Here is a 56,204-nt window from a genome sequence, read left to right as displayed (position 1 = left end):
CGATTCTCGAACACGGTTTCCGTCACGCGGGAGCGCCCCTGGGCCAGGCACATGAGGCTCATCCATGGCGCCTGGAGGTCGGTGGGAAATCCCGGATGGGGTGCCGTACGGGCCGAGACGGCCCTCGGCCTGCGGCTCATGGAAATCTCGATTCCAGCCTCGGACGCCTCCACGGCCGCGCCGGCCAAGCGAAGCTTGGCGACAAGGGCCTTCAAGTCCCCTGCCCGGGCCCCCTCCAGGAAAAGCCGGCCCCGGGTGGCCGCGGCGGCCATGAGAAAGGTCCCGGTCTCGATGCGGTCCGGGATGACCCGGTGCCGGCAGCCCTGGAGCCGCGGGGCCCCCTCCACCACGACCCGAGCCGTACCCGTCCCCGAGACCCGCGCGCCCATGCGGCCCAGGAAAACCCCCAGATCCTCGATCTCGGGCTCGCAAGCCGCGTTCTCGATGGTGATTCCACCTGAAACCCCGGCCGCCGCCATCATGAGGTTCTCCGTGGCCCCGACGCTCGGAAACCGCAGGCGGACCTTCCGGGGCTTGAGCGCCTTGGCCGAGAGCTGAATGTCGCCGTGCTCCATGCTCTGGCAGGCACCCAAAGCCGCGAAGCCTTTTAAATGGATGTCTATGGGCCGAAGTCCTATGGCGCAGCCCCCCGGGATGGGAACCGTGACCTTCCCGAAGCGGGCCAAGAGAGGCCCGGCCGCGAGGACGGAAGCCCTCATTTGCTTGACCAGCTCGTAGGGCGCCCTAGTCTTCAAGGGCGCACCCGCCGACACCATGATGGTCGAGCCCTTCATCTCCACTGTCTTTCCCAAGCTCTCCAGGAGCCGGACCGTGGTGCGGATGTCACGGAGCCGGGGAACGTTCTCCACGACGCAGGGCTCATCGGTCAGAAGCGTGGCGATGAGGATGGGAAGGGCCGCGTTCTTGGAGCCGCTGATTTTGACGTTCCCGCGCAGGGGATGCCCGCCTTCAATTATGAATTGGTCCATTTTCCTTCCTAGCAACGGCGATGCGCTCCAGACCGCTCGCGTCCGCCCGGATCATGGGGCTGTCAAACCCCGCCGCCCTCATGAGCTCGGCCACGGCGCGCCCCTGCTTGGAGCCTATCTCGAGGACCAGGAAGCCTCCCGGCTTGAGATAGCGCGGCGCCTGGGCGATGATCTCGCGCAGAACCTTGAGGCCGTCCGGGCCGCCGTCCAAAGCCAGGCGAGGCTCATGCAGGACTTCCGGCTCCAGGCTCGCGAACTCCCCAGTGGGGATGTAGGGAGGATTCGAGACCAGCAGGTCCGCCCAGCCCGCGCCCAGGCTCGGCTTGAAGATATCCTCTTCCACGAAGCGTATCCTTTGGCTGGCGTGATGAGTCATGGCATTCTCCGCGGCGAGCTTCAAGGCCGCGGGGCTGGCGTCGGTGGCGTAAACCACGGCCCGGGGAAACGCCGCTGCCAGGGAAATGGCGATGCAGCCCGACCCGGTCCCTATCTCTAGGATGTGGAAAGGCTCGGCAGCCCTGTCTTTAAGCAGGCGCGCGGCCTCGGCGGCGAGCTCCTCGGTCTCGGGACGGGGCACGAGGACGTCCTTGGTCACCTTGAGGCCGAGCCCCATGAAGGGCTGGGACCCGAGCACGTAGGCCAGGGGCAGGCGCCTGCCCTTTTGAGCCGTCAGATGCCAAAAATGATTGCTATGCTTGACCGAGAGCGGCCGGGAGCGGTCGAGCGCCAAGTCGTTGCGCCCGACGCCCAGAACCTCGGCCATAAGGAACTCCGCGTTGGCCCGAGCCTCCGGCACGCCCTTCTCCGATAGGAACCGGACGGCCTGGGCGAGCCACTCCGCCACCGTAACGGACCTGGAAGCCAAAGCCGGTAAAACCTGGGCGTTGCGGCTCATGGGGCCTTCTCCAGGGCCAAGCGCAGGGCCTCCTCGCGCAAAGCCTCCAGCACCGGCCCGATCTCCCCCTCCATCAAGACCGAAAGATTGTGCCATGAGCGCTCGAGGCGATGGTCGGTAACCCGGCTCTGGGGGAAGTTGTAGGTTCGGATCTTCTCGGAGCGGTCTCCGGTCCCCACCTGGCTTCGCCGCGCCTCCACGCTTTGGGCCACCGCCTTCTCGCGCTCCATATCGGCGAGCTTGGCCCGCAGGACCTTCAAGGCCTTGAGGCGGTTCTTGAGCTGGGACCTCTCGTCCTGGCACTGGACCACGAGCCCACTCGGAAGGTGGGTAATGCGGATGGCGGTCTCGACCTTGTTGACGTTCTGACCGCCGGCCCCGCCGGCGCGGTAGGTATCTATCTTCAAATCCTCGGGGTCGACCTCGACGTCCACCTCCTCGGCCTCGGGCATGACGGCTACGGTCACGGTGGAGGTATGGATGCGCCCCGAGCCCTCGGTTTCAGGCACCCTCTGCACGCGGTGCACGCCGCCCTCGTGGCGCAGCCAGGCATAGACCTCATGGCCCTGGATGTAGAGGACGGCCTGCTTGATGCCCTTGAGCCCCGTGCTGTTGACCTCGAGAAGCTCGGCCTTCCAGCCGCGCGACTCCGCGTAGCGGGTGTAGAGGCGCATGAGCTCGGCCGCGAAAAGGGCGGCCTCGTCCCCTCCGGCCCCGGCGCGTATCTCGAGCAGGACATTCTTGGAGTCGTTGGGGTCCTTGGGAAGAAGGGCGGCCTGTATCTCCCTCTCCAAGACCTTGACCTTCTCGGAAAGCTTGCCCTTCTCGGAAAGGGCCAGCCCGGCCATTTCCCGGTCGGAGCCGGCGGCCAGGGCCTCGAGGTCGGCGAACTCCGCCTCGGCCTTTTCCAGGCTTTGAGCCAAGCCCATGAGGGGGGCAAGCTCGGCGTGACGGCGCGAAAGCTCCTTCAAATCCGCCGGGGAAAGCCCCCCCTGGCCGAGCTTTCGCTCGACCTCCTCGAACTCCGTCTTGAGCTTGATCAACTGAGCGTTCATGGCTTAAGCAATAAGAAACCCTGGCCGTCGGCGGCCAGGGTTTCTTTGATGAAAAGTCTAAGCCGCTTTCTTGGCCGGCTTCTTGGCGGGCTTGGCGGCCTCTTCCTTCTTGGGGGCCGAGGTGAGAACCTTCCTCTTGGCCGCAGCGCCCACGTTCTCGAGCTTCTTGACCACGCTTTTCACTGGCTTGCGCACCACGGTCTTGCCCGCGGTGGACTGGAACTTTTTCTGGAAGCGCTCGACACGGCCGGCGGTATCGATGAGCTTCTGCTGGCCCGTGAAGAAGGGATGGCAGGCCGAGCAAATTTCAAGCTTGATCAGCTCCTTGGTGGAGCGAGTCTCGAAGGTGTGCCCGCACGCGCAAAGCACCTTGGAATTGACGTAAACCGGATGAATGCCTGCTTTCATTGTGTACCCTCGTCTATAAATAAAGCCCCGCAGACTGTGTCCCAACGCCGCGTCAACTGTAGGCGCCCACTGCCGCAGTCCCCCTTGGGCAGGCGTTTATTGTATCAAATAATCGCGCGATCCAGCAGCAATATAGGAAGATCTTCAACCCCGGCTGGAACGACCGGCGATTCTCTCATTGGCGATATCGTAAAATAGATAACCTAGGTACATATTCTTTAAAGTTTCCTTTCTAATCGCCCGCCGCTCGCTGCCCTCAATAAATTTCGTGGTGTCTGCCGCGATGTCGAAAAGGAGGCTAAATTCCGCCATAGACTTGGCTTTGCCCCCAAGGCGGCGCAGCTCTTCCCACAAATTCCGGGCAGGAGGCATTTTGTTCGATATAAAACGATGTATTTCTTTCTCGGTAATTTCAGTTTTCCCGCCCGCGAACAGCCGTTCAAAAACCTTCGCGTCGAAATTTCCATCGGCATCATAGATGCCGGTGTCATATTCAGAATGCCGGACTTTAATCCCATTTTTGATCACAATGCCCAATTGCAGCTTGCCCGAGGTCAGGGGGCCTAAAACCAGGTTTAGGACCGCAGTGACCACTCCACCCTTGAGCCAATCAACCCGGAGCAAGCCCAGTCTGGAGAACATTTCGCAAGGGGCGGCTATGCCATCGCCATTCGCATCAAAAAAAGAAATTCTCCGTTCTAAATCTGTTCTGACGTAGCTTGGCGGCGATAATTTTCCGGGTTGGTTTCCACCCGGCCTAAAAGGACCCCGCCGCCCGTTCAAGGCATCGTCCGAATAAGCTTGCGATAATACCACGGCATGGTTTAGCGGGAATTCCCCTCGCACTCGGCCTGCTTGTGGAGTTGCGGCTGAAATGGCCGGGGCCAAAGGCGGGAATTGCCCAGCCATGTCAAATTGAGCCAGCACCATCCGAGCTTCTTCCGGGTTCATGCCAGTAAAGCCCGTTTCCCGCATGCGTTGAATAGAGCGCTGCGCATGCTCAAGGAACCTCACGGCCCCACCGGAAATTTTCCTTGCCATGGACACGATATTCGGAACCGCGGATGAAGGCTGAGGGGCCTGCGATTGCGCCCGAGATGCGTGCACCCCCGAGGGATTGGGGATTGCGCGACGCGCCAGCCCTGGAACAGCCCAGGAGTTTCCGAAACTCAGAAAAATCAAAACAAACGAAAGCGGGCATGATAGGTATTTCACAAAGCCTCCTTAAATCTATTGAAGGTAATTATAAAATTATCCCTCTTGGCGCCCATGGGCCTTTTGGGTAAATCCGCCCGGACAATAGGCCCATAAGACAAGGGGCCAAATGTTTAAAAAATCGTAAATTCGGCTGGTTTGGGCTTGAAAAGTTGGCGCAGGCACCCTACACTATGCCTCTAGCGCTACGGAGGATCATGCCAGTCAAGAAACATCTGAGCCTTTTGCTGACTTTCTGCAGGCAAGGATACAAGCCCTGGACCAAATCCATCGAGCTGCTGGCCCGGCCCGAGTCCCCGCGATGGCAGAAACCATGAACGACTCCAGTTATCCACAAAAACTTCCCGGGAAGTTTTTGTGGATAACTGCTCTCTCGGAGCCTATGCGGCTTGCCCTGCTGGCCTTGGTCGTCACCATCTGTCCCTTATTGCCATCAAATGCGCTCGCCGATGACAAGTATGACAGCGCAAGCATTGGTCCCGGAGGCTCTTGCGAAAATAACCCGACCAAATGGTGCCTCTCGAAACAGAAATCCGCCATTATCCACTACATGTTGGGGAAATTCGATGACAATGAAAGGAAATATATCGAAGCTTTAAAGAAATCAGATCCGCGATACCAGAATCTGCATCCCCTTAAAAATCCGGAAAACCTGGAGAGTGAGCTGAAGCGCAACGCCGTGATCAATCAATGGGTTGGCGAATTCTCCGACAAACCCGAGAAGTTCTATATCGTGGTCGATGGCGTTCTCGAGCAGCATGACAAGCTCATCAACAAATTCATAGGGCAGGCCACCGCTCCTGAACCAGAAAATCCCCCTTCGACACCGACTCCTAACGGCAATCAAAGGCAGCAGGCTTCCATGAACGTTGAAAACCCAACCGGACAAGGGAATGGCAGCCCCAGTTTGGATAATCCCTCAGGATCACCCGGGGCCTCCGGTCCCGAAGCCCCGCCCGTCGGTACGGAAGGAGACGGCCCGGGAGGCAGCAGCCCCGGCGGAGGGGGCGGCGGGGGTGGAGGCGGTGGAAAAGACGGCGGGCCCACGGTCCAGGGCCGCCAAGCCCAAAGTCCGACCGGCGGAGCCAACGCTTTCGGGGGGCTCAAGAACGCCTTCGGTCCGGACAAGGACCCGAACGCGGGGGTAAGCGGGCCCGGCGGAAATCAGGGCATCGCCGGGAATTTCGAGGGCGGGGCCGCGGGTTCCGGCGCCGGCGGCTCGGGGGCGGGGGCTGGAGGCTCCGGCGGCGCCCAGGCTCTTCTGGCCCAAGGCCCTAGCCCAAGCTTCGGCGGCGCCGGGGGAACGGGCGCGCGGGCTTCTCGCGGCGGGGACGCTGCGGGCCCCGGCGGATCGGGCGGAGAGACGGCGTCCTTCGCCCAGCGCTCCACGGCCGGGGGAACTTCCGCTAGCGGCAGCTTCGGCTCCGGGGGGTCCCATTCCTCTTATGACAATTCAAGCGTTGCCATCCCGAGCCGCTTCACCCATTCCAGCGCCCCCCCTCCCCTAGAAGCCTCCGGAAAGGGCGGGAAGGAAGACGCCGGAGGGCAGAGGGAAGGGGCCGCTCCCGAGGAAAGCGCGCTCACCCCGGAGGAGCTGGCCCAGCTCAAGGAAATCCAGGACATGCTCAAGCAGTCCGCCGAGCAGGGCTCCTTGGACGCCGAGGCCCTGGGCGGCGCCATGGAAAAGCCCGCCGCGGGAAAGGAGGTCGAGGACTTGCGCGAGAGCCTCAAGGACATCGTGGACTTCACCGGCCGGCCGCTCACCCCAGAGCAGAAGCAGAAAGTCATGTCGGTGGCCCGGGATCTGGGATTTACCTACGACCAGGCAAAGAAGCTCATCTTCGCCGTGGAGCACGGGGTCCCGGCCCCGGCCAAGTCCAAGCAAACGAGCTTGTGGGAAACCCTCCGCCGCCTGGCGAAAAAACTACGGCACCATTTCCTGACCGTCGGACATAATTCCCGGTACGGCATGCTTCTATTCTGGGCCGCGATGGCCGCGGCGGGCCTATGCCTGTTGATCTGGATAGCGCCCCGGACAAAGCGCAGTCGCCTCATCATCGAAGCGCCGCCCCCGCCGCCGCCATCGCGGAGGATATTGTGCGTCATGCGAGATGCCTCGGACCGAGAAGCCGTCGCGGTCGCGCTCTCCCATGAGGGCTACGAGGTCCATCGCGCCTCGGATTGGCGGGAGGGCCGCGAGCAGGCCCTGTCTCTGAGCCCTGATCTGGTGGTCGCCGACGCAGTACTTCCCATAAGCCAGGACTCCGCGAAACTGGCGGTCATCGTGGTGGACAAGCCCGTCAACCTTCCGCGCCTTCTAAGCTCGATCGAGCGCCTCTTGCCGCGCGCATGATAGGATGAAACCGGGAAATTTACCATGGCCAGGCTGCTGAGCATCGAGGATGACGCCGACGTCCAGCATTGCATCGGGCAAGCCCTTTTCCGAGAGGGCTACGAGGTGCATTACGCCTGGAACGGGCAGGAGGGCTACGAAAAAATCCTGTCCCTGAATCCGGACCTGGTGATCCTCGACCTGGTCCTGCCCCTCATGAACGGGATCGAGCTCCTCAAAAAAATGCAGGAGGGCAAGTCCATCCAGAATATCCCGGTCATTGTCATCTCCGGATTCGGTGACGACTTGAATATGATCGCGGAGTTGATCAAAGCCTTGGGCGCCGTGGAGTTTCTGAGAAAGCCCGTCGACATCCCGGAGCTCCTAAGCTATATCAAGCACCTCCTCTCCCGATCCCCCGCCCAAGCCGCGCGCCATTTGGACTCCTCCCCGTCCCTCGTCAAGGGATACCTGCGCATCGACCCTAAGTTTAGAACCGTGTGGCTCAAGGACCGGCTTCTGACCACGCTTCCCCATAAAAGGTTCAAGCTTCTCAAGCGCCTGCTCTTAAGCCCCGGCCCGGTCTCCAAAGAGGATCTGCTCAAGGAGCTGGGCTACGACCTGGCGCAGGCCGACGCCCTCAAGAAGACGATACAGCGCTTGCGCGAGGATTTGGGCCCGCAGGAAAGCCGCAGGCTTCAAACCACGCCGGAGGGCTATGAGCTCTGCGGTGACTCGGAGTGACACCCGCTCCGTTGCATCCAAGTCACTCCTCGGCTACACTCCCCATACGAGGAGGCGGAATAAACCAGGCCGACCATGGGACCCTATCCAAAGGGAGAATTCGTCTTGATCGTGGAAGATGATGACGACGATTATTTCCTCATTCAAAAGGCCTTCCAGCAGATTCCCCTCCGCGCGGAGCTTCGGCGCGTCAAGAACGGGGAAGAGCTCGAGGTATTCCTTTACTCTTGCTGCCCAGAGAGCGGCGGGGAAAAGGCGAGAAAACTCCCCCTTGTGCTCCTCGATTTGAACATGCCCCGCAAGGACGGCAGGCAGACCTTGGGCGAGATCAAATCCCACCCCGTCCTAAGAAAAGTCCCGATCGTGGTATTCACCTCTTCCCGCGACGAAGAGGACGTCAACACCGCTTACGAGCTCGGCGCCAACTCGTTTCTGCAGAAGCCCGACTCCTTCAAGGCCCTTGTCGAGCTTCTCGACATGCTCACGCGTTACTGGATGGGGACCGCGCGCCTGCCCAGCCTCTCTGAACCGCGAGCCGCTTGCCATGGATAAGAAAATCGTCGCGCTGCTCATCGAGGACGACCCCGACGATACCGAGCTCATGCTGGAGCTCATGGCCAGGCCCGGCTGGCCCTCCTTCCACTTCACGCTGATGTGCGCGGCCACGCTGCAGGAAGGCCTTAGGCTTCTGGCCCAGGAAGACATAGAGGTGCTCCTGCTTGACCTCATGCTGAAGGACAGCCAAGGAATGGAGACCGTCCTGCGCGCGCGCGCCCAGGCGCCGGAGATTCCGATCGTGGTTCTCACCGGCCTGCGCGACGAGGCGATGGGGCTGGAGGCCATCTCCCATGGAGCGCAGGATTACGTGATCAAGGGAAGCCTGGACGCTCCCATGCTCAAGCGCACCATCCGCTACGCGGTGGAACGCCACGAGGCCATGACTCGCCTGGAAACGGTCATCGCCAAGGCCGCAGACGCCATGCTCGTGGTGGACGGCAAGGGGGTAATCCGCTACGCCAACCCCGCCTCAGAGTCCCTTTTCGACTGCCCGTCCCGGGATCTCCTGGGCAGGCCCTTCCCCTATCCCATCACCGCGGGCTACGCCTCCGAGATCAAGCTGCCCGCCCAAGGCGGCGGGCCGGAGCGCGCCGCGGAGATGCGGGTGACGGAGATCGAATGGAAGGGAGAGGCCGCGAACCTCGCCTCCATCCGGGACATCACCCAGCTTCGTCGTTTCGAGGAGCTCAAGGCAGAGATCAAGGAGCGACAACGCATGGACAAACTCAAGGACGAGCTCGTAAGCGCGGTCTCCCACGAGCTGAGAAGCCCCCTTACCATCATACGTGCCGCGATCAGCAACTTGGACGAGGGCCTGGCCGGCCCCCTTTCCAGCCAGCAGGATCTCCTGGTCAACCTCGCCCATAAGAACGTCCTGCGCCTGCAGAAAATCGTGGACAACGTCCTCAATCTTTCGCGCCTCGAATCGGGCAAAGCCCAGATTCACGCCCGCCGGATGGACGCCTGCCAGCTCATCCGGGAAACCGCCAAGGGCTTCACCCTCCTGGCGCAGAAAAGGCCCGTCGCCATCGAGGTCGACTTCGCCCGCGACCTGCCGAATGTCCACGCCGACCCAGATCTATTCATCCAGGTCCTAAGCAACCTTCTCGACAACGCCTTGAGGTTCACCCGCAGCAAGGTCATCGTGCGGGCCGCGACGGCCGAAGCCAAGGAAACTTCCTCGGGGCAAGGGGTGACAGCCGGCGTGGCCTCTCCGACCGCGCTCAAGCTCGTGCAGATCAGCGTTATAGACGACGGCCCCGGCGTTCCGGAGGACCGCATCCCCGACCTCTTCAATAAATTCGTGCAGATCAAGCGCAGCTCGAAGGAGGGCGGCCCCTACAAAGGCACGGGTTTGGGGCTGGCCATCTGCAGGGAGATCGTGGAACGCCAGCAAGGCCGGATTTGGGCGGAGAGCCGCGCGGGAGAGGGCGCGCGCTTCCATTTCGCCCTGCCCCAGGCCGCGCCGACGCCGCGAAACGGCTCCGGAGCAAGCCATGCGCCGAAATAAGGAGAAGGCCCGCGTGGTACTGGTTGACGACGAGCCGGATTTCCATATCGTGATGCGCGACTGGCTGTCTCCCCGCTACGACTTCAGAGCGATAGGCGACCCGAAGCTCGTCGTGGAGGAGCTTGAGGCCCTGGAGCCCGCTCTGGTTCTCCTCGACATCCGCATGCCCGACATAGACGGGCTCTCCCTCTGCCGCCGCCTGCGCTCCAACGAGCGCTTCGCCGGGCTTCCCATTGTCTTCCTGACCGCCTGCCGGGATGACGGGACCTTCCTTGAGAACATCAAGGCCGGAGGCACGGCCTTGCTCACCAAGCCCGTGGACCGCGGCCAACTGCTCTCCATCCTGGAAGAGCTTATCCCCGAACCCGCGACCGGCCAGGCATGAGGCTATCGCGCCTGCCCGCCTTTCTGGGGCTCGTATCGGCGTATTTCATGGCGGGAAAGATGGGCCTCGCCCTGGCCCAAATCCATCCGAGCGCCTCTGTCGTTTGGCCTCCGAGCGGCATCAGCCTCGCCGCCCTCATCCTCCTGGGCACGGAAATGTGGCCCGCCGTATTCGCGGGGGCCTTCCTGGTCAATATAACGACGGCCGGGGACTTGCTGACCAGCCTCGGCATCGCCTCCGGCAACGCCCTGGAGGCGGTCATTGGCTGCCTGCTCGTGAGAAGGTTGGCCGGGGGCCCCAACTGCTTCGACCACCCCACCTCGATCTTCAAGTTTACCTTCAGCGCCGCCCTTTGCGCCGTGGCCAGCGCCACGATGGGAGTGGGGAGCCTCTCCCTGCGCGGCTACGCCCCGTGGCCTCAATTCGGCTCCATATGCCTGACCTGGTGGCTGGGAGACATGACGGGCATGCTGCTCATAACGCCCTGCCTCATCCTATGGGCCTTGGCCCCCCGAATCCAATGGGGCCGCCGGGAAGCGGCCGAGGGGTTGGCCCTGCTTTCCCTGCTCGGGCTGGCCTGCAAGATAGTCTTCGGCGCGTGGTATCCATGGTCCTCGGCTCCCGCCCCCTTGACCTTCCTCTGCCTTCCCCCGCTCATTTGGATCTCCTGCCGATTTTCCCCCCGGGACACGGCCACGGCCTGCCTGGCCATGGCCTGCGCAGCGCTTTACGGGACAATAAAGGGCCGCGGGGCCTTCGGCCTGGCCGGACCCTACGCCCTGCCCCTCCTTCAAGCCTTCCTGGCCGTCTGCTCGCAGATGGCGCTCATCCTCTCGGCCAGCCTCCACAGCATCCAGGACCGCTTCCGCCTGATGGTTGACGAAGTCGGGGACTACGCGATCTTCATTCTCGATCCTGAGGGGCGTGTGACGAGCTGGAACCGCGGGGCGCAGAGGATCAATGGCTACGCGCCCGAGGAAATCATCGGCCGAGATTACGCCTGCCTTTTTACCCCGGAAAGCCGGGAAAACGGCAGGCCGCGCGCTAACCTCGAGCTCGCCGCCGCCCAGGGCCATCTCCATGAAGAGGACTGGCGCGTGCGCAAGGGCGGGATCCGCTTCTGGGCCAAAGCGAGCATGACCGCCCTCAAGGGCCAAGACGGCGCGCTCAAGGGTTTCTTAAAAGTGGTCCAGGACATGAGCCAGCGCAAGCTCGCGGAGGACCTCCTCGAGAAAAAAAGCCAGGAGCTCTCCCGGGCCAACGCGGAGCTCAACCTCTACGCTTCCATGGTTTCCCACGAGCTGCAGGAACCCCTGAGAAAAATCCTGACCTTCGGGGACATGCTCAAGAGCAGGAGCGAGGGCCTCGACGAGGAGAGCCGTCATCACGTGGGCCGCATGCAGGACTCTGCCCACCGCATGGCTAGGCTGGTAGAGGACATCCTGGGCCTTGCCCGCATCACCACCAGGACGAGGCCGCTCGTTCCCGTGGATTTGGGCGCCGTTCTCAAGGACGCGGCCGGGAACTTCGAGGCGCTGGTTTCAAGCGCCGGAGGCTCGATCGAGGTGGCGGCGGGCATGCCGGCGGTCCAGGCCGACGAGTCCCTCTTGCGCCAGCTATTCTACAACCTGTTCTCCAACTCCTGGAAGTTCCGAAAAAAGAACGAACCCCTGCGCATCGCGGTCTCCTGCCGAAGGCCGAGCGCGGGATTCGTCGAAATCACGGTGGAGGACAACGGAATCGGCTTCGATGAGCGCTACCTTGACAAGATCTTCCAGCCCTTCCAGCGCCTGCACCCCAAGGAGGCTTACCCTGGAAGCGGCATGGGCCTGGCTATCAGCGAGCGCATCCTCCTGAGGCACGGGGGCGCCATCACGGCCAAGAGCCGGCCCGGCGAGGGCTCGCGCTTCATCGTGACCTTGCCCGTATAGCGGCCTGGGGTGCTGGCTGGGGAACAGTCTACAACGTCATCGCCTCGAACTATCGGCCGCGCAGGACTTGAGGCAGGCTTCTGCGATCGAAGACCGGCAGCTCGAACGAAAATTCAGAGCCATTTCCCAGCTCGCTCTTAATCTCGAGCTTGGAGCCCATGGCCCGCAGCAACCGGTGCACTATTTGGAGGCCCAGGCCGTAGCCGTCGGCATGAGCTCGGCCTGCGTTGGTTCTATGCCCGCCCTCGCTTGAAAGAATCCGGACGTCGTCCTCGCTCATGCCGATTCCAGTGTCCGCTATCGAAATTCTCACATATCCTGGGGATTCGGAGGGCAGTATCCTCACCGAGACCCTGCCGCCCTGCCCCGTGTATTTCAAGGCATTGCCGATGAGATTGTCCAAAATGACGTCCACCGCGTGTTCGTCCATCCAGGCATCCGTTCGCTCCGGGATACGGGTCTCGAGCAGCAAATTTATCTTCCTTCCTTTCGCGCGATCCTCAAGCCTCAGAAGGTGCCCCTTTATGACGTCGTGGATGGGGAAAACGTGGATCGCCGGCTTCCAGCCCTCTTTTTGCACGGCGTACAGGCTCAATTGGGCCTGCATCATGTGCCTGGCGGCGCTCGCCCCGCGCATGGCCATTTCCGCAAACTCCACGATGATCCCCATGGAATTGTTAGGAATGCCTTGTCCCAAAACCATCTCAAGCCCTCCCAAGATCGTCGCCAAATAGCCTCTAGCGGTATGGGCGAATTGTAAGACGGTCTCCTCCCCGGTCCTGGCGGCCTCGACGTCAGCGCTGGATTTGTTCTCAAGGAGGCGCGCCGCGCGCTCCACCTCCGGATGATCCGGCCGGGAACCGGCCTGCCATGGACCCAAGGAGGCATCGTGGCGGACATAACCTTCCACCATGGAGACCACTGCCTGGACCGCAGGCTCCTCGCCCCTGTAATGGCTCGGCGCTTCGCCCGCAAGGGCCTCCTGAATCTCGACGCCATGCTGGCGCGCCGAGGAATCAGAGCCCTTGAATATCGCCGCCGAGGAAGGCGTGATGGCTCGGATCATTTCGAGCCGGGCCGGAGCCGGGCGCATGCCTAAGACAAGATTCACGGTTCCCGTCGGATATATCCTGGGAGAAAGGGGCGCAAGCTCGAACCCGGCGCCTTCGGCATTGCCGGCCGCGAACGCATTCCATGGAAGAACGAAGAACACCGCGACGAGGATATGCTTCATTCGAAATCCGCGAGGGGAAGCTCGAAGGCGAACTCCGAGCCCTTCCCGGGCTTGCTCTTGATCTCAAGCCGGGAGCCCATCGCCTTCAGGAGGCGCCGCACCTCCGGCATGCCGATGCCGTGGCCGGCGGCGTGCTTCTTGCCCGCCGCGGTCCTGTAGCCCGCGGAATCATCATCCAGGAGGATCTCGATGTCTTTCCTTCCTATGCCGATGCCCTCGTCCGCCACGGAAATCCTGACATAACCCCGGCGCCGGGAGAGGGCCAGGCGCGCCGTCACTTTCCCGTTTTCCCCGCTGTACTTCAAGGCGTTCTCGATCAGATTGTCGAGGACCACGGCAAGCGCGTTCGGATCGCCCCGGACTTCGAGAAGCTCTCCCATTTTATTATCGACCTCAATGGTTATTTGTTTGGCTTTCGCGGCAGGTCCAAGCCTTGTCACTTGAGCCGCGAGAGTTTGAGCGATCGGAATCTCTGTCAACCTGGCCGTCCAGCCCACCCTTTGCACGTTATGCAGGTCCAAATGGATTTGGACCATGTCATTGGCGGCCTCGGCTGCCTTTAAGGCTTTCCCCGCCATCTGTTCGGCCATGGCCGGGTCGTGCAAAGCCATATCTAAAAGCAGGCCCAATAATCCGATCACCGCCGCCAATTTGTTTTGCAGGCTATGAGCTAGCCCTTTGATGGCTCTGGCATCGGCCGCCATTTGGTCGGCCACGGCCTGGGAATGCGCCTCGAGATGGCGCGCCATTGCCTCGACCGCGGGGAATGGGTCCTTCTCTGGCTTATGCGTCCAGGGCTTCTGCAGGGGGTGGCCGGCAAAATCCCCGACCATGGCCGCCGCCTGGGCCAAATCGACGCCGACCGACCGCGCCGCTTCCGCCTCCCCGGAGACGGCGGCTTGAAGCCTTTCCCCCGAGGAGAGAGCGGAGGCTTCGCTGCCGCGGGCCATGTCCGACCGCGGCAGGGCGGTTTCGACACTCTTCAATCGAGCTCGGACGGATGGGCCCTTGCCCCCCGCCTCCCGAGGCTGAGCCTGCTGTCGGGGGTTGCGGGGAACCACGGTATGCCGAGACGCGCTTTGCGACGGAGCGTCCGCGATAACGCTCGGAGGCAAGGACCCGGGCCGGGCCGGGGAGGCGCCCAGAGACAGGCGCGCGGGGTCGAGCCCCGGGCCCGATCTGGATCCTTTGCCGGCCAGGACGGGAACGGCCGCAAAAGCCGCGAATAGAAGCGCCGGAAGCCCGGCTTTGGCCCTCATGACTTGAGGATAATCCTTCCGAAGGAAAAAGACAGGGGCTTACGGCCTAGGAGGCGCCTAGGCCGTTGGACCTAGGCGAGAATTGAGGTAGCCGCGCAAGGCGCGGCAAGCCTCGGGCGGCAGGGCGTGTCCGCCCTCGAAGCTGAAGAGGCCTCCAATGAGCCCCGCTTTGAGCAGAAGTTCGTTGAGATGGAGAGCGCCCTCGTAGGAGAGAAGCGCGTCTTGGCGGCCATGGCTCTGGAAGAAGGCAAGGCCGCGGCGGCCCGGGGCCAGATCTTGAAGGCGGGGCTCGTCCACGAGGGCCGCGGAGAGGAGAAAAAGCCCCCTGGGCGGGCTCGGGACCCGCAAGGCGAGCTCGGCCGCGAGCATGGCGCCTTGGCTAAAGCCCCCCAGGATGAGATTCTCCCGAGGCTCGCCCAGAGATCCGAGGAACTCCTCGAGCGCGGACAGCGCCTCGTCGAAGCCTTGGGGCCGCGAGCGCGATAGGTCGAAGGCCTCCTCTCCCGTCTGAGCCCGCATCATCCGGGCCTGGTCTATGGGGAACCAGGCCCGCCCCGGGCCGAAATAATTGGAGGGCAGGGCCAGGGGCGCGTCCGGGAATATCCAGCGCGCGGGCGCCGCGAGATCCAGCTCAAGGGCGAGGCTCGCCAGGTCCCGGGCGTCGGCTCCGTAGCCGTGCAGGCAGACGATGGCGGCGGAGCCCTCCGGAGCCGAGAACTCGATGGCCTGCAGGGGGCCGATCTTGCGGCGACGCGGCTCAAGCAGGCTCGGCATGAGGCTACTTTAGAAAGTGCCGGCCCCCTCCCGCAAGAGGGAGCCGGCAATGGGTCCATCTCCGGAAATTGCTACAATGCTTCGCTTGAAAAATCAGAGCCTTCCGCCGGAAATCCTTCCCCGGGTCAAGCTCCGCTCGGCCGCCTCCGGCCCCACGCTTTTCAAGCGCATGATAGACAAGGCCGACGCGAAGACCAAGCCCGGGGACATCGTCGCGGTCTACGATAAAAACGACGCGCCCTACGGGGTGGCCCTCTACAATCCCCGGAGCTTGATCGCTCTGCGCCTCCTTGTCCGAGGCGACCCCGCCAAATTTTCCCCAGACGACTTCTTCGCCGACAAGCTCAAGAAGGCCGTCGAACTGCGCCGCGGGGTCCTGGGCCTTGACCGCGTCACCGACGCCTGCCGCCTGGTCCACGACCTGGGCGACGGCCTGCCCGGCCTCGTGGTGGACCGCTACGGCGACTGCCTCGTGCTCGAGTTTTACTCGCTCGGGATGTTCCACCAGGCCGAGAGACTCGAGCGCCTCCTGCGGGAGCATTTCCCCAAGGCGCGCTTTGCGCGCCGGGCCAGCCAATACACGGAAAGCATGGAGGGCTTCAAGGTCAAGCCGGGGCCTGAACTCGTGGCCAGGATCAAGGAGCACGGGGTCCTCTTCGAGGTCCATCCCTCGGGCGGCTACAAGACGGGATTTTTTTGCGACCAGCGGGAGAACCGCCTCGAGGCAGCGCGCTTTGCCTCAGGGCGCAAAGTCCTCGACCTGTGCAGCTACAGCGGCGGGTTCGGGCTCTACGCCAAGAAGCTGGGGCAGGCCGCGGAGGTCACCTGCGTGGAGCTCGACCCCGAGGTGGCAGAGCTTGCCCGCCGCAACGCCAACATCAACCAGGCGCGGCTCAACGTGGTCTGCGCCGACGCCTTCCCATACCTGCGGCAGATGTCGGAAAACCAGGAGCGCTACGGCCTGGTGATCCTCGATCCCTACAAGATCATCGCCTCCAAGGAGACCTACGACTTCGGACGGCGCAAATACATAGACCTAAACCGCCTGGCCCTGTCGGTGCTGGACGAGGGCGGGGTGTTCGTCACGTGCTCCTGCAGCGGCATGCTGTCCTGGGAGGACTTCCAGCAAATCGTGCGCACGGCGGCGGGCTCGGCCGGCAAGCGCCTGCAGATTTTCAAGAAATCGGGGGCCGGCCCGGACCATCCCTTCGCTGTGGACCACCCGGAGGGAGAATACCTCAAGGTGATCTGGGGGCGGGCCATTTGAAGGAAGAGAGGCTCCAGGAGCTCTACCGATCTCATTTCGGCGAGGCGCCCGTCGCCCTGGCACCCCTCAAAGGCGACGGTTCGGCCCGACGCCTTTTCAGAATCTCGAGCCATGGCCGCAGCGTGATCGGAGCCGCGAACCAAGACCGCCAGGAGAACGTCGCTTTCCTCGAATTCTCCCGCCATTTCCGCGAATGCGGGCTCCCCGTGCCCGAGATATACGCCCAGGACCTTGATCAAGGCATCTATCTGGAGGAGGACCTGGGGGACACGACTCTATTCGATCTGCTCGGCCGATCGCGGGGACCCCGGGGATTTTCTCCCTACACCGTCGAGTTTTACTGCAAGGTGGTCAAGGCCCTGCCCCAATTCCAAGTCGCGGCCGGCAGGAGCCTCAACTACAAGCTAGCCTATCCCCGCCCGAGCTTTGACAAGCAGTCCATGATGTGGGACCTCAATTACTTCAAGTACTATTTCCTGCGCCTGGCCAAAATCCCCTTCAACGAGCAGGACCTGGAGGTGGACTTCAAGCGCTTCGCCGATTTTCTGCTCGAGGCCCCGCGCAAGTTCTTCCTGTACCGCGACTTCCAGTCGCGCAACATCATGGTCCGGGACGGCTCCCCCTGGTTCATAGACTACCAAGGCGGCCGGCACGGCGCCCTGCAGTACGACATCGCCTCCTTGCTTTTCGACGCCAAGGCCGACATGCCTTTCGAGCTGAGGGCGGAGCTCCTCGAGCGCTACATCGAGGCAGCCTCGGCCATGGTCGCGCTCGACCGCGGAGAATTCCTGAAATATTACCCCGGCTACGTCTACATCCGCATCATGCAGGCCCTGGGGGCCTACGGCCTGCGCGGCTTCTACGAGAGAAAAACCCATTTCCTTCAAAGCATCCCCTACGCCATCCGCAATCTCGAGCATCTCCTGCGCACGACCGAGCTCCCGGTGGAGCTGCCCGCCCTCATGCACGTCTACGGGAACCTGGTCGCCTCCTCCGCCTTGAGGCAGTTCGGGACCGCGTCCCTCAAACTCACCGTGCGGCTCCAAAGCTTCTCCTACAAGGATGGGATGCCGGCCGACGAGAAGGGCCACGGCGGCGGGTTCGTCTTCGACTGCCGGGCTCTGCCAAACCCGGGCCGGCGCGGGGAATTCGCCAAACTCAGCGGGAAGGACCCGGAGGTGATCGAATACCTGAAAGGGCAGGCCCCCGTGAATAAGTTTCTCTCCAACGTCTTCGAACTGGTGGACCTGGCCGTCGAGAACTACCAGAGCCGCAATTTCACAGATCTCTTGGTGGCCTTCGGCTGCACCGGCGGCCAGCACCGCTCGGTCTACTGCGCCGAGCGCCTGGCCCTGCACCTGCGCGGGACGCGCAAGGTGGACGTGGAGCTCCGGCACCGGGAGCTCGACAAGCGCGAGGAGGGCTGAAGGCCTTGAAGGCGATGATCTTGGCCGCGGGAGTGGGCAGCCGAATGAGGCCGCTCACCGATTCGACACCCAAGGCCCTGGTCCCGGTGGCAGGAGTTCCCATGCTCGAGCGGGTGATCCAGCGCCTGGCCGGGGCCGGGGTCCGCGAGATCATCGTCAACGTCCATCATCTCTCTCCCCAAATCGCGGCATTCTTGAAGTCCAAGGATTTTTTTGGCCTGCGCATCGAGCTCTCCCTCGAGGATAAACTTCTGGACACCGGGGGAGGGCTTAAAAAAGCCTCGTGGTTCTTCGATGACGGACGGCCGTTCCTGCTGCACAACGTGGATGTCTATAGCACGGTGGACTTCGGAGAGCTTCTTAACGCCCACGAGAAAAACCGGGCCCTGGCCACGCTTTCGGTGAGAGAGCGCCAAACGAGCAGCCATCTTCTCTTCGACGCCAAGGGACGGCTCCGCGGCCGGGAGTCTGCTAACGGCTCCATCAATTGGGCGGGCACTCCCTTGCCGGGGGCCCAAAGACTTGGATTCGACGGCATACACGCCCTTTCACCGGAGATTTTTCCCCTCCTGTCCGAGAGCGGGGCGTTTTCCATCATCAAGGCCTACCTGCGCCTGGCCGCAGGCGGCCAAAAGATCCGGGGCTTCCGGGCCGACGCCTACTATTGGGCCGACGTCGGCTCGCCCGAGAAGCTAGAAGTTATCCACAAAAACTTTCCGGGAAATTTTTGTGGATAACTGCCCCAGGCCTAAGCCCGAACCACTGAGCCCCCTCCCGACCTAGGCCTTTTGCGGCCATCGTATTAGGTCTAAAGACCCAGAAGCTATTCCAGGAAAATTCATATTAAGGGGTCCATCGTCATCTACTTCAGGAGGCTTCAATGAAACGGAATTTCTTCAGGATCGCGCTGTGCTGCATGGCCTTGGCGCCCTCGCTCCAGGCCCAAATCACCTCGGCGTCCTTCGACCAGGGCATCGAGCTCAAGAATCTCGGCATCGAGGCGCCCAGGCTGGCCATGGCCAGCCACTACTTGGTCACCTTGAACGTCGTTCAAATAAAGACGGAAAGCGCTTACGCGTCGAGCTATCGCACTTTGCCTCCGGGCTACCGCCAGATCCGGAACCGCGTGGAATCCATCAACACCGTAAAGGGCGAGGGCATTCTGAGCGCTCTCGACAAGACGACGCGAGAGGTGAACACCCAGGTCGTGGGAATCGACATCAAGGGCATTTCCGACCTCGACCTCATCAGAGAGAATGGAAAGACTTTCATCCGCGTCGAAAAATCCGTCGATGACATGATCAACGGCGTTCATGTCCAATATCAGGCGGAATACCGCGCCGAGGCCGAGTTCGTCAAGGGAACTTGGGATGACTACATGAACACCAAGGACGTGGAGCTGCGCCTGACCGAGGAAGGACAGAAAACCGCCCTGCAAGCCTCAGCCAAGGCCCTGCAGACGGCCTTGGAAGGCATGAAGTCCCAACTGCAGGAGAGCCTTCGCGGCACCAAGGCGCGCTTTAGCGACATCTCGGTGCGCAAGATGCAGGCCCTCGGCCGCTCCACCATCCAGGCCAACTTCCGGGAAGTCAAGGTCTCGGGGGGAAGCCAGGAAATCGAGCTCGGCTTCGACGTGGAGCTTGCGCTTTAAAGCGGAAGCTTCAAGGCGATCCGCCCGTCACCGCGGCCGGGGCGGAGCTTAAAGCAAGAATCCCCGCCAGAAGCGCGCCGGGCTTGGGCATTGCGTTCATGCTCGGCCGCCATTCTAGCCGATAACGGTGCGCGCGGCATGGGCCTAGGTCCCGGTGGACCCTGGGGCTCAAGTCTTAGCCCGCAAAACTCGGCGGATTTTTGATAAAATAGGCCATTCTCGTCTTTCAGGAGGCACCATGTCAGACACTTTGGTCCGCAAGCCCGCGCCGGCCTTCAAGGCCACGGCGGTTTCAGGAAAACTCTTCAAGGAAGTCAAGCTCGAGGACTACAAGGGAAAATGGCTCATCCTCTTCTTCTATCCCTTGGACTTCACCTTCGTCTGCCCCACCGAGATCACGGCCTTCAGCGACCGCGTCGAGGACTTCCGCAAGCTCAACTGCGAGGTCCTGGGCTGCTCCGTGGACAGCCAGTTCACGCACCTGGCCTGGGTCAACACCCCGCGCAAGGAAGGCGGCTTGGGCGAGATCCAATACCCACTTCTGGCCGACCTGTCCCGGCAAATCGCCTCGGACTACGGGGTCCTCACCCCGGAGGGCATGGCCCTGCGCGGCCTTTTCCTCGTCAACCCCAAGGGAACCGTGGCCTACAGCGTGGTGCACGATCTGGGAGTGGGCCGAAACGTCGAGGAGATCCTGCGCGTGCTCAAGGCCTTCCAGCACGTTGAAAAAACCGGAGAGGTCTGCCCGGCCAACTGGCAGGAAGGCCGCAAGTCCATGAAGGCCGACCCCGAAAAATCCAAGGAGTATTTCTCCACGGTCGCCTAGTAGCCGTAGACGGGATTGCGGCGAGAGGAATTCGGTGACAGTTACCGAATTCTGATATAATCACGCAGGCAGCCAGAGCACGACCGTACACGTCATTTTCCCACCGCTGGCGGCAGCCGGCTCACGACCTTGCCTTCCTCGTTGAGAAACCTCATGCTGGGAGAACCGTCGGGGGCGACCTCGATGACGATCCGCTCGCGCTCCTCACGGTCTCTCAAGACTATAAGGGCGGAGCGGTCAGAGCGCTTGCCGACAAATATGCGCTGGCGCAGAAGCTTGCCGTTTTTTCGCAGCCGCTCGAGCTCGGCCTCCTTTTCCGCGCCCTCCAGTTTGTTTAGTTTATCGAATGCGTCAAAATCGATTGGGGTTTCAGGCGCGTCATTGACTTTGAACCCAGCCAAGCGCTGTCCGTCACTTTCGTTCTGCACGATCTGGACAACCTGATCCTGCTCATACTGATCGAACGTGAGGCTGCCGCCGGCTGAAACCTTGCCGTCGCTCCCCTTGCGCCCTCCAAAGATCAAGCCCCCATTTTCAGTGCCCTCGTCATTGAAAAAAAGAACTCCTGCCGTGGATCGGTCGTAAGAGCGTTCCTTGCGTTTCATGATGAAGCCAGGAAACCGCGCTTTGTTCGAAATAGCCAGCCGCAATGTGCCGTCAGGCTCGACAATGTTGATTCGTTGAACCTCCAATTCATCGAATTTAACCCTGTTTTTGGCTGGCGCAAAAGCGCCAAGCAAAACAACGAGCAGGACGGCGGTCACGACGCCCGAATACACTGCAAGAAAACGCGCGTCGAGAGGGATCTTCATTCTGTCTCCAAGTCAGGCCCTATTGCCCAAACGCTCGGAAATCCATACCTTGATGATGGACTGTCTGGTAACACCCAATCGGCTGGCCTCCTTGTCCAAGGGATGGATCATCCAGGCCGGGAAATCCACATTCACGCGTTTGGGCGCCTCATTGACCCTTTTAGCGCGCACCAGATCAAGATACTTCGAGACGTCGCCCCCCAAGTCAAACAACTTGTCTAGTTTTTTAGCTTTCATACAGTTCCCTCTCCTGATCTCGAGATCGCCTCACGGAAATGATGCGCACGCGTGCGCCCCGATATGTGCTGATAGCCGACCAATGTTTGCCTCCGATTCTGCCTACAAAAAGCACTCGAGCCTCGTCCTCGGATTTGAGCGGGATTTCCAAGAGCTGCGGATCATCCTACGATTCTATCAATACCACGATTAAAACAGCAGATCCTCGTAAAAAGCGCCGAATTCACGGGAGGGATGGCGGATTTGTATCTCCAGGACCCAGGCATGGGGAGATGGGGCGAAGGAGACCTCGGCAAGGCCCCCTTTGTAGTACAAGGCATGCGGAAAATCCGAGAGGCAGTGGCCGTTGGCCCTCAAATTAAGGGCCCAGCCAAGCTCGTCGGCTTTTTTTCGGGCGAACTCGTAAAGCGCCCGGCCAGCAAGGCTCTTCTGGCGCCAGCGCTTGCTCACGGCGTCGAAAATTCTGCGCGCTCCATCGCGACAGCGGAAAAACTCGGCATTTGAACCGGTCGTGAAGGTATCCCCTGCGTCCCCCTCGTAGCCGCCCCAAACCGGACCTATGTCCACGAAGAAGATGTCGTCTGGCCCCAGGCGGCATCCCGGAGCCGACAATTCCCCGTAAAGTTTCGTGGTGTTGGGCCCAAAGCGGATCCAGGGGCGGTGCCAATGCTTCTCGGCGCCCATCTCCGCGAGAACGGCCTTGGCGATCCCGTAGGCATCCTCCTCCGGCATCCCCGCCTTCATGGCCCCGGCGATTTCAGCCACGGCCTGCAGAGTCCTCTCGCGGGCCTTAAGAAGCCTGCTCAAATCGAAATCCGCCTTCCGCCGCTCGATCTCGCGCATGAATTCGGTAACTGTCACCGAATTAAACAATATAATATAGTTATGAGAGCATTCGCTGTCGTCGTGATTCTTGCGTATGCCTCCGTCGGAGCCGGCCCCGCGCCCCGAAAGAAAACCATGAAAAACTACTCAAAGCCTCCGCAGGAAGAGCTGAAAAAGAGGTTGACTCCTCTGCAGTACTCGGTGACCCAAGAGGAGGACACGGAGCGCCCGTTTAAGAACGAATATTGGGACAACCATAAGCCCGGAATATACGTGGACGTGGTCTCGGGAGAACCCCTTTTCTCCTCGGCCGAAAAGTTCGACTCGGGCACGGGCTGGCCGAGTTTTATCAGGCCCCTGGTGCCGGAAAACGTCGTGGAGAAGACGGAACGGAAGCTCTTCATTAAGCGCACGGAAGTCCGCTCTAAGCACGGGGGCTCCCACCTGGGCCATGTGTTTCCGGACGGGCCGGCCCCGACAGGTCTTCGCTACTGCATCAACTCGGCCTCCCTTAGATTTATCTCCGCCGACAAGCTCGAGGCCGAGGGCTACGGGGAGTTCGCGCGCTTCTTCAAAAAACCATGAGCCCCGACCAGGGCCTCGAAACCGCCACCTTGGCCGGGGGCTGTTTTTGGGGCATGGAGGAGCTTCTGCGCCGAATTCCCGGAGTAGTTTCAACGAAAGCCGGCTACACCGGAGGCCGGCGCCCGAACGCCACTTACGGCATGGTGAGCACCGGGAGCTCTGGCCACGCCGAGGCCGTGGAGGTCCAGTTCGACCCGGCCAAACTCTCCTATGAGGAGCTGCTGGGCTATTTCTTCCGGATGCACGATCCCACCACGGCCAACCGCCAGGGAAACGACGTAGGCACGCAGTATCGCTCGGCGATCTTCTACCATTCCGAGGAACAGAAGCGAGCCGCTGAAAAGGCAAGAGAAAAAGTGAACAAGTCGGGAAAGTGGTCCCGCCCAGCGGCCACTCAAATCGTTCCCGCCTCGGAGTTCTGGCCCGCCGAGGAATATCACCAGAAATACCTGCTCAAGAACCCGGAGGGCTACACATGCCACTATTTAAGGGATTGACCCTCGGCCTAACCCTTCTCTGGCCTGGGCCGGCCATTCCCGCCAGTTCCTCCGATACCTCGACGGAGCTGGCCGCCTTCGCCGGAGGCTGCTTCTGGTGCATGGAGCCCCCCTTCGAGAAGATCCCCGGCGTGATTTCGGTCATCTCGGGCTACGCCGGCGGCAGCAAGGCAAACCCCGCGTACGAGGAAGTCTCCGCCGGCGGCACGGGCCACGCGGAAAGCGTGCAGGTGCGCTTCGACCCCGGAAAAGTGCGCTACCGGGAACTGCTCAAAGTCTACTGGCGCAACGTCGACCCCACGGACGGCCAGGGGCAGTTCTGCGACCGCGGCCTCCAGTACCGCCCCGCCATCTTCTACCTCGGCCAGGAGCAGAAGGCCCTGGCCGAGGCCTCCGCTAAGGAGGCCGCGCGAACCCTCAAGTCGAAGACCCCTCTCCAGGTGGAAATCGTCCCGGCCTCAGCCTTCTACCCCGCCGAGAAGCGCCACCAGGACTACTACAAGCGCAATCCCTTGCGCTATAAGTTCTACCGCCGCGCCTGCGGCCGCGACCGCCGCCTAGGCGAGCTGTGGGGCAAACATTAAATTCCTATAATGAGGGCGAGCCCTAAATCACTTCGAACATTAAAGGAGAATATTCCATGACTACCGCCCGAAGCCTCGCTTTAGCTTTTCTCTGCCCCGCTCTGGCCCTCGCCGCCCCGCCCGCGCCCCTCTCCGGCAAAACGGAGATCACCCGGGAAAACACTATAGGCGGCGGCTCCGCCGCCTACAGCAATCCCACGCTCTTCAGCGGCCTCTATTCAGGAAAGGTGAGATTCGAGACCTTGGTCACCATGAAAGGGGAACAGGGGCTCTCGGGGATCGCGACGGTCAGCGCGACGATAGACGTGGAATGCCACGTCGGCATCGGAGAGCCCTCCTGCGACGCGCTCGAGGGATCGGGGGATGTGTCGGGAAAGGCCGACGTCTACCGACACGACTCCTACATCGGAACCATCCCCGTCACAGGGAAAGCCGCCGTGTTCGCGAAACTGGGGGAAAAAAGCGGCGGCTCCTACGCCCTCAAGCTCAGCGGGGGCTCTCTAGAAGTGTCAGGGTCTTTTTAAGGACGCCCAGAAAGTGCTCCACGGCCCGGGGCAGGGGTCGGGTTTTTCTCTTGATGAAGTAGATGTCCCGCCCCAGCCTCGGCCCCACCTCCAGGCGCAGAACCTGGCCCGCCTTCCATTCCCGCCTAATCACGAAATCGGGAAGGACCGCCGCGGCCAGGCCGTCGATCACGTAGCGACGGTGAGTCTCCAGGAACTCGCCCTCGTACTGGATGTTCCTTAGAGCGCGATGGTCCGGGAATCCATCGATGCTGGGCTCGGTGGGATCGGACTGAAAATAGCGCGGGGCTATATAAGGAAGGCTTAGCAGCTCCTCCAGATTCCGGGGCGGCCGTCCTTGGGGCAAGAGAGATTTGGCGGCATAGACATGGGAGCGCACAGCACCCACCTTGCGGATCTCAAGGGCGGGATCGGCGATGTCTCCATGATAATAAAAGGCGAAATCAACCAGGTCTTTCCTCAGAGCCTCGGCCATCTGCCGAGGCTCGAGCTCGTAAAGCCCGAAGCGGGTGTTGGGATATTTCTTCCGGAAAGCGGCCAGGCAGGGCGATAACAGGTAGTTCGTGATCATTTCCCTGCTGCCGATCTTGAGGCGCGAGGGGCCCTCTCTTGCCTCTCCCGTCAACTCGAGGCGGACTCCCTCCAGGATGTCGTAAATCTTCTCGACCTTGGACTTGAGAAGCTCCCCCTCCGAGGTAAGCTCCACGCGCCTTCGGCTCCTGGTGAAGAGCTTGCGCTTAAGCGAAGCCTCGAGCAAAGCCACGCTCTTGCTGACCGCCGGAGGAGACACGTAGAGGTTGCGCGCGGCCCTGGTGAAGCTAAGCTCGCGGGCTACCTCGAGAAAATAGCGCAGCTGGTAAAGGTCCATGTCATAGTTAACTATAAGTTAATCAATGTATTCAACTTTATTTACTTTACATTCTTAATGCCCGGCCGCTACAATGTCTCCTCGCAAAGGAGAATGCATGAAAGACCTCGAAAGCTTCAAGCAAACCATCTCGCGGGAGTTCCTGGAGCATCCCGTCATCCTTGAAAACCGCTACACGCGATGGTTCGCCGGGGGAGAAGCCGCGCCGGAGCAGGTGCGCGATCTCCTGATCCAATTCTCGGTCTTCTCCAATTACTTCCTGGTCATCCAGGCCAAGCGCATGGTATTGGCCGCCACGGAGGAGGCGGAGCGCTGCGCGCGCCAGATTTTGGTCAATGAATGCGGGGTGGGGTTGGACGCCGAGAGCGGCTCCGCCGAGGGCCGGACTTTCTCCTCTTCAAACGCCCACCTCAATTGGCTTCGCCAGTGCGCACGCCCCTTGGGGCTGGGCCCTATGGAGCTGGGACGCTGGGAGTCGGCCAGCCCCGCCACCAGAAACTTCCTGAAAGGCTTGGAACGCAACTACTCCCATCCCGACCCATCCGTCGGGGCGGGCGCGAGCTTCGCGGTCGAGAACTGGGCCTCTCACGGCATAGGAGGCGGCGCCGAGCTCGAGACCCACAATTTCTGGAGCCAGCTCATCTCAGGTCTTGAAGCCTTCAACGAAAGAGAACGCCTCCCACAGGGCCTGGAACCCCTACCCCTGGGATTTTTCCGCTGGCACTTCGAGGTCGAATCCGGGCACAGGGCCAACGTCTGGGAGGCGCTCGAACGGGACTTCTCGAGGCCGGACTTTAACCCCCGGAAGTTCCTCAAGGGCGGGAGAGCGGCTCTCGACTCGGTGCGGCTTTTCTGGACGGGGCTCGATGAGGCCCGGCAGCAAAGAGAGCGTCCCTCCTTGCGAAGCGCCCCCGATCACATCAACGTCGCGCAATGGGCCGTTTAGGCCCCGGACTCGGGTTTGTGGGGGTCGTGGATGAGCACCGCCAAGAGAGCGGAGGCTTCATGCCCGCGTTATACATTATTGGGCAGTGAGCACTCGGACCGGAAGCACCATGGCGTTCAAGCCCGCGAATTGGAAGCGGCGCTGGAGCTCGTAGGCCGTGTCGTTGTGCAGGAATCGGTTGAAAAGACCCTCTTTCTCGAAGATCAGCTTGCCGCAGAATACGATGGAGCGCGGGTATTCCTTGGAGACCTCGAGGCAAAGGCGCTCTGCCTCCTCGAGAACGTCCGTGCTGACCGACATGTGCCAGTCCGCGGCCAGGCCTAGCTTCTGGGCCGCTTCCTTGTATCTTTCCAAGAGTTGGCGGGTCTGCTGGCGAACCTCCTCAACCACGATGCTTTCCTTGAACACGGCGGAGTCCACCACGCCCACCGACACGAACACGAAATTCCTGAAATGGCGCGGGAATAGGCGCACGATGGACAAGAGCGAATGCATCCCGAGCCCCCCGTAGCCCCCCACCAGGAGAATGGCCGTGGGGCCCTTGGGATCCAAGGGCGGCGGGGCCTGGGAAGATTTCCCGGGAAGCTCGGAAAGTATCTGGTCCAGGCGCGAGAGGTTCTCGCGAACCGCCGAGTAATGTCTCCGGACCACCGCGCAAAGGGTGATGAGGCTCGCCGTGATCGCCAAGGTGACCCAGCCCCCATCGAAAAATTTCTCATAGAGGTTGATGGCGAGGATCGTCGCGCACATAAGGAAGCCCACGACGTGGATGATGATCTTGCGTCGCCAATCCGGACGGGTTTTGCGGTCCCTCAGCCAAAAGCGGATCATGGACATTTCGCTCAAGGTGAATGTGATGAACACGTTGATCGAATACATGATGACCAAAGTAACCGTGTGCCCGTGGGCGTAGAACATGGTGGCGGCAGAGGCCAAGGACAGCATGAGGATGCCGTCCTGGGTGGTGAGGCGGTCGGAGAGGCTGGCCAGCCTCCTCGGAAGCCAGGAGTCGAGCGCCATGTTGGCCATGACCCGGGGACCGTCTATGAAGCCGGCCTGGGCGGCCACCACCAGGAGAAGCGTCTCGGACACCAAGGTCAGCATCAAGAACCACCAGCCCGCGGCGCTGCCCGGGCCAAGCAGCGCCCCCATGAACTCGCGGGTCAAGGTCGCGTTCATGGTCCGGCCCTCCACGGGCCGGATATTGAGGAGAAGATAGGCCAGGACCAGGCCCCCGGCCGTGAGGGCCAAAGAGGTCGCCATGTACAGCATGGTCTTGCGGCCGGTCTCGACCTTGGGCTCGCGCATGATGGCCAGGCCGTTGGAAACCGCCTCGATGCCGGTGTAGGTGCCGCAGCCGAAGGCGTAGGCGCGAAGCGCTATGGCCAGGATTCCAGCCCAGCCGATGGTGGCAAGATCGGCGCCGAAGCCCGAGCGGATTTCATGGGCGACATGGGGAAGATTGCCGGCGTTGAGCAGAAGGGCCCCCCCGATAACCACGGCGTGCGTGCCTAGGAACACGAGGAAGACAGGCATCAGGATATTGACCGACTCCTTGATCCCGCGCAGGTTGAGCACGGTGAGGCCTGCTATGGCGCAAAGCCCGGCCGGGAATTTGAGAACGTGGTATTCTATGGGAAGGAAGCTGAAGAAAGCGTCGGCCGCGGCCGCGATCGACACCGAAATGGTGAGGACATAATCCACGATGAGGGCCGAGCCGGAAACGAGGCCCGCCTTGGGGCCCAGCAAGGTGGTGGCGATGACATAGCCCCCTCCCCCCAGGGGGAAATGCTCGATGATGCGCGAATAGGCGTAGGCGATCACCGCGATGGTGAGCACCATGGCCGCGGCCAGGATCACGGCCAAATGCGTGTGGGAGCCCAGCATCCGGAAGGTCTCCTCGGGTCCGTAGGTGGAGGAGGAAAGGCCGTCGGCGCCCAGCCCGACCCAGGCCAGAAAGGCCACGAGGGAAATGTTGTGGAATACGCCAGGGTCGTTGAGGTCTCGGGGCTTGCCGAAGACCATGCGGCGCAGACGCTCAAGCATCAGAGTGGCTCATTATACTACAAACGCAGGATTTCGACCTCTTTGGCCTGGATGTCCCTCTGCACCCCTTCCATCTCATCGCCCACTTCCTTGACCCGCTCGTAATCGGCGTAAAGCGCGGGATCGGAGAGCAGGCCGGCCAGCTCCTCCAAGCGCTGATGGAGGACCTGCAGCTCCGCCTCGAGCTTGGCCGCCAGCTTGGCCTGCCGGCGCGGATCCGCGGCGGACTTGACCGCCTGCTTCTCAGCAGACGTGTCGCCGGGCATGGGCACGGCCATGGGATTTTCCTCATGCCACTGGGCCTGGCGGTGCTTGAAATATTCGTAGTCGCCCGGATAGACCGTGACCTTGCCCTCCACGATGTGCACCACGTGGTCGGCCAGGGCGTTGAGAAAATACAGGTCGTGGCTGATGCAGCAAATCGTGCCCTCGAAGGCCTTCAGGGCCTCGACCAAGGCGTCCACACTGGCCATGTCGAGGTGGGTGGTGGGCTCGTCCATGAGAAGGACGTGGGGAGGGTCGAGCAGGAGCTTGACCAAGGAGAGGCGGCTTTTCTCGCCGCCGCTCAGGACAGCGGTTGTCTTGCGCACGGAGTCTCCAGAGAACAGAAAGGTCCCAAGCACGGTGCGCACCATCAGCTCGGAATTATGACGATTGACGCCCAAAGCCTCCTGGAGGACGGTTTTATCGGGGTCGAGCTGGCCCTCCCGGTGCTGGGAGAAATAGCCGACCTTGACCTCGGCCCCCACGAGCCGCTCTCCCGAATCGAAGGCAATGACCCCGGCCAGAATTTTGAGGAGGGTGGACTTGCCGGCCCCGTTGTGGCCCACGAAGGCCATCTTCCAGCCGCGTTCGAGCTCGAAGTCGAGGTTCCTATAGACCGAAGTCCCCCCGTAGGCCTTGGACACGTCCTTGAGGGACAGGACCCTTACTCCCACCCGCGGGGGCTGCGGGAATCGAATTTTAACGGTTTTGGCCTCCGCGGGGAGTTCTATGCGCGCGAGCTTCTCCAAGCGCTTGATCATGCTTTGGGCGCGGTTGGCGGTGGAGGCCCTGGCCCGGTTGCGGTCGATGAATTCCTGCATCTTGGCGATCTCTTCCTGCTGGCGCCTCCAAGCCGACTCCAGCCGCTCCCTCTCGGCCTGGCGCTCGCGCAAGTACTGTTCGTAATCCCCGCGGTAGACCTTAAGCCCCTGGTCCTGGAGGCTCACGATGGCCCGGCACACGGCATTGATGAAGGCTCTGTCGTGCGAGATGAGGAAAACCGCCCCGACGTAGGACTGGAGGTAGGTCTGAAACCAGAACAAGGAGTCGATATCGAGATGATTGGTGGGCTCGTCCAAAAGCAGGAGGTCGGGCTCGCGGATAAGGAGCCTGGCCAGCGCCACGCGCATGGCCCAGCCCCCGCTCAGGGCATTCACCGGCCTCTCGAAGTCAGATACGCGAAAGCCCAGGCCCATAAGCACGGCCTTGGCCTTGGCCGCCAGGCGCCCGTCGGGCTCCTCGCAGTCGGCCAGGGCCGTTGCCAGCACGCTCGAATCGCCGCTAGGCGCGTTTTCCTGGGGCAGGTAGCCGACAACCGCCCCCCGCTTGAGGCTGATCCGCCCCCCGTCGGGCTCCTCGATGCCCAAGAGCATCTTGAAAAGGGTGGACTTGCCGGCTCCGTTAGGCCCGACCAAGGCGAAGCGGTCACCCTGGTTGATCTGCAAAGACGCCCCGCTCAAAAGGGTCTGCTGGCCGAAGGACTTATGGACTTCGCTGAGAGTAATCACGACGGGGAAGTAATTTTACTAAATTCGGAGTAATTCGGTGACAGTTACCGAATTACAACAGCTGATCGGAATTCGGTAACTGTCACCGAATTACCCGCCTTGACAGCCGCGCCATACGGCCCCATAATTAGCCCATGAAATCAGCCGATGAGCGCCTGGAAGAAGACCTGGTCAAGAACAACCTCATAGAGGCCGCGCGCCTGGAGGAGATCAAGGGCGAGCTCGCCCGCTCCAAGAGCCCACCGCCCCTCAAGCAGTTCCTCATCAACCGCGGCATAGTGGTCGAAGACCGCATACTGGCCCTCCAAGCCGCCCAGATGAACATTCCCTTTCTCTCGATGGAGGGGCTCTCTCCGGACCCAGCGCTCGTCACCATGATCCCCGAGGAGATGGCGGTGGACAAAGGGCTCATAGTCGTGGAGAAGCAGGACAGCTCGCTTCTCTTGGCCATGCAGAACCCGAGCGATTTGACCACCATCGAGAACATCGAGAAGCTGGCCGGCTGCTCCATCCGGGTGGCTTTGGCCTCGCGCTGGGCGATATTGAGGAAGCTCTCCGAGTACCATGACCACTACAAGATAAAGGTGGTGGAGAAGCTCCTCAAAAGCGTCAAGGACCAGGGGGCGGAGCTTAGCCGCAGCATCGGGCTCGACATAGACTTGAACCAGCTCTCCGACCAAGCCCCAGTGATCAAGACCGTGAACCTCTTTCTCCTGGGCGCCCTCCTCAACCGCGCCAGCGACATACACTTGATCCCCGACCGCAAGAATCTCCAGGTAAAGTACCGGGTGGACGGGGTGCTCCAGCAGAACGAGTCCCTTCCCCTCTCGGTGGCGGCCGCCGTGGTCTCGCGCGTCAAGGTCATGTGCAACCTCGACATCGCCGAAAGGCGCCTGCCCCAGGACGGGAGCTTCCACATCAAGATCGAGGGCCGCTCCATAGACTTTCGCGTCGCCATCACCCCCACGGTTTTCGGGGAGAAAGCCATCATGAGGGTGCTCGACAAGGGGGCCATGATGCTGGGCCTGGACCACCTCGGCTTCGGCGGCGAGACCCTCAAGACCTTCAAGCACATCATCCACAAGCCCAACGGCATGGTTCTGATCGTCGGCCCGACCGGAAACGGCAAGACCACCACCCTCTACTCCGCCCTCAACGCCCTCAACACCGGGGACAAGAACATCACCACGGTCGAGGACCCGGTGGAGTACCAGATCGAGGGACTGACCCAAATCCAGGTCAACCCGGACATAGACCTCAACTTCGCCAAGGTCCTGCGCTCGATCCTGAGGCAGGACCCGGACGTGATCCTGGTGGGCGAGGTCCGGGATCTGGAGACCACCGAGATCGCGATCCGCGCGGCCTTGACGGGGCACCTGGTATTTGCCACCTTGCACACCAACAACGCCGCGGGGGCGGTGGTGCGGCTCATGGAGATGGGAGCCGAGCCTTACCTCATCGCGAGCAGCCTGCGCTGCGCCATGAGCCAGCGCCTGGTCAGGACCATTTGCCAGGAGTGCAAGGAGTCAGCCCCGCCCAGCCCCGAGGCCCTGGCCTTCCTGGCCAGGCACCTCCCAGGCGACCTCGGAGAGGCCAAGGTCTCCCGCGGCAAGGGCTGCCGCCACTGCTTTTTCACGGGGTTCAGGGGCCGCACCGTAATCTCGGAGCTCCTGGTCGCCAACGAGGAGATCCGGCGCCAAATTATCATGAAGGCCACCTCCCCCGAGGTCCACGAATCGGCCCTCAAGACGGGAATGAAAACGGTACTTCAGGACGGCCTCGAGAAAGTCGTCCGCGGCGTCACCACCTTGGAGGACGTCCTGGAGGTCTGCGAGGACTCCGAGGCCGACAAGCTGCCGGCTTAACGCGCCGAAGGCCGCTTGGGGCGGTAGCCGGCCGACGGGATGCGGTGGACGTGCTCGCCGACCTCCTTCTGCGCGCGGCGGCGCCTCTCTAGGAGTGCCGCGGCCGGGGGCCGCCCGGGGATGAGGCAATCGCAGCCGGGGCCGATCAAGTCCCGCCTCCCGGCCTTGAGCAAGGCCTCCCTCACCTCGAAGTAATTCTCGGGCTTGAAGAACTGCAGGAGGGCGCGCTGGAGCCTGCGGTCGCGCAGGCCCCGGGCGATGGGAAGGGCCGCCCCGGTCTCCGGGTCCTTGCCAGTGTAATACATGGCCGTGGCGACATCGAAGGGGGCGGGGATGAAGTCCTGCACCTGGTCGGGCTTGTAGCCGTTTCTCTTCAGGAAAACCGCCAAGGCGATCATGGCCTTAAGATCCGAGCCCGGGTGGCTGGCGATGAAATAGGGGACCAGGAATTGCTTCTTGCCCGCCTTGCGGTTCTCCTCCTTGAACTTGGCCGCGAAGTCCTCGAAGGTGTCGTAGGCGGGCTTTTTCATGGCGGCAAGAACTGTGGGATCCACGTGCTCGGGCGCGACCTTCAAGCGTCCACCCACGTGGTGCCGGGCAAGCTCCCCCATGTACTCCGGCGAAAGCCGGGCCAGGTCCATGCGGATGCCGCTTGCGACCAAGACCTTGTCCACCCCTTCCACCTCGCGGGATTTTTTCATGAGCTCGGTGAGCGGCCCGTGGTCGGTGCCCAGGCACTTGCAAATCACGGGGCTCACACAGGAAAGGCGCCTGCATATCCTCTCCACCTCGGGCTTGGCGCAGCGCATCTGGTACATGTTGGCCGTCGGCCCCCCGATGTCGGAGACCACACCCTTGAACTCCGGGTCCCGGCCCATGGCCTTGAGCTCGCCCAGCACGCTCTCTTGGGAGCGGGACTGGATGGTGCGGCCCTGGTGGGCGGTGATGGAGCAGAATGTGCAGCCCCCGAAGCAGCCGCGCATGATAGTGACCGAGTCCTTGATCATCTCGTAGGCCGGGATGGGCTCGCGATAGGAGGGGTGCGGCCGACGCGTGAAGGGCAGGCCGTAGTAGTAGTCCATGCGCTCCTGGCTCGCCGGAAGCTGGGGAGGGGTCTGGACCACGGCCCGCTTGTCGTGGTACTGGACGATAGTCTTGGCGTTGAAGGGGCTCGTCTCCCTGTGGATCAAGCGGGTCGCCTGGAGGAACTTGTCCTTGTCGCCGCGGACCTCGGCGAAGGAAGGCAGATTGACGGCACCGTCCCGGGGCGGGGTTTCGCTCGCGCCCAACGCGTAGGCGATCCCGCGCAGGCCGCGCATTTCCTTCAAGGTTTTTCCCGCCGCCAGGCCCCGGGCGATGGCGAGGATATTCTCCTCGCCCATCCCGTAGGCCAGGAGATCGGCCTTGGAATCGAGCAAAATCGAGGGCTTCACCGCGTCGCTCCAATAGTCGTAATGGGCCAAGCGCCTCAAGCTCGCCTCCACGCCCCCCGCCACCACGGGCACGCCCGGGAAGGCCTCCCGCGCCCTTTGGCAGTACGGGATGGTGGCCCGGTCCGGGCGCAGGCGGATGCGGCCCCCCGGAGAATAGGCGTCGTCGTTGCGGACCTTCTTGTTGGCCGTGTAATGGTTGATCATGGAGTCCATGTTCCCGGCCGAGACCGCGAAGAAGAGGCGCGGCCGGCCGAACTCCCGCCAGGGCGCGCAGGAGCGCCAGTCGGGCTGGCTCAGGATGCCCACGCGAAAGCCCTGGTCCTCCAGGACCCTTCCTAAAATGGCCATGGCGAAGGAGTAATGGTCTATGTAGGCGTCGCCGGTCACGAACACCACGTCCACCTGGTCCCAGCCGCGGGCTTGCATCTCGCGGCGGTTCATGGGAAGAAACGGGTGCACCGCCGAATACAGGGAGGTCATCAAAATGGGCGTTTAAAAGACGCGTCTACTCGCCGAAGGCGCCCCACCGGCTATCGGCATGAGAATCACTTCACTACTGCGAACTGGCCGCCGCCAGCATGGCGACGAACGTGTTTCCAAGCCCATGAAGCATCAGCCCGGGCCCGATCGAACCGGACCGAAGGCGAAGCCATCCTGCCGTTGCCGCCAGAGCCGCCACCCCAATGAGGATAGGCGCAGCCGCTGGCTTTATCAGCAGAATCAGCAGGTGGGGCGCCAGAAAGACGAACGTCTGAACGAGGTTCGCTTTCCAAAGCGCCATCCTTCGCCCAAGAGCACCCGCGATGAGCCCGCGAAAAAATAACTCCTCTCCAAAGCCCGCGGCGACAATCCCGTAAGTGAGGGCGGCCAGGATGACGCCGACTGAAACACCTTTGCCCAGAAACGGGCGATAAGGAGACGTCGTGTCGGCGGCCGTCACCGGCATCCAGCGATAGGACGCCCACACGAAGGCAAGCCACGGGAGCAGAAACGCGGCCGCGAAGGCCCAGTCGCGTCTGTTCCCCCACGCAATGCCAGCACGGCGAACAGCCTCGGCGAATGGCACTTTCCACCAAACCCTGACAACCAGGACATAGGCAATGCCGATTCCAAGCCAGAGGCCCGCGCTGGTTATAGAAACGTCAAGACTGCGAATAAGTTGCGGGTCCAATAGTATGGCTCTTAGCAGTCAGGACTTCCTTTTGACGATGGTCTCCCGGCGCAGCATTCTTGGTGGCACGCCAGCGGAGGCAAAGCCAGGGACAATTAAAACCGCTGTAAGAGCTGAAAACATAAACAATTGTACCAAATAAGCCCTACAGGACCGGCGCTTGGCTGTGGGCGCCACAACTGGTAGAATCGCCCCGTGACGAGCCAGCCTTCCAGCGTCTCGGTGGTCATTCCGACCTTCAACGAGCGCGAGAACATCGAGGCCCTGATACGGGCCGTCCACGAGGTCCTGGCCGGCAGGCGGCACGAGATACTGGTCGTGGATGATAATTCCCCGGATGGCACGGCGCTGGCCGTGGCCGAGCTTTCCCGGAGCATTCCGGAGGCACGGCTCCTTTCAAAGCCCTCCCGCGAGGGCATCGGCGCGGCCCTGCGCTGGGGCTACGACCGGGCCGCAAACGACGTGATCCTCTCCATGGATGCGGACCTCTCCTTCGATCCTAAGGACATCCCGCGGCTTCTGACGGCCATAGACTCCGGCGCGGACCTCGTCCTGGGCTGCCGCCACGGCGCGGGCGGCGGCTACGAGAGGCCCAATCTGCGGATCGAGGCCAAGTATTGGGTGAGCCGCCTCGGCAACGCCGTGGTAAAGCGCCTGACGGGCCTGGCCCTGAGCGATTACTCCGCCAATTTCCGCGCCATACGCCGCGCGGTATGGCGCGCCGTCCAAACCCGGGAGAACAGCAATTCCCTGCTTCTCGAGATGATATTGAAGGTGGCGGGCTCGGGCTACCGGGTGGCGGAGCTCCCGGTGCGCTTCTCAGACCGCAAATTCGGCCGGTCCAAGCTCAATCTTTGGATAGAGCTGCCCAAGTTCCTGGTCAGGCTCGCCGGGCTTTCCGCGGGGCCAGAGGAATCCCCGGCTGGACGCCTTCCTTCTAAGTTGGAGCTCTTTGTAGTGGCGGCGGCCATGCTCCTGCCGATGTTATTTCTGTGGGCCGAGCCCTGGCACATGGACGAGCCCTTCTATCTTGCCATCGCGCGGCATATCTTGAAGGACCCCCTCCATCCCCTGGATTTCTCCTTCAACTGGTACGGGGCCTCCGTGCCCATGGCGCGCCTCCACAACAATCCGCCCCTCCTGGGCTATGCCTTGGCGGGGGCTCTCAAAATATCGGGGGGCGGGGAATGGCTCACCCGCGCCTTGTTCTTCCCGGCTTTGCTCGCCTCGGCCTGGGCGCTCCTGGCCCTGGCCTGCCGCTACCTCAAGAATCCCCTCTGGCCGACCTTGATCGTGCTCTGCGGCCCGGCCTGGTCCTTGAACCTGGGCCATGCCATGGCCGAAGGGCTCATGGCGAGCTTCGCTTTGCCCTCGCTCTGGCTCCTGGCCGTCGGGGTGGAGGAGGAGAGATCAAGCGCCTTTTGGTTTTCCTCGGCCTTGGCGGGGCTCGCCATCCTCAGCAAGTACAATGCGGTTTTCCTCGTGCCTGCGGCGGCGGGCTTTTGCCTCTTGCGCGGCGTGCGCTGGACCCGGATCGCGGCCTGGGCGGTCTTGGCCCTCTCCGGAGTCGGCCTCTACCAAGCCTGGGACTTCCTAAACCACGGCTCGGCCCTGCGCGCCGTATGGTCCCTCACCTCCCAGTCCACCGAAGTGCCCTGGGCCGGCCCCGGCCACAAGGCCCGGGCCCTTCTCGCTTTCACGGGGGGACTCGGCGTGGTCACGGCGGCCTGGGGATTTTTCCTGAGGCCCTCCCGCCGCGCCGCGCTCTTGAGCGGGGCGGCCTGCGCGACCTTGTTCTCGCCTTGGATGGACATCGCCCCATTGGTGCGCCCCGTGGACCGGCTCACCGGCTTTTTCCTCGCCTGGGGGACCATGCTCGGCGCCTGGACCCTTCTCAAGGGCCGGCGCACGGCTGGCTCGGCTCTATGGCTTTCCTGGGCCGCCTCGGCGGGATCGCTCCAGGCGGCCTATTGGTCGGTTCTGGCCCGCTTCGTGCTCTTCCTGCTGCCCCCCCTGGTCTTTTGGCTCTGGGAAAGGCTCGAGGCCGAGCGCCCCGAGCTCCTGCCCGCGCTCGGCCGGACGGGGCTTGCCGCGGCGGCGGGCCTGACAGCGCTCGTGATCGCGGTGGACGTCGAGTACGCCCTGGCGCAGAGGCGCGCCGCCGCCTTCGTTTCCGACCGCTACATAGCGCGGGACCGCCGCGTCTGGTACGGCGGCCACTGGGGCCTGCAGGAGTACCTCGGCAGGGCCGGGGCGCGCCAGCTCGACCGGACTTTGGGAGGCTGGAACGCGGCGCGCCCGGGCGACGTGGTGGTCATGCCCAAGGTGAACAGCAACGTCCTGCCTCCCTCCCGAAAAATCGAGGCGCTGGTCAGCCAAGCCGTGGTCCAGTCCCCCATCCCCCTGCGCCACATGAGCGGCTGGAGCGGGGAGGGCGGGTACTACTCGAGCGCCATGGGTTTTCTTCCCTGGTCGCTCTCGCGAGAGCCGCTAGAGCAGTTCACCTTCATCGAGATTCGCTAAGGGCCTAACCGCGCTCCCTCTGGCGCAGATACTGGGACAGGGCCTGCGGGGCCTTGAGGCGGATCACTCCGCGCTCGGTCTCGAGCCAGCCTCGGCGGCGGAAATGCGCCAGGGCCCGGAAAACGGTCTCTAGGGCCGCCCCGGTCTGCTCGGCGATGCCGTGCCGGGTCGCGGGTATCCGGGCTCCGTGCTTGCGGTAAAGGGAGAGGAGTATCTCGGCCACCCGGAAGAGCACGCCCTCCCGTTCGAAGGGCACCAACCGGCGGAAGGAGCCCAGGCGCTTGGCGCAGAGGCGGCAGGCCTCGCGGGAGACGCTGTCATAGCGCTCGTAGAGGCGGTCGAAGACCGCGTCGGGCAGGCGCAGGGCGCAAAGCGGCCCGTCGGCGATCGCCGTGCAGGGGTAGCGCTGCTTGTCTGCCCCCAAGCGGCACAAGAGTCCGAAGACCTGCCCCCTTTCCAAGGCTTCCATCTGCATGAGCCGGGCGCCGCAGATGTAGGAAAGGATGCGCGCCCTCCCGGAGAGGACGACCCAGGAACTTTCGGCCGGGTCCTTCTCGCAGTACACGATTTCCTGGCTCCGGAAGCGCCGAACCTGCAGATTCCTGGCCAGGGATTCCCTTTGCTCGGCGGGGAGCCCTTGGAAAAGGGGCATTTCGGACAAAAGGCGGGCAATCTGGGGCGATTCGCTTTCCACCATGGCCGCATTCCTGTCGCAACGAAATAGCCGCTAAGCGGAGTGGATAAGCAACGCCAGGTTGCCGACCCGCTCCCAGTCGAAGCTGGCCAAGTCCTTGAGCCACTGCCCGCAGTCCCTGGTCAGAACCTCGTTGGCGTAGGGGAATTTGCCGCGCGGGACCGTGGCCAGATCGAAAAATAGGCTCACAGGCCTGGCCCCGAGGGATTCGAATACGAGGCGCAAGCACTCGGCCACGTGCTCGACCTGGGCGAAAACCACGATGGGCTCCCTCTCCCTGCGGATGACTTTAATAAAATAGCTGAAGCTTTCAAGGCGCGGTGAAAAAAATATGAAGGACCCCGCCGGGAACTGACTGCCCCATTCGATCCCGCTCACGGATAGGAGCGTGGAAAGGCTGGAGGCCCCGGCCAGCGCCACCACGCAGCCTCCCCTGGCCCGGACCTCCCGCACCAGCCACGCCCCCGGATCCATGAAGCAGGGCACCCCGCCCGAGGCGCACATTCCCACGTCCTCGCTTTCAAGCAGGCGCAGGACGCGGTCGAGGAATTCCTGATCGCAGGACTCGGGGATGGGGAGGAATTCCTTGTCCCGGCAGCGAATGCCGAACAGGCTCTCAAGCTGCCCCCGCGTCACCTCGGGCTCCTCGGCCAGAAAAACGCGCAGGCGCTTGGACACGCGCAAGACATTGAGCGACAGGTCGGCCGCGTCGCCGATGTGCCAGGGGACCAGGATCAGTCGGCTCACGACGCCGCCCCGCAGGCGGCCGGAGCGAACTCCTCCCAGCCGAAGGCCTCGGGGTATTCCCGCCACGGCCCCTCGCAGCGGCGCTCGTAGGCGCAATCAGCGCAGACGGGGCCCTTGGCCTTGCCCTCCCGGCGGCGGCTTGCGGTGTAATCGGGCACCACCCCGGCGGCGTCGAAGATCATGGTGTCCGGGATGACGCTTTCGGCCACGTGCTCCTCGTAGCCCCGCATCAGGCAGAAGGGAATGGCCTCGGTCATGACCACCTTGCCGGCCTGAATGCCGATGTCGAGGCCCCTCTTGACCCATGGCTCGACCACGGCTTTGCGCGGGACCAGCCAATCCTGGTTTTTGGCGGCCCGCCCCGACACGTGGATGAAGGCGAATTGGAATTGGTCTGCTCCCAAGCTCACGAGGAGCCGCGCGATGTCGGGAAGATCCCGATAGTTGGGCTTGGTGATCACGGTGTTGGCCAGGACCTTCTGGCCGAGTCTCTTCAAATTGCGGATTCCGGCCACGGTCTGGAGGAAGCTTCCGGGCGACCCGGTCAAAAAATCGTGGATCTCCGGCCGGGAGCCGTGCAGGGAAGGGGAAAATTCCGTGGCCCCGGCCTCGATGAGGGAAACGCAGAACTTCTCGTAGCAGAAGGTGCGGCCATTGCTCTGGATTTGGATCGTTTCGTATCCTTGATCCCTGGCGGCCCGCACGATCTCGAGAATATGGGGGTGCAAGGTGGGCTCCCCCCCGGTCACCACCACGCCCCTGGCTTGCGCCCGGCGCCCCTCCTCCAGGCAAGCCAGAAGCTCCTCCCGAGTCTTGGCGGGAAGGATTTCCCTCTTATCGCCCTGGACGCAGAACTTGCAGAAGTTGTTGCAGCGAAACCCGACCTTGAGGTCCGCGCGCTCGGTCACGGCGTCCAACCCCGAGCGTGGGAAATGGACCAGGAAACCACGGTCCCGGGCAGGCCCAAGCATAGTATCGCCCCCATGAATATCCAAACCGCGAACGGGATGGTCTCGTAAACCGAATATCCACCGGCCCGCGCTCCGTCGCCCCTGGCGTCCAGCCATTTCCGCAGGACCAGGGCTTCATCGTGGGAAAGTCCGTCCGAGTAGCGCCTCTCCAGGGCCTGGGAGAGCTCCCTCTCCTTGCCGAGATCCTCCCAGGTCTGGCGGGACAGCACGGCCCCCGGGGCGAGTTGAGCCGGGTCCAGCCGGCGCAGGCTTAAGCGTTCCAGCACGCGGGTGAAAAACATGCGGGCCGCCGTGAGAAAAAGGCCGAAATTAAATACCATCGCCGCGGCCGAGCTCACGGCGGCCCAAGCGTCCCAGCCGCGCCCCAGCCACAGCCAACAGCACCAGGCCGAGACCGCCGCCAAAGCCGCGGCACCCGCCCGAGGGCCGCTCAAAAGCGCGCTTAAGCGGCCCCAAAGCATCGCCATCGCCAAATAGACCGCGATATGCCCTAAAGGCCCCAAGGCCATCGAATGGCATCGCGCTTCCAAAAGCCTCAGCCCCAGGAACAAGGCCAGGAGGTTGACCCCCAAGGCCAGATATCGGCTCCAAAACGGAAGAGCGTCGCGCAAGCGCACCCAAGCGCAATCGAACCAAGCGTGGGCCTGACGGCGCCACGGAGATTGCCCCAGTCTGGGCAGGACCGCGGCCCCCCTGGCCGCTGTCTCAAGGACGAAAAAGGCCCCCGCGGGAACAAATATATTTATCAGCATCACGAGAAACAGCAGGCGAGGAAAGCCCGGGAGGTTGGGGTCGATGAGCGGAAGGAAGAAGGCGTAGAGCGTGAACAATTTGGCGTCCCCCGCGGGCCAGATGTTCAGGCTCCAGAGAGCGTAGGCCGAGGCCAGACTCAGCGCCATGTGCCCGGCCATTTTCGAGTAATACGGCCAGGGAAGGTAGAATTCGCCGAGCTCCCGCCAGCGCCAGCCCCGATACCCGAAGTAGGTATTGACGATGAGATAGCTTAGCCCGAACAGGCAGCCCCAAAACCCATAGGCCAAGGCCTGGTTACGGATTTTTTTGCGCAGCCAGTCTTCGTAAGAGATGGCCAAGCCGAGCCAGATCAGGCCCGCCAAGCAAAGAAAAGGAACCAGCATGACGGCCCCAGCATAGCCGTCGCGGCCGGGGTTGTCTATGACGCAAATCATAAAACCCGGGCGCTGAACTCTGTAGAGTAGCCGGGCCATGAATCCGTCCTCGCCTTTGATGAAAACCGCGGCCAGCCTGGCCCGCGCCTTGGAGCTCTCCCCGCGCCCGCGGGAGACCGGCCTGCGCTTCATCAAGACCGCTTTGGCTCTCGACCGCCTAGGCCGCACGCGGCACTGGCTTTCCTTCAAATGCGGCCCCCACGGCCCCTTGCCCGCGTTCCGCTATTGGAACGTCGAGGCCGACTCCTACTCGGCCAGAGGACTCTCCGCCCTGGAGGCCAGGCTCGAGCAGTGGAAAAAAACCCTCCCCTGGCCCGCCAGGATGCGGCCGGTCTGCCGCGCCGCGGCCGAGGCGGCCGAGGAAGGCCTGGACCTCTTCGTGAGCCTGGAAAGCTCCGCCCAAGGCTCCGATTTCGGCCTCTGCCTTTCCTTTGGAGGGATCGACGAGGACGGCGCGGTCCGACTCAAGCCCGCCCTCCTCGCCAGGCGCGTCGTGCGCCGCTGCCTGGAGGCCCTCGGGGAACACTGCCCGGCCTTGCCCGCCCGCGGGCTCATGCACCTCGGCATCGACGCGGGAAAGACGGGGCTCAGCTTCAAGCTCTACACCCTGAAATCGGTCTGGAAGGATCATTTTTCCTTCCAGAGCCGGACCTACCGCGACGGCAGGCTGGTGGGCAAGAAGCTTTACCTCGAATTCCTCGGCCCGGCTTCCGGGAAAGGGGCGAGGGAGGCCCTGGAGGCGGCCTGCCGCATCCCGCTCTACCGCCGCGCCGCGGCCCGGGCCCGCCTGGTTCTCGAGCGCTGCTCGGCCCGGCCCAAGACCTTGGGCTTCGAGCCCGGAGGCCTTTTGACGGTCTACCTGGAGCCCTTCCATGCCCCTGGCGGGATTACAAACCAAGGACATCGGAAAGATTAAGCTCCTGCTCACCACGCGCTGCCAGCTGGCCTGCCCCTATTGTTTCGTGCCCGACACCGGCCGGGACATGCCCTGGGCTCTGGCCCAACGCGGGATAGACTGCCTCCTTCGGAGCCCGGGCCAAGACAAGCTCCTTTGTTTTTTCGGGGGCGAGCCGCTCCTGCATTGGTCTTTGCTCGAGTTCGCGGCCGGCTACGCGCGGCGCCAAGCCCGCCTCATGGGCAAGCGCCTGACCCTCTCGGCCATCACCAACGGGCTCCTCGTCAACGCGCGAACCTTGGAGGTCCTGGCCGGGACCGGCACTCGCCTCGGGATCAGCATGGCGGGCGCGCCGGAAGCCCACGACCGCGCCCGCTATTTCAAGGGCGGCGGAGGCTCCTATTGGCACGCCCGCCGCGGGCTCGAGGCCGCCCTCAAGAGGCTGGGGCCCGAGAAAGTGGGCGTTTCCCTGTGCCTGCTCCCGGAAACCGCCTCCCAGCTCATGGAAAATTACCGCCACCTGTCGAGCCTGGGAGCCAGGTACTTCAACTTCGAGGTCATCGTCGGCGGCTCTGTCTGGAACCCGGCCCGCGTCAAGGCCTTCCTGGGAGAGGCGCGCCTGTTCGCCTTGGACCTCCTCGCCCGCGTCCGAAGCCGTGACTTCGTGTATTTCAATCCCCTCAATTGGGAGCTGGCCCGCGGGCGCCTCACACGCTCCCGCCGGGGCTGCTGCCCCTTTTGGGCCGACCTGTCCGTCTACCCCGACGGCGACATGCTGTTCTCGCATTCCGCCCGGAACGCCCCAGAGAGCCGCCGCTACGTGGTGGGAAACCTCAAAGATCGAAGACTCAGGGCCTACCAAAATTGCTCCTATAGCGCCGCGGATCCCTCCTGCCGAGCCTGCCTCGCAAATTACCTGAAGGGCTGCGCCTCGGACCCGGGAGCGGGGCTCGTCCACCGAGCCCTGGAGGGCCTCACCCTCACCCTAGCGGAACTCGTCGGCCGCAAGGCCGCGGCGCAAGACCCGGACTTCAGCGCCTATCTCAAGGCCGTGCAAAGCGAGGAGGCTCTGTTTTGACCGCCCCTGAAGCCGCGTTTGGGGCCTATCTCGACGCCATCCGGGCCGCGCCGCAAGACCGGACCCTGGCCAAAAGCCTCCTGCGGGACCTGGCCTTCCTCGATCCCCTGGGCCGGACCCAGTTCGAGTTTTCCCTCAAGACCGCGGCAAGAGATATCTCCCCGGCGGTCCGGTTTCTCAACATGGACGCGGAGGTTTACTCCTGCCGCGGAGAGGGGTTGTTTGGCAAGCGCCTGCGAGTCTTCGAGGCGGCGCTGGCTCGTCTCAAAACAGCTCCCCCCTGCCGAGAGGCCCTCGCGGCCCTCTCGGGCTTTTCCCGGACTCCCATGGACCTCTACTTTGGGGCCGATTTCACCCAAGGCCGAATCCTTCCCGGCTTCTGGCTGATTTTCGGGGGAGTGGACTCCTCGGGGCGGGCGAGCTTCTGGCCCTACGACTTTCCCTCCCTCATCGCCCGGAGCCTTGACGCCCTGGGACTGGCACCCCCGGCCAGAATCCAGGAGGACATGCTCAACCTCGGCTTCGACGTGGCGCCGGAGTCCACCCGCTACAAGTTCTATTACCTCTGCGCAAGAAAGGCCCGCCCGAGCCAAGCCCTCCAAGCCCTCGAAGCGGAAGTTTCCCGCTTGCTCGGGAAAACCCGCCATTTTCTCTTCTTCAGCGAGCGCTGGAGCGCCGAGGGCCGCCTCCTCGGCGAGAAGCTCTTCGTCGAATTCCTGGAGGAGCTGCGCTGCGGACGTCCGGAATTCTCCCGGGCCCTGGCCTCGGCCGCCCGGGCCGCCTCCTGCCCGGCCGACCCGGAAATGATCGCCCGGCGCCTGGCTCTTTGCCCCGCGCGCCTGAGCCTGGTCAGCCTCGAGCTCGACGGGACGCTGACGATCTATTTGCGTCCGTGATTAGGCCCTTAGGGCCTTGCTGCAGCTTCCCGGCATCGAGATCGTTGCGCCGCTCCGGCTCGATGCGCGCGGCCTGGCGCGCGAAGAGCTCGGCGATGCGGCAAAAATTGGCGAGGTAGGCCGGAAAGTCCGCGCCGCGGTTGAGGCACCAAAGATAGAGGGGCAAGGGAAACCCGCAGAGGCGCAGGCGGGGGCAGGAGCGGCAGCGCCCGCCCCCCGCGGCCTCGAGGCGCGCCATCCAGACGCCAAAAAGCGCGGCCCTTCGGCGCAGGTCCAGGCCCGTCCGGACGTCGCCCACCGCGAAGACCCCTCGCCGGGAATAGGGCCAGGTCAGAACCCACTCGAAGAGGTAGAAGCGGCCGTCGGCGCCCAGGAGGACCTTGGCGTAATGGGAGGGCCCCCACAGTCGGTTGAGAAGCCTCAACTCCAGGGCCGCCCCCGGACGGTTGGCCTCCTCCACCAACCGCTCGAGCTCCCGCTCCAATTCCTCCAAGCCCCGCGGGTTCCAAAAGGCGAGCATTTGGGGAAATACGTCCACCCGCGAAAATCCCGCGCCCCTGATGAAGGCCATGTTCTCGTTGAGCCGAGCGGCTTGGTCGGGCGCTACGGTCAGGATCACCCGGACCCGGTCCTTCCTATTGAGGGCCGAGAAGTTCCCCCAAGCCCGGTCGAAGCTGGCACCCGCGGAGCGCAGGCGGCGGTGGGCGTCGTGCGAGGCCCTGGTTCCATCGAGGCTCACGTTGAGCTGGAACCGCCCGTCCAAGCCTTCCAAATAGTCCCTCAGGCCCGGGCCGAGATTGAGCCCGTTGGTGGTGGCCACGATCCGAAGCTCCCGACCGCGGCTCTCCATCCAGGAGTACAGAAAGTCGAGCCCGGCTCGAAAGCGCGCGGGCCTAAGAAGCGGCTCGCTCGTGGTGAAGGTGACGGTGCCCTGGCTCCAGGGGAGCGCGCCGAAGCGCTCCACGCCCCGGCGCAAAGTCTCCAGGTCCATGGCGCGCGGATCGGTCTTGTTGACGAAGCAGTAGTCGCAGGCCATGTTGCAGGCCTCGCTGGTGGCGATGTCCATCTGCGTGGGCGGCTCACTCCATCGGAGCCAGTTCATCGAATCCATAAAGCTCGGCGTAAGTCCTCCACACCCCCTCGCAGGCGCTGAAATGCCGGCACGAGCCGCAGCGGGGGCCCTTGGCCTTCAGGCGGTCGCGCTTATTCTCCTGCCAAATGAACCTCTCCAGGGCCGCGGCTCCCCTTTCGGGAAGGCTCACCGCGTTGGGCTCGTCGCGAGCGCCCTCGTCCAAGTATTTCCCGGCCAGGCCGCGGGCCAGGCGCGGGGACAGGCCGGAGAGGCCCAGGACGCACCTCGGCACGCCCCCGAAGCTCAGGTGCAGGCCCCAGCGCGCCTCATTGAGGAGGATAAGCCGGGCCAGCCTCGGCGCCGCCTCGCTCAATCGGGGAACCCAGGCAGGGTCCCCCTTGGCCTCGCCCTCCGGCCAGATGTAGTTGAAGCGGATGTCGCGCACCCCCTTTCGGGAAAAGAAGGCGACGTAGCCCTCCATGTCCTCCAGGTTCGGCCGGCAGAGCACGGGATTCAAGGCCAGGCCGTCGGGGAGCAGCCCCTCGCGCCTAAGGCCGGCCAGGTTCTCGACGGCCGCGATCTTCCGGGCGAGGTTGCCGGGCACCTTGGTGATGCGCTCGTCCTCGATCTGGGCCCGGCGGCTGTGCACCGAGAGGGTGGCGCGGGTAAGGCCCGCCTGCGCAAGCCTGCGGCAGAACGCGGCGTCGGCCAGGCGCGTGCCGTTGCTGCAAATGGCCACGCGCCGATATCCCAGGCGGCGCGCAGCGCGGACGCACTCCTCCAGGCGCGGGTAGGCCGTGGGCTCGCCCCCCAAAAAGCCCACGGAGTCGCAGCCTTGCTTGCGGAAGAGCTCCAGCTCTGCCACCACCCGCTCCGCCTCGGCCCAGGGCCCCTTGAGATCCCTGTCCCGCCCGCTCATGCAGAAGGCGCAGCGGTTATTGCAGAGATGCCCCAGGTTGATCTCCACGGACTTGACCTCGTCAGCCATCCTGGAGGACCCTTTGCGCGACGGATTCCGGGCTCGTGAAGATGGGGCAAAGCTCGGCTGAGGAGCAGAGCCTGTCCATCTGGTAGAGCCCGGCGCAGACCGGCGCGGCCCGGCAGGAAGCGCAGAGCGGGCCCTTGCCGTAGCGCCAGGCCGCCTGGCCCTGGGCGTGCAGGCCCTTTTCGTCCAGGAAATAGATGCTGCGCTTCTCCCTCTTGACGATCTTTCTGGTCTCCGTGGAGCGGTGGGGAAACTCCGACATGAAGCAGAGGGGCACCCTCTCGACCCGAAAGGTGCGCCCGGCGCGGTCGAGAAATTCCATGGCCCGGTGCAAAGAGAGCTCGAAGTCGCGCAGGCGGGCGACGAGCTCGCCGGCGGCCGGGCCGCCCATCAGGGGATCAAGATTGTTCCAGACGAAATGCCCGAGGAAGGGATAGGAGCGCAGAAGCCACTCGACCAAGGCGTCGAGGCCGGCCGCGTTCTTCTTGTTGATGACCGTATTGATGTCCACCCTCAGGCCCAAGGCCCCGGCGTTGTCCAAGGTGCCGCGGATGCGGCCCAAGCAAGCCTGATTCTGGGTCAGGAAGGCCTGGACCGGCTCCTCATGGGAATGGATGGACACATGCATGTGCGTGAGCCCCGCCCCGGCCAAGGATTCGAGATAGACCCTATCCGCGGTCCTCTGGCCGTTGGTGATGAGCCTCGTCGCCAGGCCCCGGCCCCGGGCGTAAGCCACCAGGCGCGCGAGCTCCGGAAACAAAGTGGGCTCGCCCCCCGTCAAAATGACCCCGGCCCAGCCTTCTTGGGCGAAGCGGTCTATCCAGGCGCGCGCCTCCTCCCAACCGATCAGGCGGCCGTTGGAGGGGTTGGAGCAGAAACGGCACTTCTGGTTGCAGACCCGGGAAATCTGGAGGTAGGCGAGCTCTGCCATGTTAGGGCCTTAGCAAGGCCTGAGGCCGGCAAACCCCAGACGGCGCAGATCGTCGACGAGAATACCGTCGCAGGCTCCCTGGAGGGAGCAGGACCCGCACGCCGCCCCCTTGGCGAAATGCCGGGCCTCGATGTAGAAGCGGCCGAAGTCGAAAATATCCACCCCGGCGCTGAACAGGAAGGGCTCCCGAGGCGAGTCCGAGGACCCCCGGCACAGGGGCCCCGGCCTCGCCTCGAGCCGGCCGCAGCGCCGCAAGAGCTTGAGATCAGAGCAAAGGCCCTCCAAGGCACAGTGCCGGCACTGGGGTCCGGCGCATTCCGGCTCCGCAAGCCCGGCGAGGAACCGGCGAAAGACCGAGTAGCGTCCCCGAAGCTCGTCCAAGAGCTTCTCCGGCGGCTGGATCAAGTCCTCGTAGCCCTCTAGGAATTCCGGGGCCAGGCGGTTGGTCCAGATCCGAACCCCGGGACGGCGCGAAAGCTCGAGAGCTCGGCGCAGGCTGGCCAGGTTCTCGGGGTCGGAAAAGTCGCAGTAGAGCTCGCCCCAATGCCGCCAAGCGTCTCCGGTCGGCGTCAGGCGCAGGAGGTCGAATTCCCGCGCGCCCAAGCCCAGGTAGAAATCCAGGATTTCCCGCAAGGCTCCCAGGTTGAGCTTGGTGATCACGACGTCCACGCTCACGATCATACCCGGCAAGGACAGGGCGTTGCCGAGCCCGGCCAAGGCCTGCAGGAAGGAGCCCGGGGTGCGCGTGAGGCGCTCGTGCAGCTCCCGGGTATGGCCGTGCAAAGAGAAGGTCGCCTCGCTTAAACCCAGACTTTGCGCCTTTCTTAAAAAGTCTGGATAGCAGAACCTTCGGCCGTTGGTGATGACCTGTATCCTCTCGAACCCAAGCTCGCGGGCCGCCCCCACGGCCTCCAGGAAGCGGGGATGAATGGTGGGCTCCCCTCCGCTCAGGACGACGCGCTTGAGCCCCCGCGAGCGGGCCTCGGACATTTCCCGGCGCAGGGCCTCCCATTCCACGAAGCCCCCGTCCTGGGCGTCGCGGTCGAGGCAAAAAAGGCATCTTTGGTTGCAGACTGTGGTGAGCCTTAGCCAGTGCCTTTCTTCGGCACCCGGGGCGTCTGGGCTCATGGAGCCCTTCCTCTCCAGGAGGCCTGGGCCGCGTAGCGGGCGAAGGCGGGGTCCCTGGCCGCCATTTGCGCCAATTGCCGAGCCAGGCGGCGCGACAGCCTCTGGCGCGCCTCCAAGACCCGGACCTCGCAGGCCGATTCGCGCCCGGAGGCGGCACGGCCCAGGAGAACGTACGGGGTCAAACCCAACCGACCAGAGGGATAGAGCTCGATGGGGTCTGGCCTGGAGTCTCGGCCCAGGAGCTCGCCCAAGGCCGCGTTAAGCGTTTCCAAGTACGCGGGGCGGCCGCGACGGATCCCCTCGACTAGGAACTCTCCCACCCGCCGCATCCCGGCCTCGAAGCAGGCAAGCTCGCCCTCCCCCCAGGGCTGGCCCTGGATCATCTCGAAGTTGACGTTCTCAAAGCCCAGCCCCAGCACGAACTTGAAATTCTCGAGGAGGCCGTCCACGTTGCCGGGGTGGACCGCCTGCAGCGCGGTCATGCCGGAGCGGGGCAGGAGCCGGAAAGCCTCCTCAAGCCCGCGCTCGATCCGGGCCAAGGTCCCTCCCCCTCCCGGCAGACGCCGGAAACGGTCATGGGAGGCTCCGTCCACGCTCACGCAGAGGCGGACCCGGTGCCGCGCGATAATCTCGAGGGCCTCGCGTCCCAAGCAGAGCCCGTTGGTCGCCAAGGACAGGCCCAGTTTCTTTCCTAGGACGCGCTCCAAACGCCGGGCCTCGCCGAAGAGGGAGCGCAAAAGCGGCAGCTCAAGGGTGGGCTCTCCCCCATAAACCTCCACGGATTTCCCGCGGCCGGGCAAGCGCATGAAGGCGGACAAAACCCGCAGGGCCTTTTCCCCCTTGAGCCTTTGCGCGGGCTCCTTTTGGGCCAGGCAATAGGAGCAGCGCATATTGCACCGCGACCCGACGGCGATTCTCAGGCGCCTCATGAGCGCATCCGAAGCGCCTGCTCCCGCCAACTGAGGTAGAAGGCTCTATAAAGGAGAGCGGGCTCCTCCGGCCGGCCCGTCTCCAGGCGGTTCCAGTGCAGGCAGGAAAATCCCCGGTTCGGCCCCGGACCGCGAAAACACCGGAAGGCCTCGGGCCGGACAAGGCCCCGCCAAACATCGCCGCCCTTGAAGCGCTCCATCCCGGCGGCGGCCGGCAGATAGCAGGGGTAAAGCCCTCCGTCCTCGGCCACGGCCATGACCCTTGAGCCCGCCCCGCAGGAGGCGGCCTCCTCCAAGCCCCGGGCTGAGGCGAAGCCGCTCCACTCGTCGAGGTTGAAGCATTCGTTGATGGTGAGGACCAAGGGATCACCCTCTCGTGCCCGGCGCTCGTGGAGTTCCGCGATGAGCCGCATCTGGCGCCTCAACTCCGGAAGGAGCCGCGCGCGGCGGTCGGCCGCGAGAAAGCCCGCCCCGGGCATGGCCGGCATCACGGTCAGGTAAACCGGCATCCCGGCCAGGAGGCCCGCCACGCGCTCGACCGCGGCGGACAGCAGCTCAAGCCCCTCGGGAGTCACCGTCAGGCGCACGCGGAAGGGGTTGGGGTTTGCCGCCGCGATTCGGCGGGCCCAGCCGCCGCAGGACAACAGGAGCCGCTCCGTCTTCCTCCAGGAAACGGAGCAAAACCCCGACCGCGCCGCGTCGAAGATCCCGTGGAGGCTCAGTTGGGGAGAGACGTTGTTCTCCGCCAGAAAGCGCATCCTCTCCGGATCGAGGAGGCGCGCGTTGGTGGCCACGCAAAACGCGTCGAGGCCCCTCTTTTGCGCCAGGCCTACCACCCTCTTCAAGGCCTCCCAGGCCATCAAGGGCTCGCCGCCCATGAACCCGATCGTGATATGGTCATAGCGGGGTTTAAGGCCGGCTAGGAACTCCACGGCGCGCGCGGCGGTCCCGGGGCTCATCTGGCCCGCGCCCTTGGCGCAGTAGCAGTAGGCGCACTTGAGCTGGCACCGCCTGGTCAGCTGGAAAACGCAGAGGAGCGTGCGCCCCGTTAGGGGTCGCATCACATTAGCACCAGCCGCCCCGGCTGTGACTGCCGTGCGAGCCGTGGCTGGCGTGGGAGCCATGGGATCCGTGCGACCCGTGCGAGCCATGGGAGCCGTGCGAGCCATGGGAGCCGTGCGAGCCATGGGAGCCGTGCGACCCGTGCGAGCCATGGGAGCCGTGCGAGCCATGGGATCCATGAGAACCGTGGGAGCCGTGGGAAGCGTGGCTTGCATGAGAGCTGTGGCTGACGTGGGAAGTGCCCGAGCCCGAGTTGTGCAGGGCGTTGGTGTGCGCGGATTGGGCCAGAAGGTCATCGGTCTTCATCAGGGCCGCGCCGATGATGCCGAGCACCGCGGCCGCCTTGACCACGTCTTTTTTGAGCATCTTGCCTTCCTCGCTCGTCAGGAACCTGGTGATGTCCTTCTTGATGGTTGGGATCAGCTTCTTATTGTTCACGGTTCCTCCGGCTTAGGGGTCTTAGCGCTGGTACAGGATCTCTGGCTTGCGCAGCCAAAGCTCGAATGTCTTCCGGCATCGGGGATCGTCCAGCTTGTCGAAGAGCAGGTCCAATATCCCCTGGTGAAGACGGCAGCGCGCGTTCAAGGGCATGCGCCCCACGATATCCCCCTGCTCGGCGTAGCATTGGATCGGGCAGAGCCCGCAGTAGGGCTTGTAGGCGCAGCGGTCGCAGTCGGGGTTGTTCTCAAGGCAAGAGGCCACGGACAGGGCCTTGACCACGGGATGGGAAACCGTGTCGGCGTAAGACTGCCCCGCCAAAGTCCCGATCTGGAAGCTCTCGTCTCCCATGCGGCTGAGCATGCGCCCCTCGTCGCAGGTGTAGATCCTGCCGTCGTAATTGTAGGCGATCTGCCCGATCCCGGCTCCGCATGGGGAGCGCAGGTCCAGAAAATTGGGATCCTCGTCGGTGAGTATCTTGGCCAGGAACAGCCGGCTCCACTGTTCGAAGAAGACCTGGCGGGAATTTATTTCAAGTATGTAGTCCAGGGCCTCCTTGTAAAATCGGAGAAACTCCTCGACGGAATAGCCGATTTTCTCCCAAGTCGCCTTGGCCAGGCCGTACGGATTCAAGGGACGCAGGTACACGCTGCGCGCCCCCAGACGCACGTATTCGTCCACGATGTCCTTGGCCCGGCCCAAGGAGAAGCGCGTGGTGGTCAGAAGGGCGTCGATACCGAAGGTCTGGCGGGCCGTGCGCCGCTGGATCTCCTTGAACCAGCGCACGGCCTCGGCGTGGCTGGCACCCCCCGCGTAGGGCCGGTTGCGGTCATGGAGGTCGGCCGGGCCGTCCAAGGAGGTGCAGAAGGTGACGCCGTTGGCGAGCAGGAAATCGAGTTTGGCCTCGTCCATGAGGCTGAGGTTGGAGACCAGGTTGATCCAGAGCTTTTTTCCGGCCGCCTCGTTCTTTTGCCGGGCGTAGTTCGTTATGAATTCCACGGCCGGCCAATTGGCCAGAGGCTCCCCGCCCTGAAATTCGATCGTCAGGGCCGGGTTGGGACTCTCGAAAATGCGGTCCACCGCCATGCGGGCCGTTTCGAGGCTCATGTCCGTCCCCGCCTCCTTCATGCCCACGGAGCTCGCCTGACAGTACAGACAGCGATGATTGCAGCGCAAGGTCACGACCACGATGTGAAGGCCCGGCCCCTGCCAGAGAAAACTATGGCGCTTGCGCCACCTTTGCGCCAGGGCCGCAAAATCCATGCGGTCCCGGACGAAGCCCTCGGCGCAGAGACGCTCGTAGAGAGCGGACTCCTTGTCGAGCCGCCCCCCCATGAAGCCAGAGAACTCCGCGGCCTCAAGGAAGACGTGGCGGCCGAACTCATTGGTCAGGAGGTACCGCGGCCCCACCTGCCGGAAGCGCACCAGGCCCGCGGACTCCCCGGAAAATCCGCGCAGGAGTTCCTCGCCCGGCCTCATGGCCGGGGTTCTGCGCCGTACTTCTGCTCCCAGGCCACGGATACCCCGAGGGGATCGCTTCCCGGTTCGGATTTCTCGATCTCCCTGACCAGGGCCTCTATCTCCCTCTCGAGGTCCTGGTCCAGGCCCGCGCAGGGCTCCTCCGGGCGCTCCGGCGCAAGCGCCTCCCGGGCCGAAATCAGAGCCTTGGTCACGATAAGCTCCCGGAGCTTGCGGTTGCGGCTCGAGATTTTCTGCCTCAGGGCCTGGTGCAGGAGCTCGTTCCAAAATTCGTCCGACAATTTCGCGCGCTCGCCGAGGCTCCCGTCCTTGGCCTTGATTTTCACCAGAAGCTCCCCCTTTTTTGGGCGGGAAATCCTGACGTAGGCCCTGTCCGTGAACCGGTACGCGGCCGCCTGGACGGCCTCCGGGGGATAAAGGCCGCAATCGACCGGAAACTCGACTTCCTGGGATTGCTCTTGACTCACCGGACCTCCTTGACGCGCTCGAGCATCTCGCGCAGATCTCGCGTGCCCTTCATGGGCTGGCCGCTCTTAAAGCGCCTGCGCCCGGCTTCCTTTTTGACCCAGCCCTGCTTCTGCGTCGAGGATTTTTCGGACCGCGCGGTCTCGAACTTCTCCATTTTCTGAACGGCCTCTCGGCTGGCGGCCCGCTTGGCCAGCTCCTGCGGGGTCTCGCCGGAGACCCGTCGCGTGAGGTCGGCCTCGCGCTTGACCCGGGTCTTGCCGAGCTCGGCCTTGTAGCGGGCGCAAAGGGAGGCGGAGGCCCGCCTCTGGAGAGGCCCGCATGCGGCGGTCTTGGCGAAAGATGAGGCAGCCGCCCGGCTGTTGGCGGCGACGCAGTCGGCCCGTGCTGCCGGAGGCAGGATTTCCTTGGAGACCAGCTCCCGGCAGAACTTCTGGAAGTCCTTGCCCGGGAGCGCCTCCAAGTAGGCCCGGCACGCCGCCGGACGATCGGCGGCGGCGATAGGGGCGCCGGAGAATGTCAGATACTCAAGGCATAGGGCTTGAGCGCCCGGGCCGCGCGGGTCCCGGACCAAAGCGGCATGCGCGAACTCCCGACGGCACGCCGCGTAAGAGCGCTCCCAGCCCGGGCCCGCCAATCTTTCGCAGGGCTTGGAGCCGCCGGAAAGGCGCGCCTCGCAGGCGAAGAGGCTCTCGAATTCCTGGATAGCCTTTTGGTCCAAGGCCTGGGCCAGGAATGGGCGCAGGCCGGCGTCCTCGAAGAGGGCGGGGGCGTCAAAGCCGGGGGAGGCGCAGCGCGCCCCGAGCTCGGAGAGAACCTCCTCGAATTTCAGGTCTTGCGGCTTGGCCGGCTCGGCCGCCGAGCAAAGCCCGGCCGCCAGCAGGAAAGCCAGGACGCCGGCCGCCGCTTTCATTTGGAACAGCAGTAGACCATCGCGGTGGAGTCGTCCTTCTTGAGGGTCATCCAGGAGGCCTGGCCGTTGGCCGTGTTAAGCCCCCACACCTGGTTGGTGGTGCCCGTGCCGTAGTCGGCCAGCACCGTGCCTCCCCGGTTCTGGTAGGAGTAGCCCTCCACCCAGACCCCGGGAGTCCAAGTAGCGTAGGTGTTGGCCGGGCACAAGCTCGTCCACACGTCGCCGGATATCGTGTAAGCCGTGCAGGCGGTGTTGGCGGTATTCATGTAGAGATGCCCGTTGTTGAGCCGGGCGTAGCCGAGGTTCGCGGGGTTGTTGAGCCAGATGTCGGCGGCGTTGAGCTGTATGTGCCCGATCATCCCGCCCGTGTTAGGCCCGATCCATATCTCATCCCCGGCGCCGCCGGCGCCGCTGTTGACGCTCAGTATCACTTCCTTGCCGCCGAAATTTCCGGAAGCCGCGCCAGAAAGGAGCGCTCCGACGCCGGCCTGGTTCATCCTGATGGCCCCGCTCACGTCCAGCTTTTGGGCCGGGCTCGCGGTCCCGACGCCCACGCTCCCGCCGTCGCGGGCCAGGAAAGTGTTGTTGGTCGTTATCATCTGCGCGTAAACCCCGGAAGGCGCCGGATAGTAGGTGGTCAGAGTGACCGACTCCGATCCCAGCTCCGAGGCGCCCAACAAGCCCAATAGACCGGCGAGCCCCCATTTCATGGCATGCCCTCCGCGCATAGAATAGCCTCGCCCCCTCCTCCTGTCTATGACCGCGGTCATAGAGGAGAGCCCCGTCCCGCGCTATGATGCCTGGTCATGGACGGCCGTTGGGATGTCGTGATCGTGGGAGGCGGCCCGGCCGGGCTTTCCGCCGGAGCTTATCTCTCCAGGGCCGGCTGGCGGGTTCTCCTCCTTGAAAAGGACTCTCTCGGGGGGCAAGCCCGGTTCATCCAGAGGATCGAGAATTATCCGGGCTTTCCCGCGGGAATATCCGGCCGAATTTTGATGGACCGCTTCATCCTCCAGGGCCGGCGATGGGGGCTTAAAGCCGTACGCCAAGCCGTAACCGAGGTGGCGCGCGCGGGCGGCCTGTTCCGCGTGGACGCCGGCGCGGGGACTTGCCTGGCGCGCAGCGTCATCGCCTGCGAGGGATCGCGCTTCAAGCCATTGGGACTTCCCGGGGAGGCAAAGCTCCTCGGCCGTGGAATCCATCACTGCGCCTTCGGCCTAACCGCCCGCTTTTCGGGCCAGATCGTTGCGATAGCCGGAAGCGGGGACGCGGCGGTCCACCAGGCCCTGCTCCTGGCCGCCGAGGCGCGCAAGGTGCGCCTCATCGTCCGGGGCGAGCGCCTGAAGGCCGTCAAGATCCTGCGGGAAAGGCTCGCGGCCTGCCCGAAGGTCGAAATATTGTTCCGAACCATAGTCAAAGGGGTGCGCTGCGCCCCGGACCGGAGGAATGACTTCATCGAAGCCGTAGAGGTCGAACGCTTGGACACGGGGAAAAAATCCGCCATCGAGGCCCGCGGCCTCTTCATTTTGGTCGGCAAGGAGCCCGGCCCCGCCTTGGGGCGCTGGCGCTCGCCGCCCGCGGGCTTTTTCTCGGCCGGGGATTGCCGGGGGGGCTTTAGGCAGGTGGCCGTGGCCGCGGGAGACGGGCTCCGTGCCGCCATGGAAAGCGAGCGGTTCCTCATGGCCTCATGAGAATCGTCGACAGCCTCGCCCTCCCCCCCTTGGCCTCGCTGTACTTGGCCCAGCTCGGGCCTGATCCGGAGAAGCTCGCGGAGTTCGTGGACACCTTGGAGCCGGGCGTGCCCAAAAACGAGAAATGGGTGATGATGGTCTCGACTCAGTTCGGCTGCCCGGTGGGCTGCCGCATGTGCGACGCCGGAGCCATGGGCTACCGGGGAAACCTCTCCGCCGCCCAGATCCTGGGTCAAATCCGGCATGTGGTGCGCGAGAACCCCGGGCTCGACGTCCGGCGCCACCCCAAGGTCAAGATCCATTTCGCGCGGATGGGCGAACCCGCCCTCAACCCTGATGTCTTGAAGGCTCTAGAGATGCTGGCTCGGGAATTCCCCTACGACGGAATACTTCCCAGCCTGTCCACCGTCGCGCCCAAAAGCCCCTCGGTCGAACGTTTTTTCGAGGAGCTCCTGGCGCTCAAAAACAGCCTCTACCCCGGCGGCCGCTTCCAACTCCAGTTTTCCCTCCACTCGACGGATGAGGAGAGAAGGAAAATCATCGTCCCCATCAAGAAATGGAGCTTGGAGGAGGTTTCCCTCTATGGCCAGAGGTTCGTCGCCGGCGGAGACCGGAAGATCACGCTCAATTTCGCCCTGGCCAAGGGCGAAAGGCTCGACCCGCGGCGCATCGACGAGGTCTTCTCTCCCGCCAAATTCCTGGTCAAGATCACGCCGGTCAACCCCACCGAGGCCGCGGCCCGCCGCGGAGCCGCCCATCTCTGGGGAGAGGCCCCGGACGGGATCAAGGCCGACGCCGGGGAGCTCGAGGCCCTGGGCTTCGACGTGATCATAAGCCCAAGCCTTCCCGAGGAGATCTCGGCCCAAACCTCCTGCGGCCAGCTGTGGTCCGCGGCGCTCAAAGGCAGGGCGGCGACGATGCTCGCAAGCCTCAAGAGGCTCGAGGAGTCCTACGTCGGGCCCGAGAACCTGAACGCCAAGTCCCGCGACTGGGCGGCCCGGATCGCGCATTGCCTCAGGCGCTCCTTCGAGCTTAAGCCCGGGAAGGCGGGTCTCCTCGTGATGGACATGCAGGAGCTCTTCCTCGACCCTCGGAGCCCCTCCTTCCTGCCGCCGGCCAGGGCCATTCTCGGCAACGTCCGGGCCCTGGTCCAAGCCTTCCGGGGCGCGGGCCGCCCAGTCTACTTCACCCGCCACGCCCACCGCGATCCGGCCAAGGACGGAGGGCTCATGCCGCAGTGGTGGCGCAGCGTCTGCCTCGACGGCACCCCGGAGGCCCGGATTTCCCCCGCGCTCGAGCCGGGCAAGAGCCGGGTCCTGCGCAAGTGCCGCTACAGCGCCTTCACCAACCGTTCCCTGGGCCGGATTTTGTCCCGGGACGGAGTCGAGGAGCTCGCGGTTTGCGGCGTGGCGACCAACCTGTGCGTCGAATCCACGATCCGGGACGCCTTCGACCGGGGCTTCAAGACCTTCGTCGTCCTCGACGCCACCGCGGC

The 56,204-nt window shown here is 63.6% G+C and carries 55 protein-coding genes (2 of these 55 cut by a window edge); 23 read left to right on the top strand and 32 right to left on the bottom strand.

What is annotated here, in order from left to right:
- From murA to HY921_07865, 5 genes are all read right to left on the bottom strand, one after another.
- Positions 1-989: the 5' portion of a UDP-N-acetylglucosamine 1-carboxyvinyltransferase gene (murA, locus tag HY921_07885; protein ID MBI5630788.1), read on the bottom strand. 265 nt of this gene lie to the left of the window's left edge; only the first 989 of its 1,254 coding nucleotides appear in the window; the start codon lies at positions 987-989; its stop codon lies off the left edge, out of view.
- Positions 970-1,884, bottom strand: a complete 915-nt coding sequence (gene prmC, locus HY921_07880; protein MBI5630787.1) for a peptide chain release factor N(5)-glutamine methyltransferase — start codon at positions 1,882-1,884, stop codon at positions 970-972. Before prmC ends, murA begins: the two co-directional genes overlap by 20 nt.
- On the bottom strand, positions 1,881-2,939 hold the full coding sequence (prfA, locus tag HY921_07875) for a peptide chain release factor 1 (GenBank protein ID MBI5630786.1): 1,059 nt from the start codon (positions 2,937-2,939) through the stop codon (positions 1,881-1,883). Before prfA ends, prmC begins: the two co-directional genes overlap by 4 nt.
- Before the next feature lie 57 nt (positions 2,940-2,996).
- Positions 2,997-3,347 carry a 50S ribosomal protein L31 gene (rpmE, locus tag HY921_07870; GenBank protein ID MBI5630785.1) on the bottom strand — a complete coding sequence of 117 codons (351 nt, stop codon included), beginning with the start codon at positions 3,345-3,347 and terminating at the stop codon, positions 2,997-2,999.
- 144 nt (positions 3,348-3,491) lie between these two features.
- The gene (locus HY921_07865; GenBank protein MBI5630784.1) at positions 3,492-4,388 is read right to left on the bottom strand and encodes a hypothetical protein; all 897 of its coding nucleotides are present in this window, start codon (positions 4,386-4,388) and stop codon (positions 3,492-3,494) included.
- 724 nt (positions 4,389-5,112) lie between these two features.
- Between HY921_07865 and HY921_07860 the strand changes: the two genes are divergently transcribed.
- From HY921_07860 to HY921_07835, 6 genes are all read left to right on the top strand, one after another.
- Positions 5,113-6,915, top strand: coding sequence for a response regulator (locus HY921_07860; GenBank protein ID MBI5630783.1), 1,803 nt, complete (start codon positions 5,113-5,115; stop codon positions 6,913-6,915).
- Between the two features lie 24 nt (positions 6,916-6,939).
- On the top strand, positions 6,940-7,638 hold the full coding sequence (locus HY921_07855; GenBank protein ID MBI5630782.1) for a response regulator transcription factor: 699 nt from the start codon (positions 6,940-6,942) through the stop codon (positions 7,636-7,638).
- Positions 7,639-7,713: 75 nt separating this feature from the next.
- Positions 7,714-8,190, top strand: a complete 477-nt coding sequence (locus HY921_07850) for a response regulator (protein ID MBI5630781.1) — start codon at positions 7,714-7,716, stop codon at positions 8,188-8,190.
- Positions 8,183-9,706: a response regulator gene (locus HY921_07845; GenBank protein MBI5630780.1), complete on the top strand. Its 1,524-nt coding sequence runs from the start codon at positions 8,183-8,185 to the stop codon at positions 9,704-9,706. The genes HY921_07850 and HY921_07845 overlap by 8 nt, the downstream gene beginning before the upstream one ends.
- A complete protein-coding gene (locus tag HY921_07840; GenBank protein ID MBI5630779.1) occupies positions 9,693-10,091 on the top strand; it encodes a response regulator in 399 nt (132 codons plus the stop codon). Before HY921_07845 ends, HY921_07840 begins: the two co-directional genes overlap by 14 nt.
- Positions 10,088-12,022, top strand: a complete 1,935-nt coding sequence (locus tag HY921_07835) for an MASE1 domain-containing protein (protein MBI5630778.1) — start codon at positions 10,088-10,090, stop codon at positions 12,020-12,022. The genes HY921_07840 and HY921_07835 overlap by 4 nt, the downstream gene beginning before the upstream one ends.
- Positions 12,023-12,071: 49 nt before the next feature.
- Here the strand turns inward: HY921_07835 and HY921_07830 are convergent, their stop codons facing one another.
- The 3 genes from HY921_07830 to HY921_07820 are packed head-to-tail and all read right to left on the bottom strand — an operon-like array spanning position 12,072 to position 15,289.
- Entirely contained in the window at positions 12,072-13,256 is a 1,185-nt protein-coding gene (locus HY921_07830) for a sensor histidine kinase (protein ID MBI5630777.1), read from the bottom strand.
- Positions 13,253-14,515 (bottom strand): HAMP domain-containing histidine kinase, encoded by a 1,263-nt coding sequence (locus tag HY921_07825; GenBank protein ID MBI5630776.1) that lies wholly within the window; start codon positions 14,513-14,515, stop codon positions 13,253-13,255. Before HY921_07825 ends, HY921_07830 begins: the two co-directional genes overlap by 4 nt.
- Positions 14,516-14,572: 57 nt before the next feature.
- Positions 14,573-15,289 carry an alpha/beta fold hydrolase gene (locus tag HY921_07820; protein ID MBI5630775.1) on the bottom strand — a complete coding sequence of 239 codons (717 nt, stop codon included), beginning with the start codon at positions 15,287-15,289 and terminating at the stop codon, positions 14,573-14,575.
- An 85-nt stretch (positions 15,290-15,374) separates the two neighbouring features.
- Between HY921_07820 and HY921_07815 the strand changes: the two genes are divergently transcribed.
- The 5 genes from HY921_07815 (at position 15,375) to HY921_07795 (ending at position 20,460) form a co-directional block, all read left to right on the top strand.
- Positions 15,375-16,556 carry a class I SAM-dependent rRNA methyltransferase gene (locus HY921_07815; protein ID MBI5630774.1) on the top strand — a complete coding sequence of 394 codons (1,182 nt, stop codon included), beginning with the start codon at positions 15,375-15,377 and terminating at the stop codon, positions 16,554-16,556.
- Positions 16,553-17,983 (top strand): phosphotransferase, encoded by a 1,431-nt coding sequence (locus HY921_07810; GenBank protein ID MBI5630773.1) that lies wholly within the window; start codon positions 16,553-16,555, stop codon positions 17,981-17,983. The genes HY921_07815 and HY921_07810 overlap by 4 nt, the downstream gene beginning before the upstream one ends.
- A 14-nt stretch (positions 17,984-17,997) precedes the next feature.
- Complete coding sequence (locus HY921_07805; GenBank protein MBI5630772.1) at positions 17,998-18,720, top strand: nucleotidyltransferase family protein; 723 nt, start codon at positions 17,998-18,000, stop codon at positions 18,718-18,720.
- Positions 18,721-18,863: 143 nt separating this feature from the next.
- On the top strand, positions 18,864-19,634 hold the full coding sequence (locus tag HY921_07800) for a hypothetical protein (GenBank protein MBI5630771.1): 771 nt from the start codon (positions 18,864-18,866) through the stop codon (positions 19,632-19,634).
- A 238-nt stretch (positions 19,635-19,872) separates the two neighbouring features.
- Positions 19,873-20,460: a peroxiredoxin gene (locus HY921_07795; GenBank protein MBI5630770.1), complete on the top strand. Its 588-nt coding sequence runs from the start codon at positions 19,873-19,875 to the stop codon at positions 20,458-20,460.
- Between the two features lie 92 nt (positions 20,461-20,552).
- Here the strand turns inward: HY921_07795 and HY921_07790 are convergent, their stop codons facing one another.
- Genes HY921_07790 through HY921_07775 form a run of 4 tightly spaced genes read right to left on the bottom strand, consistent with a single transcriptional unit; the run spans position 20,553 to position 22,352 of the window.
- Positions 20,553-21,272 carry a hypothetical protein gene (locus HY921_07790; GenBank protein MBI5630769.1) on the bottom strand — a complete coding sequence of 240 codons (720 nt, stop codon included), beginning with the start codon at positions 21,270-21,272 and terminating at the stop codon, positions 20,553-20,555.
- A 12-nt stretch (positions 21,273-21,284) separates the two neighbouring features.
- Entirely contained in the window at positions 21,285-21,509 is a 225-nt protein-coding gene (locus tag HY921_07785; GenBank protein MBI5630768.1) for a CopG family transcriptional regulator, read from the bottom strand.
- The gene (locus HY921_07780) at positions 21,499-21,660 is read right to left on the bottom strand and encodes a BrnT family toxin (GenBank protein MBI5630767.1); all 162 of its coding nucleotides are present in this window, start codon (positions 21,658-21,660) and stop codon (positions 21,499-21,501) included. The genes HY921_07785 and HY921_07780 overlap by 11 nt, the downstream gene beginning before the upstream one ends.
- A gap of 38 nt (positions 21,661-21,698) precedes the next feature.
- Positions 21,699-22,352, bottom strand: a complete 654-nt coding sequence (locus tag HY921_07775; GenBank protein ID MBI5630766.1) for an aminopeptidase P family protein — start codon at positions 22,350-22,352, stop codon at positions 21,699-21,701.
- Positions 22,353-22,469: 117 nt separating this feature from the next.
- Between HY921_07775 and msrB the strand changes: the two genes are divergently transcribed.
- From msrB to HY921_07755, 4 genes are read left to right on the top strand one after another with little or no spacing between them, the layout of a single operon-like run.
- Positions 22,470-22,919 carry a peptide-methionine (R)-S-oxide reductase MsrB gene (gene msrB, locus HY921_07770; GenBank protein MBI5630765.1) on the top strand — a complete coding sequence of 150 codons (450 nt, stop codon included), beginning with the start codon at positions 22,470-22,472 and terminating at the stop codon, positions 22,917-22,919.
- Positions 22,916-23,416 (top strand): peptide-methionine (S)-S-oxide reductase MsrA, encoded by a 501-nt coding sequence (gene msrA, locus HY921_07765; GenBank protein MBI5630764.1) that lies wholly within the window; start codon positions 22,916-22,918, stop codon positions 23,414-23,416. The genes msrB and msrA (HY921_07765) overlap by 4 nt, the downstream gene beginning before the upstream one ends.
- Positions 23,395-24,000: a peptide-methionine (S)-S-oxide reductase MsrA gene (gene msrA, locus HY921_07760; protein ID MBI5630763.1), complete on the top strand. Its 606-nt coding sequence runs from the start codon at positions 23,395-23,397 to the stop codon at positions 23,998-24,000. Before msrA (HY921_07765) ends, msrA (HY921_07760) begins: the two co-directional genes overlap by 22 nt.
- A gap of 56 nt (positions 24,001-24,056) precedes the next feature.
- Positions 24,057-24,524 (top strand): hypothetical protein, encoded by a 468-nt coding sequence (locus HY921_07755; GenBank protein MBI5630762.1) that lies wholly within the window; start codon positions 24,057-24,059, stop codon positions 24,522-24,524.
- On the opposite strand, the gene HY921_07750 is transcribed toward HY921_07755, so the two are convergent.
- Positions 24,487-25,392 carry a LysR family transcriptional regulator gene (locus HY921_07750; protein MBI5630761.1) on the bottom strand — a complete coding sequence of 302 codons (906 nt, stop codon included), beginning with the start codon at positions 25,390-25,392 and terminating at the stop codon, positions 24,487-24,489. The genes HY921_07755 and HY921_07750 overlap by 38 nt on opposite strands.
- A 97-nt stretch (positions 25,393-25,489) precedes the next feature.
- Between HY921_07750 and HY921_07745 the strand changes: the two genes are divergently transcribed.
- Positions 25,490-26,338, top strand: coding sequence for a hypothetical protein (locus HY921_07745; protein MBI5630760.1), 849 nt, complete (start codon positions 25,490-25,492; stop codon positions 26,336-26,338).
- 75 nt (positions 26,339-26,413) lie between these two features.
- Here the strand turns inward: HY921_07745 and HY921_07740 are convergent, their stop codons facing one another.
- Positions 26,414-28,384 carry an APC family permease gene (locus HY921_07740; protein ID MBI5630759.1) on the bottom strand — a complete coding sequence of 657 codons (1,971 nt, stop codon included), beginning with the start codon at positions 28,382-28,384 and terminating at the stop codon, positions 26,414-26,416.
- A gap of 17 nt (positions 28,385-28,401) precedes the next feature.
- Positions 28,402-30,156, bottom strand: coding sequence for an ABC-F family ATP-binding cassette domain-containing protein (locus HY921_07735; GenBank protein MBI5630758.1), 1,755 nt, complete (start codon positions 30,154-30,156; stop codon positions 28,402-28,404).
- Between the two features lie 134 nt (positions 30,157-30,290).
- Between HY921_07735 and tadA the strand changes: the two genes are divergently transcribed.
- Complete coding sequence (gene tadA / locus HY921_07730; protein MBI5630757.1) at positions 30,291-32,021, top strand: Flp pilus assembly complex ATPase component TadA; 1,731 nt, start codon at positions 30,291-30,293, stop codon at positions 32,019-32,021.
- Here tadA and HY921_07725 read toward each other — a convergent pair.
- Entirely contained in the window at positions 32,018-33,934 is a 1,917-nt protein-coding gene (locus tag HY921_07725) for a YgiQ family radical SAM protein (protein MBI5630756.1), read from the bottom strand. The two genes, tadA and HY921_07725, sit on opposite strands and share 4 nt — an antisense overlap.
- A gap of 73 nt (positions 33,935-34,007) precedes the next feature.
- Positions 34,008-34,625, bottom strand: coding sequence for a CPBP family intramembrane metalloprotease (locus tag HY921_07720; GenBank protein ID MBI5630755.1), 618 nt, complete (start codon positions 34,623-34,625; stop codon positions 34,008-34,010).
- A gap of 195 nt (positions 34,626-34,820) precedes the next feature.
- Here HY921_07720 and HY921_07715 point away from each other — a divergent pair, with 195 nt between their 5' ends.
- Entirely contained in the window at positions 34,821-37,148 is a 2,328-nt protein-coding gene (locus HY921_07715; protein MBI5630754.1) for a glycosyltransferase, read from the top strand.
- 4 nt (positions 37,149-37,152) lie between these two features.
- Here HY921_07715 and HY921_07710 read toward each other — a convergent pair whose 3' ends face one another.
- The 4 genes from HY921_07710 to HY921_07695 are packed head-to-tail and all read right to left on the bottom strand — an operon-like array spanning position 37,153 to position 40,786.
- Positions 37,153-37,845, bottom strand: coding sequence for a Crp/Fnr family transcriptional regulator (locus tag HY921_07710; GenBank protein MBI5630753.1), 693 nt, complete (start codon positions 37,843-37,845; stop codon positions 37,153-37,155).
- 30 nt (positions 37,846-37,875) lie between these two features.
- Positions 37,876-38,589, bottom strand: a complete 714-nt coding sequence (locus HY921_07705) for a hypothetical protein (protein ID MBI5630752.1) — start codon at positions 38,587-38,589, stop codon at positions 37,876-37,878.
- Positions 38,586-39,560, bottom strand: a complete 975-nt coding sequence (locus HY921_07700; protein MBI5630751.1) for a radical SAM protein — start codon at positions 39,558-39,560, stop codon at positions 38,586-38,588. Before HY921_07700 ends, HY921_07705 begins: the two co-directional genes overlap by 4 nt.
- Positions 39,494-40,786 carry a hypothetical protein gene (locus HY921_07695; protein MBI5630750.1) on the bottom strand — a complete coding sequence of 431 codons (1,293 nt, stop codon included), beginning with the start codon at positions 40,784-40,786 and terminating at the stop codon, positions 39,494-39,496. The genes HY921_07700 and HY921_07695 overlap by 67 nt, the downstream gene beginning before the upstream one ends.
- Here HY921_07695 and HY921_07690 point away from each other — a divergent pair.
- From HY921_07690 to HY921_07680, 3 genes are read left to right on the top strand one after another with little or no spacing between them, the layout of a single operon-like run.
- Positions 40,785-41,663: a hypothetical protein gene (locus tag HY921_07690; protein MBI5630749.1), complete on the top strand. Its 879-nt coding sequence runs from the start codon at positions 40,785-40,787 to the stop codon at positions 41,661-41,663. The genes HY921_07695 and HY921_07690 overlap by 2 nt on opposite strands.
- Positions 41,620-42,720 carry a radical SAM protein gene (locus HY921_07685; GenBank protein ID MBI5630748.1) on the top strand — a complete coding sequence of 367 codons (1,101 nt, stop codon included), beginning with the start codon at positions 41,620-41,622 and terminating at the stop codon, positions 42,718-42,720. The genes HY921_07690 and HY921_07685 overlap by 44 nt, the downstream gene beginning before the upstream one ends.
- Complete coding sequence (locus HY921_07680) at positions 42,717-43,616, top strand: hypothetical protein (GenBank protein ID MBI5630747.1); 900 nt, start codon at positions 42,717-42,719, stop codon at positions 43,614-43,616. The genes HY921_07685 and HY921_07680 overlap by 4 nt, the downstream gene beginning before the upstream one ends.
- Here the strand turns inward: HY921_07680 and HY921_07675 are convergent.
- Genes HY921_07675 through HY921_07625 form a run of 11 tightly spaced genes read right to left on the bottom strand, consistent with a single transcriptional unit; the run spans position 43,570 to position 53,728 of the window.
- On the bottom strand, positions 43,570-44,682 hold the full coding sequence (locus tag HY921_07675) for a radical SAM protein (protein ID MBI5630746.1): 1,113 nt from the start codon (positions 44,680-44,682) through the stop codon (positions 43,570-43,572). The genes HY921_07680 and HY921_07675 overlap by 47 nt on opposite strands.
- 13 nt (positions 44,683-44,695) lie before the next feature.
- Positions 44,696-45,676 carry a radical SAM protein gene (locus HY921_07670; GenBank protein ID MBI5630745.1) on the bottom strand — a complete coding sequence of 327 codons (981 nt, stop codon included), beginning with the start codon at positions 45,674-45,676 and terminating at the stop codon, positions 44,696-44,698.
- Positions 45,669-46,604 (bottom strand): radical SAM protein, encoded by a 936-nt coding sequence (locus tag HY921_07665; protein ID MBI5630744.1) that lies wholly within the window; start codon positions 46,602-46,604, stop codon positions 45,669-45,671. The genes HY921_07670 and HY921_07665 overlap by 8 nt, the downstream gene beginning before the upstream one ends.
- A 9-nt stretch (positions 46,605-46,613) precedes the next feature.
- Positions 46,614-47,732 (bottom strand): radical SAM protein, encoded by a 1,119-nt coding sequence (locus HY921_07660; GenBank protein ID MBI5630743.1) that lies wholly within the window; start codon positions 47,730-47,732, stop codon positions 46,614-46,616.
- Positions 47,729-48,661: a radical SAM protein gene (locus tag HY921_07655; GenBank protein MBI5630742.1), complete on the bottom strand. Its 933-nt coding sequence runs from the start codon at positions 48,659-48,661 to the stop codon at positions 47,729-47,731. Before HY921_07655 ends, HY921_07660 begins: the two co-directional genes overlap by 4 nt.
- The gene (locus tag HY921_07650; protein MBI5630741.1) at positions 48,658-49,725 is read right to left on the bottom strand and encodes a radical SAM protein; all 1,068 of its coding nucleotides are present in this window, start codon (positions 49,723-49,725) and stop codon (positions 48,658-48,660) included. The genes HY921_07655 and HY921_07650 overlap by 4 nt, the downstream gene beginning before the upstream one ends.
- 1 nt (position 49,726) lies before the next feature.
- Positions 49,727-50,161, bottom strand: coding sequence for a hypothetical protein (locus HY921_07645; protein MBI5630740.1), 435 nt, complete (start codon positions 50,159-50,161; stop codon positions 49,727-49,729).
- Positions 50,162-50,182: 21 nt separating this feature from the next.
- Positions 50,183-51,640: a His-Xaa-Ser system radical SAM maturase HxsB gene (gene hxsB / locus HY921_07640; GenBank protein MBI5630739.1), complete on the bottom strand. Its 1,458-nt coding sequence runs from the start codon at positions 51,638-51,640 to the stop codon at positions 50,183-50,185.
- Positions 51,637-52,107 carry a His-Xaa-Ser system protein HxsD gene (hxsD, locus tag HY921_07635; GenBank protein MBI5630738.1) on the bottom strand — a complete coding sequence of 157 codons (471 nt, stop codon included), beginning with the start codon at positions 52,105-52,107 and terminating at the stop codon, positions 51,637-51,639. The genes hxsB and hxsD overlap by 4 nt, the downstream gene beginning before the upstream one ends.
- Entirely contained in the window at positions 52,104-53,018 is a 915-nt protein-coding gene (locus HY921_07630) for a hypothetical protein (GenBank protein ID MBI5630737.1), read from the bottom strand. Before HY921_07630 ends, hxsD begins: the two co-directional genes overlap by 4 nt.
- Entirely contained in the window at positions 53,015-53,728 is a 714-nt protein-coding gene (locus HY921_07625; GenBank protein MBI5630736.1) for a hypothetical protein, read from the bottom strand. The genes HY921_07630 and HY921_07625 overlap by 4 nt, the downstream gene beginning before the upstream one ends.
- 96 nt (positions 53,729-53,824) lie before the next feature.
- On the opposite strand from HY921_07625, the gene HY921_07620 reads away from it, so the two are divergent.
- Positions 53,825-54,709 (top strand): FAD-dependent oxidoreductase, encoded by an 885-nt coding sequence (locus HY921_07620; GenBank protein MBI5630735.1) that lies wholly within the window; start codon positions 53,825-53,827, stop codon positions 54,707-54,709.
- Positions 54,706-56,204 carry the 5' portion of an isochorismatase family protein gene (locus HY921_07615; GenBank protein MBI5630734.1) on the top strand. It continues 130 nt past the right edge of the window, so 1,499 of the gene's 1,629 nt are visible here — the first part of the coding sequence; its start codon is at positions 54,706-54,708; its stop codon lies beyond the right edge, outside the window. Before HY921_07620 ends, HY921_07615 begins: the two co-directional genes overlap by 4 nt.

This window comes from Elusimicrobiota bacterium, assembly GCA_016218575.1.
In the GTDB taxonomy this organism is placed as follows: domain Bacteria; phylum Elusimicrobiota; class Elusimicrobia; order UBA1565; family UBA9628; genus JACRDN01.
This window is presented reverse-complemented; position numbering and strand designations above follow the sequence as displayed.

Bases quoted from the DNA above. Each gene is read 5' to 3' on its own strand.
- prmC (MBI5630787.1), bottom strand. From the start codon at position 1,884: ATGAGCCGCAACGCCCAGGTTTTACCGGCTTTGGCTTCCAGGTCCGTT.
- prfA (MBI5630786.1), bottom strand. From the start codon at position 2,939: ATGAACGCTCAGTTGATCAAGCTCAAGACGGAGTTCGAGGAGGTCGAG.
- rpmE (MBI5630785.1), bottom strand. From the start codon at position 3,347: ATGAAAGCAGGCATTCATCCGGTTTACGTCAATTCCAAGGTGCTTTGC.
- HY921_07865 (MBI5630784.1), bottom strand. From the start codon at position 4,388: ATGGCAAGGAAAATTTCCGGTGGGGCCGTGAGGTTCCTTGAGCATGCG.
- HY921_07860 (MBI5630783.1), top strand. From the start codon at position 5,113: ATGTTGGGGAAATTCGATGACAATGAAAGGAAATATATCGAAGCTTTA.
- HY921_07855 (MBI5630782.1), top strand. From the start codon at position 6,940: ATGGCCAGGCTGCTGAGCATCGAGGATGACGCCGACGTCCAGCATTGC.
- HY921_07850 (MBI5630781.1), top strand. From the start codon at position 7,714: ATGGGACCCTATCCAAAGGGAGAATTCGTCTTGATCGTGGAAGATGAT.
- HY921_07845 (MBI5630780.1), top strand. From the start codon at position 8,183: ATGGATAAGAAAATCGTCGCGCTGCTCATCGAGGACGACCCCGACGAT.
- HY921_07840 (MBI5630779.1), top strand. From the start codon at position 9,693: ATGCGCCGAAATAAGGAGAAGGCCCGCGTGGTACTGGTTGACGACGAG.
- HY921_07835 (MBI5630778.1), top strand. From the start codon at position 10,088: ATGAGGCTATCGCGCCTGCCCGCCTTTCTGGGGCTCGTATCGGCGTAT.
- HY921_07830 (MBI5630777.1), bottom strand. From the start codon at position 13,256: ATGAAGCATATCCTCGTCGCGGTGTTCTTCGTTCTTCCATGGAATGCG.
- HY921_07825 (MBI5630776.1), bottom strand. From the start codon at position 14,515: ATGAGGGCCAAAGCCGGGCTTCCGGCGCTTCTATTCGCGGCTTTTGCG.
- HY921_07820 (MBI5630775.1), bottom strand. From the start codon at position 15,289: ATGCCGAGCCTGCTTGAGCCGCGTCGCCGCAAGATCGGCCCCCTGCAG.
- HY921_07805 (MBI5630772.1), top strand. From the start codon at position 17,998: ATGATCTTGGCCGCGGGAGTGGGCAGCCGAATGAGGCCGCTCACCGAT.
- HY921_07800 (MBI5630771.1), top strand. From the start codon at position 18,864: ATGAAACGGAATTTCTTCAGGATCGCGCTGTGCTGCATGGCCTTGGCG.
- HY921_07795 (MBI5630770.1), top strand. From the start codon at position 19,873: ATGTCAGACACTTTGGTCCGCAAGCCCGCGCCGGCCTTCAAGGCCACG.
- HY921_07790 (MBI5630769.1), bottom strand. From the start codon at position 21,272: ATGAAGATCCCTCTCGACGCGCGTTTTCTTGCAGTGTATTCGGGCGTC.
- HY921_07785 (MBI5630768.1), bottom strand. From the start codon at position 21,509: ATGAAAGCTAAAAAACTAGACAAGTTGTTTGACTTGGGGGGCGACGTC.
- HY921_07775 (MBI5630766.1), bottom strand. From the start codon at position 22,352: ATGCGCGAGATCGAGCGGCGGAAGGCGGATTTCGATTTGAGCAGGCTT.
- msrB (MBI5630765.1), top strand. From the start codon at position 22,470: ATGAAAAACTACTCAAAGCCTCCGCAGGAAGAGCTGAAAAAGAGGTTG.
- msrA (MBI5630764.1), top strand. From the start codon at position 22,916: ATGAGCCCCGACCAGGGCCTCGAAACCGCCACCTTGGCCGGGGGCTGT.
- msrA (MBI5630763.1), top strand. From the start codon at position 23,395: ATGCCACTATTTAAGGGATTGACCCTCGGCCTAACCCTTCTCTGGCCT.
- HY921_07755 (MBI5630762.1), top strand. From the start codon at position 24,057: ATGACTACCGCCCGAAGCCTCGCTTTAGCTTTTCTCTGCCCCGCTCTG.
- HY921_07750 (MBI5630761.1), bottom strand. From the start codon at position 25,392: ATGGACCTTTACCAGCTGCGCTATTTTCTCGAGGTAGCCCGCGAGCTT.
- HY921_07745 (MBI5630760.1), top strand. From the start codon at position 25,490: ATGAAAGACCTCGAAAGCTTCAAGCAAACCATCTCGCGGGAGTTCCTG.
- HY921_07740 (MBI5630759.1), bottom strand. From the start codon at position 28,384: ATGCTTGAGCGTCTGCGCCGCATGGTCTTCGGCAAGCCCCGAGACCTC.
- tadA (MBI5630757.1), top strand. From the start codon at position 30,291: ATGAAATCAGCCGATGAGCGCCTGGAAGAAGACCTGGTCAAGAACAAC.
- HY921_07725 (MBI5630756.1), bottom strand. From the start codon at position 33,934: ATGACCTCCCTGTATTCGGCGGTGCACCCGTTTCTTCCCATGAACCGC.
- HY921_07710 (MBI5630753.1), bottom strand. From the start codon at position 37,845: ATGGTGGAAAGCGAATCGCCCCAGATTGCCCGCCTTTTGTCCGAAATG.
- HY921_07700 (MBI5630751.1), bottom strand. From the start codon at position 39,560: ATGCTTGGGCCTGCCCGGGACCGTGGTTTCCTGGTCCATTTCCCACGC.
- HY921_07690 (MBI5630749.1), top strand. From the start codon at position 40,785: ATGAATCCGTCCTCGCCTTTGATGAAAACCGCGGCCAGCCTGGCCCGC.
- HY921_07695 (MBI5630750.1), bottom strand. From the start codon at position 40,786: ATGGCCCGGCTACTCTACAGAGTTCAGCGCCCGGGTTTTATGATTTGC.
- HY921_07685 (MBI5630748.1), top strand. From the start codon at position 41,620: ATGCCCCTGGCGGGATTACAAACCAAGGACATCGGAAAGATTAAGCTC.
- HY921_07675 (MBI5630746.1), bottom strand. From the start codon at position 44,682: ATGGACATCGCCACCAGCGAGGCCTGCAACATGGCCTGCGACTACTGC.
- HY921_07670 (MBI5630745.1), bottom strand. From the start codon at position 45,676: ATGGCTGACGAGGTCAAGTCCGTGGAGATCAACCTGGGGCATCTCTGC.
- HY921_07665 (MBI5630744.1), bottom strand. From the start codon at position 46,604: ATGGCAGAGCTCGCCTACCTCCAGATTTCCCGGGTCTGCAACCAGAAG.
- HY921_07660 (MBI5630743.1), bottom strand. From the start codon at position 47,732: ATGAGCCCAGACGCCCCGGGTGCCGAAGAAAGGCACTGGCTAAGGCTC.
- HY921_07655 (MBI5630742.1), bottom strand. From the start codon at position 48,661: ATGAGGCGCCTGAGAATCGCCGTCGGGTCGCGGTGCAATATGCGCTGC.
- hxsB (MBI5630739.1), bottom strand. From the start codon at position 51,640: ATGAGGCCGGGCGAGGAACTCCTGCGCGGATTTTCCGGGGAGTCCGCG.
- HY921_07630 (MBI5630737.1), bottom strand. From the start codon at position 53,018: ATGAAAGCGGCGGCCGGCGTCCTGGCTTTCCTGCTGGCGGCCGGGCTT.
- HY921_07625 (MBI5630736.1), bottom strand. From the start codon at position 53,728: ATGAAATGGGGGCTCGCCGGTCTATTGGGCTTGTTGGGCGCCTCGGAG.
- HY921_07620 (MBI5630735.1), top strand. From the start codon at position 53,825: ATGGACGGCCGTTGGGATGTCGTGATCGTGGGAGGCGGCCCGGCCGGG.